Below are 57,671 nucleotides of genomic sequence, written 5' to 3' on the forward strand. Positions count from 1 at the left end.
GGTTAGGTCCGCATCCTCGTCCGCTCCGCAGTCGTACCCGTACGCCTTGAACATCAGGTCCCATATCTCCGCCCCGGACACCATCACGACCGCTCGCGTGTGGCTCGAGTCGTCGCCGGCCGGACCTGGGTGCAGCCGGTTCGTCACCCAGCGCTCGTGGCTCCGCTTGAGGTTCTCAAGCAACTCGACCGTGTAGCGGGTCGGCTGAGCGTCCACCTGCGTGTGGTCGTTGGCGCACAGCAGGAGCAGGTTCGAGTAGCCGTCGCGGGCCTCAGGGTCGAGCGGTGCGTACCGTGGCCCACCTGGTGACCGCGCGACGATGTGTGCTTCCTCGCCGATCAATGCGCCGGGCAGCCCGTCCACGTCGTCGCGAACAAGCTCTTTCCGGCACAGCGCGCAGCGATTCCCAGATCTGGCCCATAGCCGCTTGCGCGTCTCGCTGGTGATCGACACGTTGCGATTGTCTCGTGGGCCAGCGCGTCCCGTCACGAAGGAGCCCAGATGAAGGTGGTGAGTCCGACTCGTCCATAACGTGAAGCAGTCCAGTACCCGGCGGTACCGCGCGTGGTGTTGCGCGACCGCGTCAACTCCACCCACCGAGTCGTTGAAGTCCACTGAGGCGCTGAGGGTTGCTAGGTTCCGCGTTCGAGGGTGCCACGTTGATGGAGCAACACTGTTGCCATAGGGCGGAAAGGAGCACGTCGGCTATCCGCGTCCGGTACCACGCTCTGTGACCTCAGGTGCCCCGTGCGCCCCCTGTCAGCCAATACGGCGCCGACGAGCCCGTGACGTGAGGCAGCTCGACGCAGCTGACCGCCGTATCCGGATGTGCACCTGGCACCGCCTGGGATTCGAAGCCCGGAGAGGCTTCTCGTCGACAGACGCGGAGTCGCCTCGCTGGAATCTCAGCCTCGTGCCGAGGTGACCTCGCCACTAACCTGAGCGCCATGCGCAGAAAGTCGCGGCGGTCCCGTCCGACTGGCCCGAGCCCCTCGGCGGAAGCAAACACGTCAGCACCAGGCTATGAGGCACTAGAGAAACAGCTTGACCGCGCAGTGGAGACTTTTCGATTCCTGACTCAAGTCATGGTGTCGTCGTGGTCGATCCTCGTGGCCGGAGACCTGCTGCTCATCGGCTACGGCATCGAAACACGCTCGGCGGGGCTCGTTGCCAGTGGCGCGGTTCTCGTTGCCGTCGCTTGTATCGGGACGGGGATCATAAGCAGGAACCTCGTGCCGGTCGCGTACAGCGCATATGTCAGCGAGCGTGCGCTTCGCTTCAGTTCTCGCGACGGCCTCGTCCAGATCTTCGGAGGCGCCAACTCAGCGAGGCTGTTACCGGAGTTCGAAAAGATCCGTGTCGCCGACGCCGAGCCCTCGTACGCGCTACGCCAGCTGATGCGGCCAGGGCAGCGCCTTGGTCGCGGGCTCCTGTCGATCTTCATCGCCGCGTTCCTAGCACAAGTCAGCCTCGCGTTGGTGCTCTACTTGCATTTCGATTTTCCGGTCTTCGACGAGGCAGACCCCGTGGTCTTCAGCACGCCGACGCCTACACACTGAAGCATCCCTCGCTCAGTGGAGGCAGTCGTCGTGAGCAGTCGTCGCATGACGGACAAGCGCCATACCCCCGAAGCGAAGTACTTCTCGGTGTGAAGGGCGGTACCGATCCGTCTCCACTCCCCGCCCACAACTTCACCGCCCCGGTTCTCACGCGGGCCGGGAACCTCAGGTGTTGGGACGGCTCTATCGGGCTTCCGTAGAGACGGGTTCGAGGAGGAAGAGGCACTGGACCGGGTTGAACTCGCCGACCTCGGCGATGAGATGGAGGCGGTCGCCCGCACCTACGTAATCAGGCTTATTCGCCCCAGTGAGACGTAGGTCAAGGAAGTTGACGTCTTCGAACTTGAAGGCCGGCCCGAACCCCGTCTCTGGGCCTTTGTCTCCTGGACCCAACAGGATGTCGTAGCGAGTGTCGTAGCTGCCGTGATTGACCATGTCCGCGATGGATCCGTCGAACTCGATCGTCTCGCCCGCGTACTTGTTCGCGAATCGTGCGATCGACTCGTCGCAGGTGTCGCCCACGCTCAGCAGCGCCGCGAACTCCTTGTTGTTCACGATCGTCAGGACCTGGTCGGCGTCAGTCTGACCGGCGTCGGGCGAAGCCGACGCGGACGTGCTCGGTTCCGGCGTCCCGGAGGGCGATTCGCTCGCCAGGACCGTCTTCTCGCTCGTGCGCATGGTCAACTCTGACACGCCACCGTCGTCCTCCAGTGCGATGCCGATACCGATGACGACGGCAAGCAGCGCGAGGACGCCACCAGCCACGGCAAGTGGAACCCACGGCAACTTCGGCTTCGGGCGGCGAAAACTCAGCGTCGTGCGCAACGTCCCCTGGTTCTGGTCGACAAGCGCCCAACCAGATTTCTGCCACTTCGCGATCGACCGGGCCTCGGTGCCACGGATCGCGTGCACGGTCTTGAACTCATACAGCACGTCTTCGTCGGCCATGCGGCTCCCAGCACCCTCACCACTCGGACTCATCGCTCGCGAACTCCTCGCGAGCCTATTCGTCTGTAGAACCGCGGACGACTGTCTTGCGGGTGAAGTGCCGCGATCTCCCCCACCTTGCTGCCTTTTGGACCCGCATCACCGCACTTCGTCGCGTCGACGCCATGGGTGCCAGGCACCGAGTCCAAGATCGCGGTTACGGGGTAGGTCTACGACGGGTTCCAGGTCGACGGGATGTACCTGCGCTCGGGAGCTCGAGGTGGTTTGATCCTCGGATGGGCTTCGCGAAGAACCGAGCGCTTGAGTTCGAGGACCGGCGGTTCGGAGATGTCGAAGGTAGTATCTGCTTCAAGCACGTCACCGACACCTCGCTTGCCCGCCGTCTTGAAGAATTCGCAACGGAGCACACGTGTGTAGTCTGCGGTCGGGTCGGCGATCCCGAGACTGAACCACCGTTCGCGGTCCCGCTCGAGGAATTGATGTACGTGGTAATGGAGACGCTGCATCATTTTTATTCCGATGCGGACGCTGTCCTGCCATGGGACTCCGAAGACCACGTGCTCGTCGGAACACAGCTCGAAACGTGGGAGGTCGTTGATGACGTTGTCGGCGGCGCCTTCGACGAAGGCTACAACGACCAGATCAACGACCTGGTCACGGAGGCCATCGGATACCAGGTCACATGGACCCCGTGGCTCACAGACGCCGCGACGGACGGCCTCGAATACGCCTGGGAAGAGTTCGCCGAGGTCGCAAAGTTCCAGTCTCGGATGGTCGTCGGTCTGGGTGAGCCAACTGACCCGCCCGCCAGGCTCGCCAACTTCCTCGATCGCGTGCTCATGTATGCGAGCGCCGAGCTTGGTCTCGTCATGCCGCTGGCCGCCGGGACGCCTCTCTATCGGGGCCGATTGTGCGAGAACCCTCGCTCGCTCATGCGGCACAGCGACGACCTGGGGCCTGCTCCATCGGGGAAAGCGGCTGCGAACCGAATGTCGCCAGCAGGTGTTGCGCTCTTCTATGCATCGGCCGACCCGCAGACAGCCCTTGCCGAGATCGCCGGGCACGGGGTCGAACCGATGGCTGTGATCGGCCGGTTCACAAACACGCGCGAGCTCCGGATACTCGACCTGACGGCCAAGCCCCCGCAGATCTCCCCGTTCAACCTCGAGCATCGTGAGCACGCCAGGATGGGGCGATTTCTCTCCACCTTCGTCGCCAACATCACCACGCCTGTGATTCCCGATGGCCGCCAGCATGTGGAGTACGCACCGACTCAGTTGCTGACCGAGTACCTGAGGTGGGTGCCGAAGCCGCGGCTCGACGGGATCGCACTGCCAAGTGCGCAAACCACGGAACGAACCTACGTTCTGTTCTTCGGCCGGGCCGACTGCAGCACACTCGACGGCCCAGCCGTAGCGGAACATCCGGCCTCCTTCGCTGCTGACGATGCGGAAGGACCAACGCTCGTTCTCGACCCCGAGGCGGTCGTCACATACCGCATTGAACGCCGCTACGCGGGTTTCGATGCTGGACCGTCGTACCGGGCAGCACCACCTTCGAGCATGGCCACTGAGCACGGACTCTAGCGACGCGGCAGGTCCGGTCCCTGCCGTTGCCGTGGCTGTCCTTGCCCGCAATAGTCCCGTCCAGGTTCAGGATGAAGAACTCGACGCCCTCGGCAGTGGCCCGTCGCCGCCCCTCCTGCTCCGCGCCCTGCTTGGTGCTGTGGTCCGAGAGCGAAGCGGTGGCGCCCTGCCTGCGCACGTGCCACCGCTCGCCCTGGTGGCAGATCTCGATATCGCCGTCAGCCATGCTCGACCTCCTTCGATCCCTTCCACCGTCGCTCAGCCCTGGTGAGCACGCATCACGAACACGAGGAGCATCAGCCCTCTCCCTTCACCCGCCCGCAACGGCAGGGATCCTCGGCGCATCATCGGGCGTGCAGGGACGGGATCCCGTGGGGGTAACGCTGGTGCGACTCGCGCTGGTCGCGCAGGCTGCGGGAGTCCGGCGGACGCGGGGCCGTCGAGGGCTCGGCCGGCAGCGCTCGCACCACGTCGGTCCGGTGCAGCCACAGCAGGGTCTCGGTACGGCGGTCGCCCTCGACGGGCGTCACAGTCACCAGAACAAACGAGCGGTTCCAGCGCGAGGCGTGACCCGGCACCCACAGCGCCCGACCTTCCGCCCACTGCAGCCGCACGAGCACCCCGAGCGAATCGCGCGAGTAGCTCGGGCCGACCGGCACACCGCCGGACTCGCGTGGCCAGGAGCCGGCCGGCCACTCGTTCACCAACCCGGCGAGTTCGTACATGCGTTCGATCCTACTCGCGGGCTGTGGCGAGCCTGCCCGTCGCCTCGCTTGCTGACATCATCGGCATCATCGGCATCAGCTTGCCCTGGTCGCCCCTTCCAAGGGCCGGAACACGCGGCCTGGACACGGAGGCGATAGCGGGGCCGGTTATATCACCCAGCTCAGACCGAATTCCGTGCTCACGACCCGCGTAGGCTCCCCACAGGGCAGAGGCCCGGGAGATGTTCCGGGTCGGGACCCGAGCGAGGTGGTCTGGGCCCACGCTCGGGCAGGAGCTGGGACCCAGGTCTGGCGGTCTGGGGATCCCAGCTCCTTGGGCTCATCAAGCGGCCGAGAGACAAGCACGCCTGCGCCACCTCGGCGCGTCCGCCATGCCACCGAGCATTCCCTTTGCAGGGTCTGGCTGGCGCAGATCGGTCATTGTGGAGACCCGCATGCCGAAATCAGGCGACGCCATTCTTCGCGAGAACCCCCTTGACCCATGGCTCGAACGATATGCGGACCGGCCCGACATCAATTACGTTGTTGAGAACGAGAGCCGTAGGTTCATCGATTTTCGGCATTGAATCACCGACCACGACAAGCGCGACTTCTTCGTGAACCCTCGCGAACGGGTTCGCCGGCAGGCGCAGTATGTCGGCCCACACGGAAATCTGGCCGGCCTCACCGTGGACCGTCAGCACAACATGCCATGAGATCGTCGCGACCTCTACGTCCCGGATAACGCCGACCGCCCGGACCAGAGCGAAGTCGTGCGGGTCGATCGCCAGCAAGATGGTGTTGCCCGAACGGCCCACGAAGTCTGCGTCAACGACACGAGGGAGGTTGCTTCGAAACTCTGCCGCACTTGCCTGGAATGCAGTCGCCTTCAGAGACTCTACCTCCGACGTCGCCACGTAGATCTCATCGGTGTCGAACCTGGCCAACAACCGATCAATCTCACTTCGGCTCGCCGAGCTCTCAGTCACCACTGCGTGCCACGCGCGAATCAGCTGCGCACGGGTGCCAGCACCCCACGGTGTCTCATCAGGATCAGCCACCGGGAGATACGGAAGGAGGTCGATGAAAGACTCCTGGAACTTTCGGCGATCTCCTGTCACCCACTCGGTTCCCTCGCGCAGAATCTCAGCCCAGCGCGTTGTAGCTATTCTGAGAACGGCTTCGGTGATTACTTCATGTCCCGAGCCGATGCGATCGGCTTCTTTCGTCGCGAGTGCGAGCGACGCTTGTGCCCGCGCGGGGTCCGCGGCGTCAGCTTCGGCGATCGCCGAATAGAGCTGGACCCGCTGAAGCGGGTCTGACTCGGATTCCAGTGCTTCAAGGGCCACACGGCGCGCAGAGGCGTTGTCGCCCTCCCGAAGTGCCAACTCGGCGAGCTGAGCGGCTCCGGGAACTATCTCGACACCGGTGCTCAAGATCTCTTCCAGCAACCCGTCTCGATGTTCTGTGAGATTGTCGTTCTGGATGCCACGCAGAGCTTCCACGATCGAATCGACGGACTGACGCCATAACTCCTCTGGCAGATGAGAGACGAATGCTTTCACGAATGGAACGGCCATGGCCGCCGCCACGATCGTGCGATCGGGCCTGTCGTTGTGGAGACTGAGATTTGCCAGTTGCACCCACGTCTTGAACATGAGTATCGCAACCTGCGCGTCAACCTCTTCGGGTATTTCTGGCGATAACGCGACAGCTTCTGCCAGGCGCGCCTCACGAAGAAGCAGACTCTCCGCCTGAACATAGTCTCCACGATGCTGGAAGACTGTCGCCATGTTCCCATACACGGTCAGCAACGGGAGGGATGGCAATCGCCATCCGAATCGCTCTTGGCGTTCCAGGCTTGCCACCATGGCACTGAATGACGAGGCCAGGCGGAAATCACGTGTCTCGAGGGCCTCTCGAAGAACGAGCGCCAACGATTCGACCGTGTCGTAGTCCTCGCTGAGGTCTTCATCGGCGACGCGGAGCGCGATGTCGCCGATGAGATCGTTGATCGAGACCTGGTCGGACCACTCGTTCAACTCATTGATGCCGAGGTCTTCGCGTCGGATGAGAGAATGTGATCGCAGGTCGGAGATCGCATCATCGATCTGATCTGCGGCATCGCTGGTCTGATTCTGAGCGAGTTGACGGAGAAGCGGTACGGGTACAGATTTCGAACCAAGTCGACCCACGGTGAGCAGGATGTGCCAGGCAACATTGCTGTCCGCAGCCTGGATGTCGGCTAGTGCGTTGACGACTGCGCTCACCACTGTCTGTGGGTATCCCTCGGGCACAAGGACCTTGCGGTCTAGCAGGTCAGTTCTCTGTCGCGCGTACTCACTGACACCGCTCAACTGCCGCCCGGATCGCACCAACCACCCAGTCACCATTTCGACAGCGAGAGGCCAGCCATCTGTCAGGCGGATGAGGGCGTCGAATGCCTGCAGATCCTCGACCTCGCGACCGAGTCGACGCTCGACCAGGGTCCGGGCGGTGGTCCTGTCCATGGCCGCCACTTCGAGCGACGGGGCAGCACTGGGGGACCAGGTCGAGTCGCGTGTCGTGATCAGCACATGCCCAAATCCGCGAGCAGGAATCCACTCTCGGACGACCTCTGGGCTCGATGCATTGTCGAACACGAGCAGCCACGCCAGAGGGGTTCGGACCAGCAGGTCGGTAAATTTCTCGCGGACGGTGGAGATTCCCCAGTCCTGCACGGTGTCACCGTGTTCGGCCTCAAGGAGGGAACGCACTGCGTCAGCCAGTTCTTCTTCGGTGCGCGCCGGGACCCAGAACACGAGAGCGTATCTCTCCAGGTTCTCTTCCGCCCAGACTGCTGCCGCCGAGGTCTTCCCCGCGCCGGAGAATCCCGCAAGGGCGGCTCGTGCCGGCGCCCCCACGGTGTACAGGGCTGATGCTGGCAGCTGCAGGTGAAGCCAGGCGAAGATCTCGGGCCGCGGTACCCGGCTGCCGCCAGGCACGCGCCAGGATCTTCCCCACGGGACTTCTCCCAGGAGCGCTGCCACGTCTTGTCCCGCGATGGCGAGCAGGTCCGACACGTCGGCACCCCGCAGGAACTTGCTGTCGCCGGCCCTCGCGCTGGGCCCTGCTCCCCGCTTCCAGACCATTGATTCCAGGATGAAGGCCAGGTATCGGTTTGTCAGCGGATCCCCGGATCGAGAGATCGCCAGTCGCAGCTCGCGTATCCGGTCCGTGACCGCTTGCTCGAGTTGCCCCAGGGTGCGGGAATCACGCCAGGCAGTTCGCCGCGGACCCGAAGTCGATCCTTCTACGCTCTGGATTGCCTCCCAGTCGCCATTGCGATTGCTCTCCAGGACCACCTCGCGAGCTGCAGGGAACCTCGTGGCGAGGTGCGCGAGTATCTCGTCAACTTGACGGGCTCGGATCCGCGTTGACGCATCGGGCATCGATGCTTTCACCTGGACTACGCGAGTGACCTCGCCTTCATGCCATTCGGCGTAGTCGACTTTTTCGTCAGTTGTCGACTCCACCTCCACAGCCCAGTTTCCATCTGGGCTGCTCTCGTAGATTTCTAGCACTCGTTCGACCGTCCTGAGCACCTGGTAGCGAAATCCATGAAGGGCGTCTTCACCGCTCATCGCGTTCCTTGTCCTAGGTCGTATGAATTGGGATGCTTACAGATCGTGCGTGACTTGAATATCGGCATGAGAGCCGATCGGCGTGCACTTCGCCTGCTGCTCTCTTTCGATGACGACGAGCAGTCATGACCGGTCCGCGCTGCCTCCGCCGGATTCGCTGCCCCGGTCGCTTGGTTCGCGGACCAGTCACGCGAGCGGTGGGCGATGACCCTTCGAGACTTGGCAGGGAGCGTATCGGGGCTGTCTGACACTGCCGCGCGCCTGCGATCGGGGCATCGCCGGTCTGGTTCTGCGGTCACCCCGGCGACCTGGGCGTCAGGGCGTGGTGCCGTATGAGTGTCGGTGGGTGACATCGTCCCCCTCGGCACCGGCGCTGACCTCGATGACGAACCGTTCGAAGGTCGGGTCCGCGGTACCGCACGCGGAGCTGAACCGCCTGAGTACTGACTCGGTCAGCGAGGTCGGCCAATGGTGCTCCCCCGCCGCTGGCGGAGACCAGGCTGGACGTTGCCAGGCGTGGAGAAGCAGGCAGTGCTGGCGTATCTTGTGACGGTCGCGCAGGCCGCGGGCGTGAGGGCGGCCTCGGCGCCGCTACAGGCCGAGCACTATCACGACGGCGTCGTGGTCGCTGTGCGGCGTGGTCGTCACCTGCCGGGCGTCGACCACTACGTTGGTGAGTGGTCCGCTGACCAGGATCCGGTCGGTGCGCACGCCACCAGGCCGGCCGGTCGGCGCGAGCAGGAACCGGTCACCGCGCCGGGCCGCCAGGTGAACAACGGTGCCGACCGGTCCGGCAGCCCCGGTAACGTCGTCCTCGGCCAGATTCGCGCTCCTGAGCCCAGATCGACACGCGACACCCGAGGGCGCTGTGGACGACACACCGATGCGACACGCGGTGAGTTGAACTTTCTTCGTACCCGATTTTCTGGGCGATCTGGCCTCTTTTCAGTACATCCTGATCGGTTTCAGGATGTTTCAGCCCTCAGATCGAGCATCCGCCGCACTGGCCGCACGAGGTGGCTGACCCCGGTGGACAGCCATGTCGCCTACGATTTCAGAGAGCGCCAACCCGGCGCTCCCGGGGAAGCACAAAGGCCGAGCGTTGCACCGCTCGGCCTCGTGCGACGCCGGACCGACGACCGTGCCATCGGGACGTCAGAGGTTCTGTCGAACTCTGCCAGTCTTGCATGTTCTATGCGCTGCCGATACCGGCAGCGCCATAGAGTGGCGCGGTCATGTGCCACAAGGAAGCAGGACATGACAGCCATCTACGCATCACAGTTCAGCAACTACCTCGCCGCGGCGGCGGACGGCGGCGAGTCCGTCGCTCACAAGATCCGCAGCCAGCTCGCCACACCGTACCAGCCAGGGTGCGACCACTGGCGCCCGGTCAAGCTAGCGCTGTTCCGGGACCGGCGGGGCAGCCGTGACGGGCAGGAGCTGGCGGACATCGCCGCCGGGGCCGCACCCAGGCGGCAGCCCTCGTACACCCAGACAGCAGGGAGCTGGGCTCGGCTCGCACCGCTCTGGGACGGGCTGGTGCACGAGCCGCTGGGCACGAAGGCCGTCCAGGTCGGTGACCTCACCGTCAAGGTCCCGCGCCTTCCCGCCGAGCGGCACCCCGGCGGGAAGCTCGAAGCGCTCTACGTCCGTTTCAACCAGATCGGCCTGGCGCCGAACGTCGTGTACGGCGTGCTGCGGATCGTCCAGCGCGCTCACCCGGGCACCGAGGTCACGTTCGTCGACGTGCCCCGGCTCACGACCTACAGCTCACACGACCGTGACCTGACCCTGTTCGACGAGTGGCTCACCGAGGCCGGCAACGACCTCGCGAACCTGCTCGACGAAGACCAGGACCAGGCGCACGCCGCGTAGCAACCCCCGGGAGTGGTGATCCCCGCCGCGAGCTGACCACGCGAAGGGGATCACCACTCCTACCCGACCACCGACCGCCCCGACTCTCGCTCGGCGCGGTCGCGACGAGCACGTTCGTCGGCCTCGCGGCGCATCCGCTCGGCGGCGGCGCGTGCGTCGGCGAGCACGACCGGGACGCGTTCCATCGGCCGCGGGCGGGGCCGGGCAACACGCCGGGCCATGGGCCGGTCTCGTGTGCCGCGGGTGATGGTGTCCAGGGCCTGGTCGGCGATGGTGTGTGCGTCGCCGCGCTCCCCCTGCCCGACGTTCGGCCCGAGCGGGTGGACGGGGTCGGTGACCTGGTACCGGTCGCGGTAGGCCAGCACCTGCCGCATCGCCACCATCCAGGCCTCACGTGCGGGACCGGACGGGGGTGGCGGCGTGATGGTCTCCACCCACAGCTGCGGGTCGGACAGGGCGTCCCGGAGCAGGGCATCCAGGCGGGCCGCCACCAGGTTGGCATGGCGGGTCAGCCACGCGGCCACGAGCGGGTCCGTCTCCGGCGTGCGTGCGGCGTCAGTCTCGCGATTTGCCGGGCTAGCGGGGTCGGTGTGGAGGACGTCGTGGTCCGGGCCGGCCTGCGTGTCAGGCAGAATCCGGTCCAGGAGGTGATCGGTCACGACCTCCCGTACGGAGGAGACGTCGAGCTGGGCATGCGTCGCCGCACCCGGGGTGTCACCGACGACGACGGCGATGTAGTCGACCAGCCCAGGCCACTGCACTGTTTCGACACGGTCGTAGAGCTGGTCGACCAGGGCCCGCAGAAGAGGAATCTGCTGGTCGAAGTGGTCGAAAGAGCGGATGTGGGCGAGGTTGGGTTCCATCGCGAACCACGCCAAGGGCACCGGCCCTGCCAGCGCGGCGGTGAGGGCGTCGGGGTCCTCGTGGGCGACCTGGGCGGGGTCGGCCGGCAGCTCCAGGGCTTGGGCGTGGGCGGCTTCCTTCGGGGTGAAGGCTTCCCAGACGCGGGCGGCGGCAGTGCGCCCCGCGGTGTCGGGGTCCAGGGCCACGATCAGGTCGGTCAGGTCCCGCCCGGACGCGTCCCGCAGGGCATGCAGGTGCTGCGAGGTGACCCCGGTCCCACCGGCCGCGACCGGCACGATCTGCACTCCGGTCTGCTCCGCGAGCCGGTCCGCGGCCAGGCGCAGCGCGGCGTGGTCGGTCGGTCCCTCCACCAGGACAGGTCTGGCGCCGGCTGCCAGGCGGGCGACGGCGTCGGGGTCCAGCCCGTACAGGAGCTCGCCCTTGCGGTACGCGGGGGTCTCGGGGGTGTTGAGGTACTTCGGTGCCCGCCCCTCCCCCGTACTGGTCTCGGCGGGGTTGATGCGGGCGGTGACGCCGACGACGGCCCCGGTCTGGTCGCGGTAGGGGAACACGATCCGGTCACGGAACCTGTCGATCAGCCGGCCGCCCCGGGTGCGGGTGGCGACCCCAGCCGTGACGAGTTGGCCGGGGGTGTAGCCGAGGGTCTGCAGGTGGTCGGTCAGCCCGGTCCACGCCGCCGGTGCGACACCCCACTCCGCGCCCGCCAGGCCGCGGCTGGTCATGTACCGGGTGGCCCACTGCTGGGTGGTGGTCTGGTTCGTCCACCAGGCCCAGGCCTGCGCGGTGATCTCTACCACCAGCGCCCGCTCCCGCGCATCCACGGGCACCGGCTGCTCGGCACGCGCGGAACTGACGGTGCGCACGGCGTCGCCTCCGGGCGGCGACGTCGGCGCTTGGTCGCGCATCCCCGCCTGGTCGGTTGGTGCGGGGTCGGTGGTCTGGTCCCAGAGGAGGTTCTGGGTGGTGTCGGGAGCGGTGGTCATCCAGACCGGCAGGCCCCGCCCGTCCCTGTCCGTGTTGCGGGGTCGAGGCAGGTCGATGCGGTGGTGCAGGACCTTCGCGATCGACCTCGCCCCCGCGAAGCCCTCCCCCGATGCGCGGCGTAGGACGGTCTGGGGGTCGGTGCCGGCGGCGTCGTGCATGGACAGCCGCTTGGCCAGCGCGGGCCAGGCCTCGTCCGCCAGCACCAGGCTCGCCATCCGTCCCGGGAGCACGGCACGGACGGCCTGGGCGAGGCGTGCGACACGGTCGGGTTCGAGGAAGGCGAGGTAGGCGTCTTCGTACTCGGGGACCAGGCGGGCCAGGGAGTGGACATAGTCCCAGTCGTCCTCGATGACCCGGTGGGCGGACTTCTCCTCGCCGTCGCGGTCCAGGACGCCCTTGAGCGCGTTCAAGACCGCCCGCTCGGTAGCGGGCTGCCGGTGCGGGTCCAGATCCAGGACGTCCTCGACCTCGACGTACACCCGGTTCGAGTCCGCGCCCCGGGTGATGGCGGTGTACAGCTCGTTGCGGGTCATCCCCACGCCGACCATGGCGTGGGAGGTGTCCACGGTCATGCCCTGCACCCGGTGGATCGTGGCCGCATACCCCAGCTCCACGTGCGCGGCGACGTAGTCGGCCGGCAGGACGACCCTGGCGCCGGTGTCCAGGTGCCGAGCCTGCAGAGCACCATCCGAGCCCCGAGCTTCGACGCGCCACAGGTCACCGTTGCGCACCCAGCCCCGCCCCCAGTCGATGTGCCCGTCCTCGTCCTGCGCGTGCAGGTGGCGGTTATTCAGCCGGGTCACGATCACGTCCCCGACCCCCGCCCGAGTCTCGTCGTGCAGGGCCACGCCGTCGTCCTCGACCTCACCCCGAGCCACCCGGTGCAACCGGGCACGGGCGGACAGATTGGTGACCAGGTCGTTGGTCGCCGCGATCATGATCGTCCTGCGCCCGTGGTCGGAGTCGGTCTGCCAGCTGGCGAACATCTCCTCCGCCATCTGCGCTGCGGACCCGCCCTGGGTGCGGTGGGCGGTGATGTAGAAGTCCAGGCCCCGGTGGTCCCCGTCGCGGATCTGGAGGGATGCGTCGGCCTCACCGGGTGTCCGGAACCGGTGGATCTGGGTGAGTTCGACGGCACCGGCCTGTTCGGAGATCAGCCGCAGGGCGCCGCCGGCGGCGACGGCGCCGAGCTGGGCCGGGTCCCCCAGCAGGCGGACGCTCCCGCCAGCTTGCTGGGTGATGGCCTGGACCTGGGCGAGGGCGAGGGTGCCGGCCAGGCTGGCCTCGTCCACCAACACCACCGTCCCCAGCTCCACCCTGAGCCGTTCCCGCAGGCGTTCCCCACCCGCACCGCGGTCGGCCAGGAGGAACATGTCCAGGGTCTCCGCAGTGATCCCCTCGCCGAGGTCGGCGCCGAGGACTTCCGCGGCGGCGGCCGACGGCGCCAGCGCAACGAGCTTGCCGCCCGAGTCCTGGACCGCTGTGGCGAACGCGCGCATGGCGGTCGTCTTGCCGGTCCCGGCCGGGCCGATGCCCGCGGCCAGGCGGGTCGCTGTGGCGAAGTGGGTCACAAGATCCCGCTGCCCGGCGTTCAGGACCTGGCCCTTGTCGGTCCGGACCTGCTCGATCGCGCGTTCCACCGTGGCGGGGTCGATGATCAGCCCGCCGGGGATACGAGCGGCGGTCAGGAGCTGGTCCTCGGCCTCCAGGACCGCCAGCGACGTGTACCGGGTGGAGCCGTGCACGAAGTACACCGACTCGCCGTCCTTGCGGCGCATCACGTCCGGTGGCTCGTTCACCTCCGGCGCGCTCACCTGCAGGCTGCCCGCGACGGCGTGCCCGGTGATGGTCGCCGCCAACGCGAGCAAGTCTGTGCCGGCAGGGGCATGCTCCCGGGCCAGGCGCGTGGCTTCGGCCTGCAGGGTGTAGACCGTCCACGTGGAGTGCCGGTCGGCCACGTTCCGCAGGCACACCTCCACCAGGTCACCACCGGCCAGCACCCCACCCGCCAGGTCGGCGAGCAGCCGCTGGCGCGCGCCGGGTGCGCGGTGTCGCAACGGCCCGAATACCCGTGCGCGGGGCCACCGCACCACGAGCCGCTCGACCGCGGCCGTGACATCGCCGGCGGCCCACCGGGCCATCCCTCGCCCGGCAAGGTCCTGCGCGACCGCACGCCACAGGTCCTCCGGCCCGTCGACAACGACCCGGCCGCCCCCGGGGCGCGGGTGCAGCGCGGTGGTCAGCATCCGCGCGACCACGCCCGGACCGCCCAGGACACCGGCGGCGACCTGGGCCCATTGCGGGAGGCGGTCGCGCAAACCGACCGGGGTGCCCTTAGCCTGCCGGGTGTCCAGGTTGGCCTGCTGCGTCAGCCCGAACGCCGTCTTCGTCCCGGGCTCGTGCCCGTGCTTGGCCCGGTACTCGGCGCGGAGGGTCTCATACGACTCCTCAATCGCGGCCCGACGGCTGGAGAACGTGTCCCGCAGCAGCTTCGAGATGCCGGTGATCTCCCGCACGCCCTGCTTGCCCCGACCCCTCGTCTCGGTGTGGAACACGACACCGAGACGGTCGACCAAGAACTGCTCAATCCTCGTGTTGTACCGCTCGCTGGCCGCCACGGCCAGCTGGTGCAGCACCCGCCCGTCCAACGCCCGCCAGTCCCCATCCACGCCACGGACCTTGTTCGAGACCGCAACATGCGTATGCAGATTCGGGTCCCCCGCCCGAGAGTCCAAGTGGTCGAACGCGACCGCGGTGAGGCCGTGGGTGTCGATCTGCCGCACACCGCCCGCGCCCTCCCGGGTCAGCGCACCTTCGGCCTCGATCCATGCCAGGGTGTCGCGCCAGGCGTCGGTGTGCGCCTGCGTGATGGCCTCCCGCGTGGCCGGGTCCCCAAGGCCCCACAGGACGCTGATGCTCTTGGACGGTGTGAAGACCAGGTCATACCCCGCCACCGCCCGACGCGGCTGCTGCCCCCGCTTGGCCAACCACGTAGCGACCTCCGTATCCGTGACCAGGCCGCCGCCCTTGGCGTGCTTCTCCTGCTGCGCCAGGGAGTGGGCAACGTTCCAGCGGATCAGGTCCCGCTCCACCCCCGGCTCCGGCGGCCGGTCGTTCTCCCGCGCGAACCACTCGAACCCGGCCTCCAGCCCCGCACGGAACCCGTCATCCGGACGCGCGTCGAACCTCGGGAACGCCCGCCCGATCCACCCCGCCCGCACCGCCTCATGCCTCGACGCACCACGGGCCAGCGCCTCGACCTCCAGACGGCCGGCGTCCGGGTGACGGCCCACGCCGAACAGCGACTTCATCTGCTTCTCCAGCACCTGCCCCGAGACCCCGAGCTGCTCCAGGCCGGAGCCGACCCACTGGCCGGGCGGGTTGCCGTGCTGCATGTAGTAGTCCGTCAACGACACCCCACGACCCCGCGGAGAGTCGCCGGACGCGACCTGCTGGGTCAGGTACGTGTACCCGCTGCCGGCGCTCAGCACGTGGACCGTCATCACACGCTCCACCCCCTCCCAGGTCAGGGCCGGAGCGCGTCAACTTAAAGTTGACATTCGGACCCGCTCACGGCTTGTGCAAGAGGTGTGTGGCCCTCACCGGGGCGGTCCGCGGGACCCGCCGTCTGTCCGCTCGCCTGCCCTCGTCACGCAGCCGCGTCCGTCACGCAGCCACGTCCGTTGCGTCGCCGTGCTCGTCGCGCGCGCGTCGTCGTCGCGTACACGTCGGCTGTGTGCGCGTACTGCCAGGTGCCCGGGGGCGGGGGCGGGATCCCTCAGGGCCCCGGATGTGCCACGAGCCCGCCCATCCCCTCAAGGGATGCGGGCTCGTGGCATGGCTGCTAGGTGCTGCCTAGTCAGGCCGCCGGGACTCCGACGTTCGAGCCGGCGTCTTCGCGGGCTCGAAGCTCGTGGGCTCAGACCGTAGCGAACTCAGCACCACATAGCCCGAACTCCCCTGGTCACCAACCAACACTCATCGATAGCGGTGCCATCGCGCGGACGCGTCACCGCTCCGGAGCGAGTCAAACCGGTGGCGCCACTCGCCTTGCAGAGCCGGGTTCGTCGCCAGTACCGGCAGGACGCTGGTGACGAGCTGCAACTCACGTATGCGGCGAAACACGGAGAAGCCAGCCCAGTCGAGCACGTCCATGCCGTAGCTGGCGGCAAACCGGGGATAGGCGTCTGGTGGCGGAGTGAGGCGGAGGTGCCCTACGGCGATCGGGGTCAGGTCCCATTCACGCGGTCCGGCCGCCGCGGAGTCGAAGTCACACAGCACCGGCCCGTCCGGACCGGGGATGAGGTTGCCCGTGTGCGCGTCGCCGTGCAGCGGCCCAGGCGGCAACATCGGTTCGACGCCCTGGAGCTGCTCGGCGACCTCGTTGATCTGCTCGTCGAGGAAGGCGCGTTCGTCGTCGGCCAGGATGGTCGCAGCAGCAAGACGAGCGCGGACGGAAGCGACTTGGTCCCATTGCGGCAGACCAGGCGGCGCCTCCGTGATGGCGTGCAGCCGCCGTAAGAGCCGGCCGAGATCCTCAGGCGTTGGTGGCGCTCCCTCGTCAGGTACGAGATGCCAGGTCGTGACCGCGCGCTCGTCGATGTACAGCGGCTGCGGGACCTCCTCAACCAGCCGGACGGCGGGCACGTCGTGCTCGGCCAGCCACCTGGCCATGACCACACCGCGGGCGGCCTTGTCCGAGACGGGCTTGGATCCCGCGATGCGCAGTACGAGCCCGGGGCCGTCGAGCGCGAAGACGGCGCTGTTGGTGAACTTCAAGAGCCGGGCACGGTCAGCGTCGAGGCCGAGTTCGTCACAGACCCTGGCGAGCATGCGATGTGCCCAATCACCGGCAGGGTGATCGGCGCTCATGACTCGAAGAGCTGCCATGCCGCGTCGGGCTCATCGATCGTGGCGTAGCGGTGCTCCCACTGGTCACGGATGCGAGGGCTGGTCACGATGATGGCGAGCGAGGGGTACTGCATCGTCATGTCCTTGGTCGGCAGCAGATATCTGGATCAAGCGGCGCAGACCGTCGGCGCCGCCGCGGTTCAGGGTATTGACGTCGTCAACCATCCCGACCGAGCGGTCCGTTTGTCGCGGTGACCATCGAGCGACCGAAACTCGGGCCAGTTCAGCATTCGTTCGACATCGGGTGGTTCCGTTCGCCCGTTGTGTCCGGCGAGGATGGGAACGCCGTCGTTCATCCGGCGGTCGCGTTGACCTACAGCAAGAGACGTTCGGATGCCTCATGATGACTACGCACGACCCGTTCTACGCAGAACGCAGTGGGGACCGCCCGCGCGTTGCAGGGGGAGCCCATGTCGAGAACGATCCAGCGCTGGACCGGGCGCGAGTCACGCGCGCTGCGCCACGCACTGCGGTTGAGCGTGCGTACGTTTGCCCAGCATCTGGGTGTCAGCGACCGGGCAGTGTCCAAGTGGGAAGCCGATGACGGAGCCCGCGCGCCCGGTCCGGAGTCGCAGGCGATCCTCGACACCGCGTACGAGCGAGCCGACGACGGTGTCCGTGAGCGGTTCTGGGAGTCGCTCGGGGTACCGATCGGTGTCGTCTCCCCTGCGACGGCAGGCTTCGCGATGGTTCCGAACCTGGAGCCCGCATTGATCGCCCGCGCCGACGTCCTGGAGACGCTTGTCGCCATGATCAGCGAAGCCGCCAAGGCGCCCGGTTCGCAGGTCATTACCGTGGCCGGACCTGGCGGGTTCGGCAAGACGACCCTCGCGACACAGGCCGGTCACGCCTCAACAGTGCGGGACGCCTTCCCAGAGATCCTCTGGGTCGAGACGGGCGAGGACTGCACGCCAGCGCGAATCACCCACCTGATCTCCGATCTGTGCTTCCACCTCGACGGAACACGGCCCGAGCTCTCAGATCCGGAGCAGGCGGGGTTCCACCTCGCACGAGTCATCGGGGAACGCCACCTGCTGCTCGTGGTGGACAACGTCTGGTCCGGGGCGGACCTGGCGCCGTTCCTGATGGGGGCACCGAACTGCGTCCGGCTGATCACGACACGCAACGTGCGGGTCACGCCGAGCACTGCCCGAGTGCTGCGCTTGGGGCCGATGCGCGCCGACCAAGTCGCCGAGCTCCTGCAGCGCACCATCCCTTCTGCTTCCACGTCCGCGCTCCTCCCGCTGGCGGAGCTCTGCGGCGGCTGGCCGCTGCTCGCGAACCTGGTCGGCGCGAGCGTGAGCAGTGACGTGGTCGCCGGTTCCCCTACTGAGCATGCGGTCGGCGTCGCACGCGACGCGCTGCGAGCCCACGGGCCCCAGGCCTTCGACATCTGGGACACCGACCAGCGCAAGGTCGCGATCAGCCAGGTGATCTCCGCGACCCTGCGCGCTCTCGACGAGAACGTGCGCATTCCCGGCGCGAGCGACCTGAGCGAGCGGTACGTGTCGCTGGCCGTCTTCCCACCGGCGACGCCGATCCCGCTGGAAGTCCTGACGCGATGGTGGGGCCGCGCTCATGGATGGTCGTCGGTCGCGGTCCGTCAGTTCTGCAAGGTCCTTGCCGACCGGTCGCTGCTCAGCGCCTACCGCGCCGACCAGGACGTCGTTGTCCTGCACGACGTCTTCCGCGCGTATCTGCTCAGCCTGGTCGCTCAGTCGCTTCCGGGCCTGCACAGGTCGTTCCTTGAGGCGAGCAAACCGCCGTCCGGCTGGCTCGGAATGCCACCTGATCGGACGTATGAGTGGGCGAATCTTGCGTTCCATCTCTACGAGTCCGGCGACCATGAGGCACTGGCTGGACTGCTCGCCGATCCGCGATACGTGATCGGCAAAGCGAGCATCTGTGGCGCGCATGCCTTGCGCGCTGATCGTGACCTCGTCCTGGCCGCTGGGGACGGCACCGCGGGCGAAGTCGCCAACGAGGCGCTGAGGAAAGCAAGGTTCCTCACCTCGCAGGGATATCTCCTCTATGGCCAGCAAACCGAACAGGACATGGCAAGCACCCTTCTCGTCGCCCTGACCCGAACAGGGCAGGAAGCCGACCAGTCACTCCTCGGGATCGCCCGTGCCGCCGGCACCTCGCTTCCGTGGGCGTCCGGCGTCGAGGACCCGGATGTCCCCGGTCACGTGGGCACCGTGGTGTCTGTCGCTGCTCGCGAAGACCTTCTCGTCTCTGGCGGCGAGGACGGCGTCGTGAGGTTGTGGGACCTCACCTCGCGAACGTTGATCAGGTCGTTGCGCGGCCACACCGGATGGGTGCACGCGGTCGCGATCTCCCCGGACGGAAGTTTGATCGCCTCGGCCGGTGAGGACAACGCGATCCGGTTGTGGTCTGCGGTTGATGGGACGCAGGTCGGGATCCTGCCGGGTCACGACAAGCGGATCCGCACAATGACGTTCCTCCGGCGCAGCGGTGAGCTCGTGTCGGGTGCCGAGGACGGGCTGGTGCGGGTGTGGGACCTGGTCTCGCTGACCCTCGCGCGGCAGGCGACGACACGTGGCATCGGCATCTGGTCGCTGGCTGTGTCCGACGACGACGCGCTCGTGGCAGCCAGCGGCGAGGACGAGTATGTCCGCCTGCTGGATCTGCGCACAGGAGAGCTGCTCGACGAGAAGGCTCTGCACCGCAGCTGGGTCAGGTCAGTGATGTTCCTGCCGGGGCAGCCGGTGCTCGTCTCGGCGTCCGCCGACGGCACGGCCCGCACCTGGGGCGTCAGCGCCCGGGAACTGGAACCGCTCGAAGTTCTGGATGCCGTGGACGAGCGCCTGCGCGCCCTCGCCATCTGGGACGGTCACGTCGTGACCGCTGGCGAGGACGCCACCGTCACCGTTCACAGTGTTCCTCGGCAGCGGGTGCGAATGCCGGCCGGGGTGAACTGGGTCAGGACCGTCGCATCCACACCGCACGGCATCGTGACCGGTTGCGAGGACGGCGGACTTCGCATGTGGCGGCCCGAGGACGGCCTCGCCCTGGAAACCCTCGCTGAGGGGCGCAACACGGTGTGGTCGGCCGCGTTCACTGGGGGCGACGGCTCGGTGGCGCTTGGTCGCGCCGACGGCACAGTGCGCTTGCTCGATGCCGTCACGGGGCAGGAGACCTCACGTCTTGCGGCTGGTCATGGTCGTGTTTGGGCCCTCGCCTCGTCTGGTTCCTATCTCGCGGCGGCCTGCGGTGATGGGCTCCTGCGTGTCTGGGACGCCGGGCAGCAGATCCTTGAGCTGAACGACGACGTGGTTCTCACCTGGGCGGTTGCCATCACCGAGGACGGCTCGCTCTTGACGGCCAGCGATACGAACGGGCAGGTGCGTGTCTGGTCGTTGCCGGACGGGGAGTTGCGCTGGGATCACGATGCCAAGGCGGGTCGTGTCCGCTCACTCGCGGTGTCCGCCGAGGCGGACCTTGTCGCCGCGGCGGGTGGCGACGGTGTGGTCCGCACGTGGACGCTCAGCACGGGAGAAGAACGTGGTGATCTCCCGGTGCCAGGTTGGGCGCGGACCGTCGCGTTCGATCGGTCGGGGTCGCGGCTGGCTGTCGGTGCGGGCAACGGCGACGTCTACGTTCATCGGCTGGGGGTCGCCGAGCCCTCGGCTGTACTGCGTGGACATCGAGGCCGGGTGCTGATGCTCGGGTTCTCCGGGGACGGTTCGTGGCTCGCGTCGACGGCGGCTGACGGGACGGTGCGGCGTTGGGCGCTCGACGGCGACGACGCGCGACGAGGACACGACTCGGTACAGGTACGTGTGGACGCCAGTGGTCAGTGCGCCGCGTTCGATGCCCGCACCGCGAGTGTCGTCGTGGGCAGCGCTGGCGGCACTGCCCTGCTGAAGTTGAATGACGATGAGCGAGGAGTCAGCGAGTGACGATCGACCGCGACCAGCACCCTCTCCCGACCGCTGAGGCCATCGTGTCGAACGTGCCCGGCTCGTTTGCCTGGGGTGTGTTGACTCGGCGGCATCCGGATCTGATCGAGACGGTCCGCCGTCTGGTGCCGTACCCGCCGGCCGTCCAGGAATCTCTCGACCAGTTGCTGGTGACGATCGACGGCGCCATCCCGCCGCTTCCGTCGGACGCTCACGACCGTGCGGTGTGGCAGGAGTGGGCAGCCCCGCACCTCGGCCGCGGGTGGCTCGATACGCCGTTCCTGTGGGCCGAGTCCTACTTCTACCGCCTCTTGCTGGAAGCCACCGGCTACTTCAGACCGGGACCGTGGGCCGGGATTGACCCGTTCGCCCCACAGAAGAACGCCGAACTCGACACCCCCGACTTGGCCCGCGACCTGGGCGACCTCGACCGCCTCGTCGCCGCCCCCGACCAAGCTGGCCTGTCCGCGGCGCTGGCTGCCTCGCTGTGGGGCAACCGGGCAGACCTCGGCTTCCGAATGTCCGACCCAACCGCCCAGAACAAGGACCAGGTCGACGAACTCGTCGCCGACGACTCCGCGGACCTGTGGCGCCTCCTGGACGCGGGCACGCCGGGCCAGGTGCACCTCGTCGCGGACAACGCCGGCCGAGAGCTGGTCGCCGACCTCGTCCTGATCGACCGTCTCCTGGAGTCCGGGCGCGCCGCAACAGTCACGCTGCACCTCAAGCCCCACCCCTACTACGTCTCCGACGCCACCACCACAGACCTGCTCCAGGTGCTCCGCCGCCTGCACGCAGCAGGCGACACCGCCGCCAGCGTCGCCGCCCGACTCACCACAGCGATCAGCGACGGGCGGCTCCAGGTCCGCGCCCACGGGTTCTGGTGCAGCCCGCTGACCTTCCACGAGCTGCCGACCGACCTCGCCGCTGGGCTGGGCGAGGCGACCGTGGTGATCATCAAGGGCGACTTGAACTACCGCCGCCTCGTCCGCGACGCCCACTGGGACCCGACTACGTCGTTCCAGGACCTCACCGCCTACTTCCCCGCCCCGCTGGCCGCGCTCCGGACCCTCAAATCCGACGTCGCCGTCGGCGTCGACCCGGACCGCCTGGCACATCTGGAGTCCACTGCACCCGGATGGCGCACTGACGGCACACACGCCGTCATTCACGTGCGCCCCTGACCTCGCCGCTCCGAAGGCCCGTCCTCCCCCGTGGGAGGGCGGGCTTCGCCGTGTCGCGGGCCCTACCTGTTCGACGGTTCGCGGGTGTGTTCGACGTCCGTTCGACGGTGATGCACCGGCCGATCGTTTTTCGTCCGGGCCGCTGACACGACGCTGGTCATCACGACGACGCAACGTCGACGGCCCGGACCTCCGGGCGGCAGCAACCACTGGAGAGAGGGCGATCCGGATGGACAGCGCAACCACGTCAGAAAAGGTCGAGCGGGACCTCGTCGTCCTGCCACGATCCGCGACGATCATCGAGGCGTTCCGCAGCGAGAACGAGCAGAGCGACGGCCTGCTGCGCCTGGCCGCGCACCTGGCGCGTCAGCACCAGCGCCAGTGGGACGCCGAGACCATCAGCCGGGACACGACAGCCGCGGATGCGGCGGTCGCCACCTCGAAGCGGACGATCGACTCACTCAACACGGCCCGTGTCACCCTCGTCGAACAGGTCGACGAGTACGTCGCCTCCAGCTCCACGGCCCCCGACGACGCACCGCTGCACACCGAGACGGTGGGGTCCGTGATCGACCGGCTGGCCATCGCCTGGGTACGCGCGAACAAGCTGATCGACGCCGGAGCGAAGGACCGTGCCCGCCAGGCGCTGCACCAGCTCCGTGAGCTCGCCGACGCCTACGACGACCTGGTCCGGGACGTGGCGGGCGGATCGCGTCGGGTTCCTGGCTGGCGTCATCTCAAGCACTATCAGGCGGCGTCATGAGCGCGGCGGCCGTGGCACACCCGCTGAGCCTGTCTCTTAACGGGGTCGACAACGTCGGCAAGACCGCGCAGCTCTCCTGGCTCGCGCGAGCTATCGACGGAGCACACCATGTTGGCTCCGCCGACAAGTGGCACCGCCGGTGGGCCGATCTCGCGGGCGAAGGCTTTGCCCAGTGGTGGTTCGAGGATTCCAGCACCGCTGAACACACCGCCCTGATGTTCACCAGTCACGTCGCGCGCCGTGAGGCGAGCGGTCCGCTGGCACTGGAGGACCGGGGCCTGCCGATGATTCTTGCCGCGTGCGCGGCAACCTCCGCGGTCAAGGACGGGCTCACGCCCCAGAGCGCGCTCGACGAAGTCACGCGCATCACGCGTGACCTTCCCCAGCCTGCGCACCGGCACGAGGTGCACCTCTTGCTGCGGCGGCACAGCGACCCGGCGCAGGAGGCGGCGATGTCGCTCAAGCGGGAGTCCGAGACCGTCGGCGACCGGTACCGGGCCTATCAGGAGGCGCTGGCCCAGGTGCTCGCGCTCCAGGTCGAGCAGGGCGCGTACGACATGGTCGTCGACCAGCGGGACGCGCCGATCCTCGACGTCCAGCGCGCGATCCGTGCCCGGATCGCCGACATCGGCGTCGCGGTCGAGTCGTTGCCCGACCCGCAGCTCGAACGTATCTGGGTTCTGGGCGGGATGTCCGAGTCCGGCAAGAGCACCGTCGGTGAGCTGCTGCGTGACGAGCACGGGGTGGCGCGACTCAAGACCGGCTACCTCCTGGAGATCGCTGCGCTCCGGGCCGGAGTGAGCGACCCGTACGCCTGGTCCGAGGCGGAGCAGGCCGGCCGCCTCACCGAGGAGATCTTGCGGTTCGCCGCCGCGACGAAGGCGAGAGCGATCAGCCTGGAGAGCGCACACCGCTTCGAGCAGACCGTCAGCCTTCGCAACACGTGGGGACCGCGCTGCCAGGTCGTCTACGTGGACGCCGCCCCGGAGACCCGCGCCGAGCGCGCCGCCGAGAGCCGTGCCGAGCTGCGGGAACGTGACGCCATCAAGTCGAACCGGGGAGCTGGTCGCATCCTGGACGTCGCCGACCACGTCCTGGACAACTCGGGACCGCTCGGCAACCTCAAGTTCGCCGTCGAGTCCATGGTCCGCGGCGTGCACACGGCACTCGTGACGCCTCCGTCGTGGCGCCCGCGCAGCGACGACGAGTGGCTGCAGAAGGCGGCCCACATGCTCACCGACGACGCCGTCACGCTGGTGATGGCGACCGGCAGCACCGGGACCCAGCACTGGGTCGAGGGGTGGAGTGATGTCGACCTGCTCGTCGTGCGCGACGAGCTGTCGGCTGAATGGCTTCGTCAGGCCACGGCGCTGCTGACCCGGCCCGGGATCAAGGTGGCGCTCAGCGCCTTCACCGTCGCGGACCTGGCAACGCACCGTGTGCCGCCAAGGGTCGTCCATTCACTCCGGGGCGCACGGACCGGCGCGGGCGTCCTGTACCGGCGCCGCGACTACGCGATCCCGCTGCCAGCCTACCGGGAAGACGACGCGGCGAGCAGGGGCGAACTCGGCCTCGTCCTGATGAACACTCGACGCCTCCTGGCCACCAACGACCTCGACACACGGGCCCTCTACAAGCACCTCGTGATCGTCGGCCGTGTTCTGCTCCGTGCGGACGGGATCGACGCCCAGACTCCCTCCCAGGTCTTCGAGGCCCTGACCGACACGCACCCCCGCCTGCGGTGCACGCCGCCTTCTCTCGACGAGGTCGTCGCCGACCCTCACGGCACCGACGTCCGGGCGCGGCTCGCGCACGCCGCCGAGAACCTCCTGCGCTACGTCGACTCGATCGGAAGGACCGCCCCATGACCGTCACCGACTCCACCGCTTTCACCGCCCAGCGCGTACGCCGGCTCGGAGTACCCGAGCACGCCCGGGACGTTCGCATCGTCCACGACCTCGACGGGATCCTGGACCAGGTCACCCCCGATTCACTTACCGCCACGGGCGACGCCCTGTGGGACCGGTGGGTGCACGAGCCCGCGTTCGTCGCGCCCGACGTCCTGCTCGGCCTGGACGCCGGCGGCATCCTGCCGACCGTTGCGGTCGCCCTCGCCAGCAGTGTCCCATACCGGCTGGCGTGGAAGCTCGACCTCGATCTGCCCCACAAGGCCCGGTTCTCCGAACCGCACGCCCGTCGCACCGACGTCTACACCTACGGCGACCTGCACGGAAAGCGGGTCCTGATCGTCGACGACGAGATCACCACCGGACGCACCCTGGCGAACCTCATCGCGGTCCTGCGCGCGGGCGGTGCCGCCGTGACGGGTATCGCCTGCCTCATCGAGGACACGTCAGGTGACGCACGCGCCGTCATGGAACAACTGGGGGTGCCGCTGTGCACACTGACACGCATCTGACCACCATCTATCCGCCCGTCCCAGTGACGGCTTCCGGTGGACGCACGGTGGTGCGCCGGGAGGACGCTCCGCTCGGCCGAGTTCTGCCCTACCACCACGGCCAGCACACCACACTCCCCACCCGGGTCAGAGCCGAGGCACCAGGCTGGAGCGTCGACCTCGGCACTGGTGGGCTCGGAGACGTGCTGCTCGCCCTGGGCGCCGTCACCGCGTTCGCGGACGCGTTCCCCGCCAGCGAACCGACCTATCGCGGTCCACGGCCGGAGCTGTTCGCACGATGCCGCTTGCCGCTGCGTACCGTGCCGAACAACGGTGGTAACACGGTGGGCGCCGAAGGCCCTGGGCAGTACACGTTCGACGCCGTCCCGGAACGACCGCCGACCTGGCTCGACCTGCGGGATGACGACCTGGTAGAGGTGCACGCTGCCCTGCCCATGCGCTACTACCTCGAGGTCGAGCAGCGCCTGGGCCGTGAACTGCCTCGAGCGTCCGCACCACTGCCGACGTTCACGGGTACCGGCGCGCTGGATCCGTGGCACGTCGTCTTCATCGCGGCGACAAGCATGCCCGGCCGTAAGGACTACGGACCGGACGGGTTTGACGAGATCGCCCAGTATCTCGCCGACGCCCGCCCCGGCCCGTGGCGCTTCACCCTCCTCACCGGCAACGGCGCCTCACCAACACAGGTATCGACCGGCCTCGACGTCGTTGCCGGTCTCGACGCCACGGACTGCCTTGACCTGTTCGCGACCGCAGCACTGGTGATCGGCAACGACACCGGCCTGACCCACCTCGCGGCCCTCACCGAACGCCCCGACGGCACGTCCCCACAGGTGATCGGCTTGTACGGACGGCACCCGTACACGAAGTGGACGACAGGGCGGAGCAACCACCACGCGGTAGCCACACTGTTCTCCCAGATGCTCGCCCACGCCGACCGATGCCCCGTCCGTGACCAGCTCGACGACACAGTCTGGGGCAGCGCATCGGACCTGCGCCAGATACCACCTGCCGAGATCGCCAGGTTCGCGCTGCAGAAGCTGGACAGGAGGTGACATGCATGCTCCGGATCTCGAACCATCGTCGCTACACCCACAACCACACCTGGCACCTCGACGCCGCGGGCTGGCCGCTGTTCGTCAAGGTCAACCCCAATCGCGCCGAGGCGCGTCAAGAGCTCGCCGGGCATGCGGCGCTCGACGCCTACTACCCGATTCCGGCACTCCGCTGGGCCGGATCACTGGGTCCCTGGGCAGTCCACGTATTCGACCGGTCGCTGCACCAGGACGAGGGCGGCAGCTTCCTCGTGGACGAGATCTCGCGCGCCGAGACCACGCGAGACTGCGCGCGTCTCGACCTGTTCCTGGACGACCTCCTGACCTACTACCGAGACACCCTCCTCAGCACTGCCAGGCACATCCCCGCCAGCCGCGTCGTCGGGAAGCTCTACGGAGAGCGCCTACGCCCCGGCGGACGCATCGACCAGTACTACGGCCAGGGCTCGCCCTGGCCGTTGTCCACCGGCGACGTCTTCCCCGCCAACCTTCGCGCAGACGTGAACGGTCGCCCTTACGTCGTCGACCTGCCGGCCATCGTCGGACGGCTCCGCGCCGACTTCGCCACCGACAACCGCGTGTGGGCGGCCGTCGCACAAGGTGACCCGACCGACTTCAACATCGGCTGGTCTCCGCGCTCAGGACCCGTGTGGTTCGACTACGACACCGGCGGCCTGAACGCCGTCGCCGGTGAGTTCGCCTGCTTCCTGATGTACCAGGTGCTCCACGGGACATGGCTCACTCCGCGGTACGACCGCAACGCCTACGAAGACCACGCCGAGGCACTGCATCGCTCCATGTTCCGCCGCCCGCGGGTCTACGCCGAGCAGTCGGCCGCCGGCCTGACGATCACCTACGCGTTCACCCCCGGACCGGTGCGGGCTCACGTGGTCGGTCGGTATCTCGCCGAGGTTGCCCTGCCAGTCGCGAAAGCGCTCGGCATCCGGGATCTCTGGGCGTGGCTCCGCCCCTACCTCATCGCACGAGTCCTGGGCGTATACGACATCACGCGCCTCGACCGTATCGACGCCACTTTGTCGCTCGCGCTTCTCGCACAGCTCGCCGACGACGACGTCAGTCCCACCATCCCGTTCCCCTGCTTCGCCACGACATCCACAGGAGCGACCCGATGAGCGCACTACGACCAGTCGCGATCGTTACCGGGGCGGGTAGCGGGATCGGCGCTGCGATCACTGCCCGGCTTGCGCCGGACTACGACCTGATCCTGACCCACCTCAGCGACGATGCCGACTTCGCCCGCATCACGACCGAGGCGCACTGGCACGGTGCTGCGGTCAGCACCGTCATGGGCGACCTGACAGATGTCGTCACGGTCGACCGATTGCGTGCTCTTGTCTCCGAGCACCACGACCGGGTCGTCGTGCTCGTGTCGAATGCCGGTGCCTATCCCCGCATCCCGTGGGCCGAGCACGACGGCGAGGCGTTCCGCCGACAGATCGACGTCAACCTCACGACACACGCAACCGTCGCACACCTGGCCACGCCCGCCCTGCGCACCAATGAGGGGGGACGGATCGTCGCGATCTCATCGGTCCTGAGCCAGCTCGGCCGCATCGACCTCGCCGGGTACATCGCTGCGAAGGCGGGGCTGGAGGGTCTGACCCGCGCGCTGGCCCGCGAGCTCGGGCCGGATGGTGTCACCGTGAACTGCGTGCGGGCCGGATCGATCGAGGTACCCGCCGAGCATGGGGTGGTCGCCGATCACGAGGCGATGGTCGTGCGTCAGCTCGCTCGCCAAGCAATCCAACGACGAGGCACACCGGACGACGTCGCCGGCGCAGTGTCGTTCCTGCTCTCCGAGGACGCCGCCTTCATCACGGGGCAGTGCCTCACGGTCGACGGTGGGTGGCATCTGTCGTGAGCGCCACCATCACCTGGATACGACACGGAACCTGCGCCGACGGCTTCCACCGCCCGGAGGCGCACGCCCGTCCACGAAGCCTGCTTACCCGCCTCGGAGCACGACAAGCGGAACGCGCAGCGCAGACTCTGCGAAAGTCCGGGTTGACCAGTGGCGTGATTGCCTCCAGCACTCTCCTGCGTGCTCGAAGCACGGCCCGGATCGTCTCCGAGCTGACCGGCCTGACGCTGTCTCCTGCGGACTCCACGTTCGACGAGTGGCGCGCACCGACCTGCGTACTGGGCAGATCACCTGCGCAGTACCCGGACGCCTACGTCGAATGGCGCAGCAGAAGAACCACAGACCCGAAGAGCGCACTGCCCGGCGGCGAAAGCCTCGTCGAGTTCCACGGACGCGCGCGCCGGGCGATGGCCGCCGCCGAGCTCCTGGCAGAGGCCGGTGCGCCCGTCGTCGTCGTGTCGCACCGCCTCCTGATCGGTGCCGTCGCAGCAATCAGCGCGGGCACGGACGATCCGGTGGCCGTGTTCAACCACGCACGGCACTTCGAACTCCGCCCCGCGGAGGCATGGACCCACGAGAAGAGAGGCACTCCCTATGCACCAGCGTGACGAGACCCTGCTGCCCCACGAGTCTCCCCGTGAAGCCGAGACCCGCAGAGCCCTTGCCGAACACCTCGCGACCACCCCGATACCACCCGACGAACTGGTCGACAACATCGGGCTCTACCTGCGGCGACGGCCCCTGGCCGATGTGCTCACCATGGACGCCTTGTACCGCATGGCTCGCGACGTCCCCGGCGTGATCATGGAATTCGGCGTCCACCGCGGTCGGCACATCGCCACGCTCACCGTGCTGCGCGGAATTCACGAGCCGTACAACCCGCACCGCAGGATCATCGGCTTCGACACCTTCACCGGATTTCCGGACGTCAGCGCCCACGACACCCCCCAGAGCGCCGTGCCCGGCCGGTTCGGGCTCGGCAGCGACTACCCCCACCATCTGCGCACCGTCCTGGACGCTCACGAGAGCGACGAGCCCCTGGGACACATCCGCCGCACGCTGCTCGTCCAGGGAGATGTTCGCGAAACGCTGCCGCGCTACCTGGCCGACAACCCACAGACGGTCATCGCTCTCGCGTACTTCGACCTCGACCTCTACGAGCCGACCCTGGATGCGCTCAAGGCAATCCGGCCCTACCTCACCCAAGGCAGCATTCTGGCGTTCGACGAGCTGGCCCACGCCAAGTGGCCAGGCGAGACATCCGCGCTACGCGACTGGCTCGGCACGGACGTCTCAGCCCTTCGGACCATTCCCGGGTTCGCAACTCCGGCCTATCTGAGATGGGAGAGCCAACGTCGGTGACCTGTGCCCGCGCGCGGGCTCTGCCGGGATGAGTGTCAGGCGGCGAAACCAGCCTCAGCTAGCAGTGCATCACGATTCGCGAGCACGAACTCCTTGAGCACCGCGGGCTTAAGATCGATCGCCTTGAGCGAGTCATCGCTCAAGGGCACGTAGTCCAGGTCGTATCCGCCGCGCTCAGGCTTGGTGAACTCCGACCCGTACCGCTCAGTCAGGTTCAGCGACGTCAGCCGAGCGACGAAGAAGTGCTGGATCGCCACACCGACGTCTGTAGGGTCCGAGGCGAGAAAGACCTGCTGGTAGCCGTCAGCCGTCGCACCAAGTTCCTCAGCAAGCTCACGACGCAACGCGGCCTCGACGGAGGCGTCGAACGCCTCGACTCCGCCGCCGGGAGAAGTCCAGTACGGGTCGTGACCGGGCTTCGTCCGCTTGATCAGGACCATCCGCCTCTCGTCGTCGATGACGATGCCTCGCGCCCCTCGACGCCCAACTGCAACAGCCCCCGCAGCACCCATGTGCGATCTCCTTCTTCATCGGCGGGTGACTCTCGCCCCGCCCACTGACCTGGCAGGCAACAACGCTATCCGCGCGGGGTCCCCCGAAGCCGATGCGGAACGTGGTGTGCGTCAGCGGTTCGACACACGTTCAGCACGCTAGCCCTCCAGACGGGAGTCCGGGCTATACCGTTGATGGCGCGGTCGGACACACGATCGACTCACAGGGCCCACCTGGATGGGGCCGCATAAATCCCGATGGGAAGGTTCACGCGTGTCTGACGTCGTGGCGATCAAGGACCAGGTGGAGGCGGCCGTGCGGGCCGCCCTGACCCGGGTGCTCCCGGCCGAGCTGGCCGGCACCGACCCGGTGGTCCGACGATCCGACCGCGCCGACTTCCAGGCCAACGGCACGCTCGCGATCGCCAAGAAGGCCGCACGCCCGCCACGAGACATCGGGGCCGACGCCGCCGGGCATCTTGACGGGTTCACGGCCAAGGTCTCGGGTCCTGGATTCCTGAACATCACCGTCCGGGCTGGAGCTGCTCGGCATCCCGGCACCCCAGAGGATGTGACATGTCGGTAGGGAACGCAATAGTGCCACCACCCCAGCGATACATCGGGCAGATCACGCTGAGGCCAGGCAGTTACGACGCGCTTCGGGCCGCCTCTTGACCGGGCAGGTCAGGGCCGCTCTGAGCGCCGCTATGCCGACGTTCGGGCTCCGCATCCGGTGGGACGACCTGGAGCTGCATCTGCCCGACGATGCCGAGGCGCTCGCACTCGCCGACCTCGCCGCAGATGGTGTGCACGACCCCGAGGTCGCCTCGTTCTCCTGGCCGTGGACCCGCGGGACACGCCAAGACGTCGTGCGGCATGTGCTCGCCCACCAGTGGAAGAACCGTGCCCGGACCGCAGCCGACGACTGGACGCTGTCGCTTGCTGTGTTCCGGAGCGGCGAAATCGTCGGAGAACAGCAAATCTCGGCGAAGAACTTCCAGGTCACCCGCTCGGGACTTACCGGGTCCTGGCTCGGGCTTCGACACCACGGCCAAGGCATCGGCACCCGGATGCGACTCGTGGCGCTGCACCTGGCTTTCGAAGGGCTCGACGCGGCGGAGATGGTCAGCGAGGCGTACGAGGACAATCCAGCCTCGAACGCCGTGTCCCGCCGTCTCGGGTACACGGCAAACGGGTCGCGAATTACCGCCCGTGAGGAGCGCTCGGTCATCGAGAACAGCTACCGGATGACCCGAGCGGTATGGGACGCCCGGTCGGTCGGTCTGCGTGCCGAGATCGCGCTCGAAGGTGTCTCATCGGTCCGCCAACTGTTTGGGATCGATCAGCCGAAGCGACCAGCTCCCGAGGGGGACACATGACGCAGACCGATGCGCAGATCGACAGCCAGTCCGAAGCGATGTCGAGTTCAGAGGCCTTGCGCGAGCGGATGGTTGCGGAGCTCATTGAGTCCGGGGTTCTCACCGACCCGGCGATCGAGGCCGCGTTCCGTGCCGTTCCACGCGAGGTGTTCGCGCCAGCCGGCACTCCGATCGAGGTGCCGTACGCGATCCATGACGCACTGCGGACGCGGTTCACGGACGACGGCAGGGCTCTGTCCTCGCTGTCCGCACCAGTGATGCACGCGGGTAACTTGACCCAAGCCCAGGTCCAGTCAGGTCAGCGAGTGCTGGAGATCGGGTCCGGCGGCCCGAATGCCGCCATGCTTGCCCACCTGGTCGGCCCCACCGGCACGGTGGTCAGCGTCGACATCGACGAAGGAGTGACCGCCCGCACCCGCGCAGGCCTCGAACAAGTCGGCTTGGCCGACCGCGTCGAGGTGGTCACGGCCGATGCTGCTGAGCACCTTGGGCGTGGTGTGTTCGACCGAATCATGGTCACCGTCTCTCCCTGGAGCCTGCCCCCAACCTGGGTCGAGCAGCTCGCACCCGACGGGATCCTGGTCGTCCCGCTCCAAGTCGCTCCAGGTCTGCAACGCATCATCGGGTTCCGCAAGCAGGACGGACGGCTGATCTCGGAGTCGACCGTGCCAGGCGGCTTTGTTCCACTGCAGGGCGTGGGGCTGTTCAATCCGCCGTCGGTTCTGCTGACGGGCCCCTCTGGCAAGCCGGTCACGTTCAAGTTCACCGACGAGATCCCCAAGTCGTTCGGTGTTTCGGACCGTGTCCTGGCCTCCGACCCGGTCGAGGCATGGTCCGGCGTGATCTACAAGAACCGCACCATCTGGCTCGACCTGCTCACCTACCTCCTGGTCCGGCCGGACGCCTGCGCGATGGAAGCCGAGGACCCCGCAGACCGCGGCTCGGACATGTCGTTCTACCCGGCCCTTGCCGATGGGGCATCGTTCGCTGCCCTGCACCGCCGCCCCGCCACCGAGACCACGCTCGAGGTCGGCGCGATTGGCAAGGGCCCCGACGCGACCAACCTCACCCGACGACTCGCGGACGTGATCGCCCGCTATGGTGCCCACCACCGCGGCGCCGAACCGCTCTTCCAGTGGTGGCCCGCCGGTACCGAGCCAGACGACGATGCCTCATCGTCACTGGCGATCCTGCCACGCTCAAACGGCACGCTCACGATCAGCTGGCCCGAGACAAGGCACCAGTAACACGCCGAGCCGTCCGCGGGCGGGTGACCATCACTCGCGCAGTCCCAGCTCGCAGTGCTGCGCGGACACTCCTCGAAAAGGCCCGCGGTGGCGCCGAGAGGTCCACGACCCGGCCGACTACCTCACATCCCACATTGACCTTTGGCCACGGCGGCAAGGCTCTCATGATCGATCTCAAATCTCGGCCGGGCCGCCTCGCCGATAGGGTCCACCAGCACAAACTCACCACTGACCTCAGGAGCAGCAGACGACCATGACCCGCCTCGCCCAGTCCGTCCAGACCGCCACCACGCTACTGCGCGGAGCGGACCTGGCCGGCTATCAGGCGGTCACCGACCTGCTCACCGAGACAACGGCCCGCCGCACGATGGACCTGTCGGACCTCTCGCCGACCGAGCAGGCCGAGCTGATCGCAGCCCGCACGCAGCAGCTCCAGCCGTCCACGGCCTCGCTTGCCGAGCGCGTCGCCAAGGCCGCTGCCGAGAACCGGAAGTTCATCGCGAAGTTCGGCATCGACCCGACCGGCTCCGAGGTCCACCTCGGCCACTCCGTACCGATGATGCTGCTGTCCCGCTTCCAGCGGATGGGTCACCAGGTCGTCTTCATCGTCGGTGACGTCACCGCGAAGATCGGCGACCCCTCGGGGCGGTCCGACGAGCGCCCGGCGCTGACCGACGAGGACATCGCCCGGAACCTGGCGACCTACAAGGATCAGGTCACCCCGTTCTTCGACTTCTCGCACGCCCAGTTCCGCTACAACGGCGACTGGCTGCGCGACGTGAAGCTTCCGCAGATCATCGAGATCCTCGCGAAGATCCCGGTCTCGATGCCACTACAGCGCGAGGACTTCCGCAAGCGGCTCGAGGCCGGCCAGGGGCTGTCGATGGCCGAGCTCATCTACTCCGTCGTCATGGCCCTGGACTCGGTCGAGATCAACAGTGACGTGGAGATCGGCGGGATCGACCAGTTCCTTAACATGCAGATGTGCCGCAAGGTCATGGAGATCAGCGGCCAATCCCCCGAGATTGTCGCGGCCACCTCGCTCATCGAGGGCACCGACGGCACGGGCGCGAAGATGTCCAAGTCGCTGGGCAATTACGTGCCTGTCGCGGCCCCTGCCGGCGAGATCTTCGGCAAGCTCATGTCGGTGCCGGACCGGCTGGTCGAGCCGTACTTCTGCGCACTGTCCGAGTGGACCGATGCCGAGCTCGCCGTCGTCACCGAGCGGCTCGAGGCCGGGACCCTGCACCCGATGGACCTGAAGAAGATCCTCGCGGGCGAGGTCACCGCTGCGATCCATGGCGTCGACGCCGCGATGAAGGCCCGTGAAGAGTTCACCGCCCAGTTCTCGAAGCGCAGCTTCAGCGACGTCTCCGACCTCCCGGTCGTGGCAGACCTCGGCGCATCGGTCACCGAGATCGTGAAGAGCCTCGGATTCGCGAAGTCGAACGGCGACGTGCGTCGCGTCGCCGAACAGAACGGACTGCGGATCGTCGTCGAGACCGATGGTGGGCAGGAGCAGACAACGCTGACGCCGGACGACGCCCGCGAAAGCTTGGTGACGGTACTCGCGGGGATCGACACGACGGCCGGCGAGGTCTTCCTCAAGGTCGGACGCAAGTTGTCCAAGATTGTCGGCTGATTCCATGGTCGGCCGTGCCGAGGAGAGGTTCCGGGTGGTCGGCTTCAACCTTTCGGAACCCTGGCCGCAGCACCGAGCGTTCCCGCGGGCCGCACGCATGGCTCACTCATCGAATCACCATGACACCTGGCCCAAGATGCGGCGGGCCCCGTCGGTGCGCACACCATGGTGTGCGCACCGGTGGCTCTTGACTCTCTCCGCGCGTCGCACACGACGAAGAGCACGTCGTAGGCCCAACGGGTCTACCGGACCATGCGGATCAAGGCGAAGTTGAGGTCATCCGTGAACCGGGCACCGTCCGGCGTGAAGCCGTGCTTCTCGTAGAACCGTCGGGCACGTGGGTTGGCGTCGGCGACCCAAAGTTCGGCGGGCACCGTGGGCGGTAGGACGGTCTCGAGCAAGAGCGCGCCGATCCCGGTCCCGTGGCGCTCGCCGAGCACGTAGAGCGCCCAAAGCTCATCGGTTCGGACTGGTGGCGGGACGTTCTTCTTCCTCCGCGTGGGGCCAGCCTTGACGAAGGCCACCACCTGTTCGTCGACGACGGCGACCGCGAGGTTCCCCGGACCGTCGGACAGCCGTTCGTGCCACCGCTGCGCGCGCCGCTCGACGGTATCGCTCTCCCAGTGCTCCGCCGGGAGTAGATCGGAGTACGTCTGCACCCAGGAGGTGTGGTGCACGTTGGCGATCGCCTCGGCGTCGTCGAGGACCGCGGGTCGCACCTGGGGCTCACTCATCGGCTCACGATGGCACCCGACTGCCCCTGCCCGCGAGGCTTTTCGGGAGCATCCGCCGACGAATTGGTGTGCAGGCCCTGACCAGGACGTACGCGCTGCACACCGGCAGGTGTGCGCCTGGTGTGCGCTCCAGGGTGTGCGGAAAGCGTGCGGCCGATCGACACAGTGGCCCTATGGACAAGAAGCCGCACGTTCCCCCTGGCGGTCCCGCTCCGCTCGGCGACCCGGGCACTCAGCCCGGCCCACGGCCGCCGGCCCCCGCCACCAATTTGCACGAGTTGGGGGACATCAACGACCCGTGTACCGGCCTGCGCAAACGTCATCTCCCCCGGTCGCCGGGGGCGCAAGATTCGCGCTCGGGTGGACGTCACGGGGTACCTCGACAGGTACAGGCGCATGTCACGGTGCACAACATGAACACCACCGATCTCACGATGCCGACGCTCCCACCGGATCGACCGGCCGGGCCACGGGGATTCGCTTCACCGGAAGGCCTACGTCAGCTCCTGTTCCGGCTGCGTGATGCAGGTCCGGATGCCTGGGCCACCGACCCGGAGGCGGAGGCTCTGCTTGACCACTGCGCCCACCGGTTCGGTGCGCTGGCTCGTCGCTACCGACAGTCTTCGCACGACGCCGCCGTGGCCGCGTTCGAGGTGCTGCGCGCCGCTGCGACGGCGCGTGCCGTCGACCCGTGGGCGGCGGTGACCAGAGCGGTGCAACTGACCATACAGGCGAACGAACGCGCCGACGCTCTGCTGTGCTCCACCGGCAAGGCTCGACGTCTGATGTCCGGCGGGCACCATGATGTGGTCCGGTTCGGCGAACGTGAGGACGGCGAACGCTCCTGGACGGACCACCTCGACACGGTCACTGCTGTTGGACGTCGACCGCCCGATTACTCATCCACCCGCGCGAGCTCGGTGAACGGTGTTGCCCCCGGGGAGATTCCGGTAGCCGTAGCGAACGTCGTCGAGCTGCTCGTCGCGCTCGGCTGGCCCCGCTCCGTCGCCACCAACGGCCTGGACTACGTCTGCTCCCGTCTGGGCGAGGCCGGCAACCCTGCCACCGCGTTCGAGTACCTACGTCGCGACCCGACGCCGTTGACCCTGCTCGATATTCCACACCGCTCGTGGACGGCCCTGTGCCGCGTCGTCTTGGGACCAGACGACGGCCTCGGTCACGTCACCGGCCTCCTTCGCCGCATCCTGTCCGGCGAACCGATCTCCGCTCTCCTGGCGGACCAGCGGCTTGTGAACCAGATCGTCCGTTCAGCGCCTCAAGGACACGGGGCTGCGACCCCCGCAGCAGATCAACCGATCACGACGAGGACGGTGCGCAATGCCTGACGAAACCAGTACCCCGGCTGGGGCTCTCACTGTGACTGTCGACTCGATCGTCGTCGGTGCCCGACACCGCAAGGACCCCGGCGATCTGGATGCGTTGGCCGCGTCGATCGCCCAGCTCGGCCTGCTGCAGCCCGTCACCGTCACGCCGGACCGGGTGCTGGTGTGCGGGTGGCGGCGTCTGGAAGCCGTCAAGCGCCTGGGCTGGAAGTCGATCAAGGTCTGGGTGCGCTCCGGGATCTCCGACCCGGTCACGGCTCTGCTGGCCGAACGCGACGAGAACGCTCAACGCAAGGACTACACCCCGTTGGAGAGGGAGGCCCTGTATCGCGAGATCAAGGAGCTACTCCGCGAAGACGCCGCACGTCGTCAGGCCGAGACCCGGTTCGGGGGTGCACGGCGCAACGAGAATAGGAAGACCGGCAAGACAGGTGCCGCTGGTGGAGTCCACCGGACCTCACCGGTGCGACCCGACAACCTGATGGAGGTCGCGCAGGATCACGCTGGGCAAGGCAAGGTCCGGGAGCAGGCGGCGCTGATCGTCACCGGCCGCAAGTCGCAGAACACCCTCGAACGCCTCAGCATGCTCGTCGACCTCACCCAAGACGCTACCCAACCGGACCACATCCGCGACCTCGCCGCCGAAGCCCTGGCACGGATCCAGGACGGGCACCCGGTCTACCCCGAGTACGAGGCCGTGCGTGCGACTCTCGCCGCTAACGACCCCGACCAGCAGACCATCGAACCCGTGACAGCCGCCGACGTTCAGGAGCTCCTGGCCGCGGTGAGGAAGAACGAGAATCGCCCTCACACCTCAGACAACGGCAAAGGCGGATGCAAGGACCGCGAGACCGGTCATCCCAACGACAGGCGGCGCGCTGGCCTGGCCAGCCTGCGTCAGTGGGCCGCGATCTGGCCCGGCCTCAAGGGCTGGACCAACCAATACGACCCCGCTGTCATTGCCACGAACGCCTCCGAGACTGACTGGACCACCTTTCACGAGGTACTCGCCGAGAGCAACGCGTTCGCCCGGCGAGCGCTGACCGCACGAAATGTGAACCGGCAAGCGATCGATGCTCATGGCGACCAAACCCTCTTCGACTCCGTCGACGCGTCGGACCACGAATGAGGATGAGGGCGATGCACAGGCAGACCATCACTTGCTGAGGCCCGCCGAACAGTTCACCGTCCCGACACGGCCCCGCCCGACGGTAACGGTAGGGCTCGTTGTGAATCGCGCCTTACTGGTGGCCCTGGCCGAAGGTCAGCAGGTCGGTCCGCATCTGCTGGGTCTCTGGTTCCGGCCCGTACGTGCGGTCACGGATGTCCAGTGCTCGCAGCACCAGAGCACGGTCGGCCTCGCCGATCTGGCCGGTCAGCCGTAGCAGCACAAACCCTGCGCTAATGACGATGTCGTTCAGGTCGACGTCGTCCTCATTAAGGTCGGCCGGCACCAGTGGAGCGTCCTCAAACCACTCGGGCGCAATCTGCGTCAGCGTCGAATCGCTGTCCAGCTCGTCGGCCCGCTTCACCCACTCGGCCAATAGGTCCCAGCCCTCGTCGTTGCCGAAGGGTGCGAAGTCGTCCGCTGGATCGTCGTAGATCGGATCCCGGAAGTGTGCGGCGAAGTCCGGGTGCTTCGGTCCGAGGTCGGCGTCCTCGTCGCCCACATCCGTCGTATCCATGACACGCATGATCGCACCGTCGGCATTGCCGTTGTGAACGAACGTGCTGATGTCGTCGAGAGCGTTCGCGGCATTGCCACGAGCCTCACTGCCTTCGAGAAGGTCGCGCAAGACAGGCGTGACCTCGTCAAGGTCGATCTGCCCGTGCACGCGAGCAAGGTGTCCGACCGCCAAGGCCGCAATCGAGCGGACCGAGCCGTCTGCATCCCGCATTAGCTCGACGAGTTGACTTTCCATCCATTGCCGATCCGGCTCGGTCAAGGCGAGCGCGATCGCCGCTTCGCAGATGATTGGCACGTCATGATCCGCTCGTGCCTGCTCAAGGTCATCTCGACCGAGAGGAGTCGGCTGACGGTAGACGCGCTTCACTGGATTGCCCTTCAGGACGCCCGGGCACAGCGGCGTGTCACTGCCATTTGCTGCACACATTGAGAGAAGCCGTCGAGGCGCAGCGACCGTCCTCGTCAAACGGGCAGCTCCACAGCGCGGCCCTGAACAGGGCGACCAACACGGCGTGGTGTCCAGGGACGTACTCGTCGGCCCAGCCAGCTAGCCGGTCGAGGAAGCCTCGCAGATCGCTCTCGACATCGACCATACGTTCGCGCATCTCTGCTTCCGACGTGTTGATGTACCCGGCCTCGGGACGTTCGTCGTCGACATGCAGCCGCAGGACGCCGCCGCCGATGCGCTCAGCGGAAGGGCTCGGGTCGTGTCCGTGGAAGCCCCAGACGCGCCCACCAGCGAGGAAGTCGTGGACGCACGACAGGATGTCGAGGTCCGCGCAGCATCCCGGCAGGACTACCACTCCGGTCCGGCTGTCGGTGATGCGCAACCCACCGTCCACGGAGGGAACGTCATCCTCTGGGTGCCGGGTTGCGAGGGCCAGGCTCACGTACTCCTCGGGTGTGCGAGCCTTCGTGGCGGACTGGAAGTACCAGCTCGACAGGAACGCCTCCACCGTGGCCCCGACCTCGGCCTCGAGCATCTCTCCGGAGGCACGGAGGTACGGACCGCCGGCGGATACCTGCGTCGGCCACAGGTCGAAGTCGGCAGACGTGTGGACCTCGAAGACCACTTCGACGGTCAGCGGCGTCGATCCCGCCGTCACCGCATCCCTCCTTCCCTCAGGGTGGCCCGCGCGGTAACCGGACCTACGAACGCCTTGTCGTGAGGCGACAGGTCACCGACGGGAGCGGCTGCGCGCAGGATGACGTCGAGCGCAGCGTCGACGTCGGACAGGTAGATCCCTAGCGCCCATGCCGCGTTGGCTTCGATCACCACGAGCCGGTCGTCGAGCATCCCGACATCCACGACGATCGCCGACGGCAACGTCTCAACCACCTCGCCGATCAGCGCGGCCGCAGCGGGGATGAGCTCGGCAGGCAAGGGCCCCAGATGCAAGCAGCCGTGGACTGCGTACTGGCTGGAGGCGTGCATCATCCCGTCCAGGACGTGGAGTCGAAACTCCGCGGTGAAGGAGACGATTTCGGCCACCAGGACGAGCGTCTCCGGGTCGACGGCGTCGACGCCGGGTAGGCGGGTGCCGTCGGTGTAGGCCATGGCCCGCAACGTCTTGTCGTTCGGAGCTTTGACGAACGCCGGGTAACGCAGGGCCCAGGCGTCTCGGATCGGCATCGCGGTGATGGTTCGTCCGACGACGTCGTAGGGAAGGTCCGCCAGACAGGTCGGCGGCGCTTCGAGGCACGCTATGCCTGAGGCCGGCGCGATCGCGTCGGCGAACGTCGGGCCGGCATGGAGGTGGTGGGCCACCAGGTCGTCGGGGAGGTGCGCCGCCGCCGGTTGCACCGTTGTCAGGCCACGCGCTTCGGCGGCCGCGCGTACGGCCTCTGCCGACGCCGTCAGACGAGAAGGAAACACCATGGTCCGGAGCACCCGCCGAGGGTGCCACATCACGAGGTCTGGGCGCCCGGTCTTTCGGCGCCGAGGCGCGCAGAACCGTTCGCAGAAGCCAGCACCGTTCGGGGCCAGCGGCGGTAGTACGCGCTCCAGCCAAGTGATGCGGCTGGTGCTACGCCCGAGTGTCGATCACGACCACGATCGCTGTGGGCGTCCCGGCCGCGTCGAGCTCCAGGCGCACGGCAAACTCACCGTCGCCCACCGATGTCATCGCCATCATGACGTCGGCGCCGCCGACCGAGATCGTGCCTACCTCGTGCTCGTCCGCGCGGACCTTGGCCATCGCCTGCCAGTGGTGCGAATGCGGCCGGAAGTCGAAGTTGAACATCGGCTGCTGCCCATTCGATCGCCGTCGCGAATCCAGGTCGAGCGCCCGGTTCAGCGCGTCCTGGAACGGCAGGTCCACCCAGCCGTAGCCGACGTCGCCCGGGTCGGTCACGCGCGGCGCGTCGAGCTCGACCGCGAGCTGCGCCTCGTCCCGACCCCAGAACACGACGTCGGCCAGGCCATCGATCGGGTCCTCGTGCACCCATGAGCTGAGGGCGTCAGCGTCGCCGATCATGAGGCGGGCATGATCGACGCGCAGCTGGCCGAGCTCCCGGGTCTGGGCTGTCGGTGCGTCTATGAGCACGATGCGGATCTGTGTCCAGGCCCAGTCACCGGCGGTCGCGGTCACGCGAAGCGTGCTGCTGGCGGAGATTCCGCCGACGGAGATCACCGGTACACCGAAGTTCAGGAAGGTGTGATCACCGCTGGCGATCGCGTGCCGAACCCGCTCGCGATGCGGGAACTGGTGCGGCAAGACCTGGAGGCCGGCGTCGAGCCCCGCCTTCTTGCAGTGCTTGGCGAATGCATCGGTGATCTCCTCGACGCCGTGGGTCGGGATGTCATAGAGCCTGGTCCCGGGCTGCCGATCGAACGAACGTGCCGCGGCACTGGCATCGGGTCCGACGATCTCCATGTCCACGGCGGGACCCGGCCGCGCCGGGACGTCCTCGGGGCGACGGTCACCGGACCATAGGCTGAGGTAGCCGCCATCGGTCAGCACGAGCTGTCCCGAAGGGCAGGTGATCTTCCCGAGTTCAACGTCAGCCATGGTCCGGGAGTCTAGGGCTCATCGCGGTATCCCCAGGCATCCCGGGGCAAACCACTCAACATCACAGCCATCCGCGGTCACGCCGAGCTCAGATTCGCTCATGCCGGCGAACCACCAGTCACCGACCGTGACCAGGGAGCCAAGATGTCCCTCACAGATGAGCGCGATTACCGAGCCGCTCTTTCGACGAGATCACCGACCGAGCTCCCAGCGTTCAGCGGACCCTCCATGTCTGCCGGCCAGGGACTGTCAGTGACTGCGGGTACCGTCCACGGCACGAGCCCGGCTCGTACGAGGCCAGTGGGTCGATGATCGACATGAGGCGAAAGGCTTGGTGGCGGGGATGGGATTTGCGGATATTAAGGATCTGGTCGAAAAGCTGTCCGGCACTTCGTGGGATCGGGTCCTGGCTGGGTTCGTCTACGGCCTCGCCAGCGGCTGGTTCTGGTGGGCAGTGCTCACGTCGACTCGTCCGAGATCTCCTCTCGACGGCTTGACCCGCCTGCTTGAGACCCTCGCGATCACACCTCCCGCATGGATCAGTGGTGCCGCGTCCTGGATAAGTCACCCCGGACGTGCCGGTCTCGTCTTCGCCATCGCCGTCGGTGCCGGGCTGGCCGCCACGATCTACACGGGGATCAAGGGCACCGGCTCAGCGGCGGTATGCGTGATCCTCACCATGGCCGCCCTCCAAGGCGGAGGCGGAACCGCGGTCATGATCACGCTGGCGACCATAGCAATCCCAGCGGGGCTGTCGGCGCTGCTGGCACTCGTGCAGAATCGCGTGGGGGTTTCCGCGGAGGTTCGCCCGTTCGAGGCGCTGCTCGGTCATCACACCGGGCCGGTCACGGTCCAGGTGACGCTCACGTCGTTGTTCCCCTTGTTGTTGATCCCGTTTGCACCGCTCGTTCTCGTCGTTATCGTGATGCAGCGTCTGAGCGCCGACCGCCCCATCGACGAGGCCGCAGCGCTGTCCTACAGTGCGCTTCACCGGGTTCACACGGGCTCGGCCGAGGACCAGCGGGTGGCGGCGCCTGCACTGATCCTGGCCGGGGCCCTGTTGACCGACCCACACGACAATGAGGCCCGCCAGGCCGCTGCTAGCAGCCTTCGCAGACTGTTCACCGGGCCGACCGGCGCAGCCCCGGTACAGCCGCCTCCCCGAGTATGACGATGCGGTGGGGCCAGGGCGTTCGGCACTGGACCGGCGTCGGCTTCCCGCGCCGGGATACGCCGAGCTCCCCGGGACCGCAGACTCCAGCTCCAGGCCTCAGCGCTGTGGTACTCGTGCGCACGCGCTCGGTTGCGAATCGATACCCCGTGAGCTCCTTCCGATTTCTTGTGCCTCGTCGCCGGAGTTCGCTGCACACCTGTGGCGTAGAGCCAGGACTTCCGAAAGGAGCCACCATGCCGCACACCAGCCCAGCACCCCCCCGCCCCACGCGCCTGGTCCCGCTGGCCGACGCCGCCGAGTACCTTCACGTGTCCGTCAAGACGCTGCGTCGCCGAATCGCAGATGGCACCATCGCGGGCTACCGAGTAGGCCGGCTCATCCGGGTCGACCTCGATGAACTGCCACAGAAACTTGTGGTCACGATCCCGTCAGCCCGTTCTGTGTGAACCCCAGACCGATGGCGGCATCGCACACCTCGCAATCAGCGTGGCTGGACCTCCGGATGAGAGAGGTCCAGCCACTTGAGCATCAAGCGGCCCTGTCCCCTTCAGACCTTGCGCGCTCCGTCTCCAGCCGGATCTCCTCCCCCGCCGTCACACTCATCCGCGCCGCGAGCTCGATGTCTCGAGCCATCGTCGCCTTCTGGTACCGCAGCACCACCGTCACGTCAGAGTGTCCGCCACGACGCATGAGCTCGGCGAGCGTCGCCCCCTCCTGCGCGATCCGCGTTAGCCCCGTGTGTCGCAGGTCGTGGAACCGGTAGCCGTCCGGAAGCCCCGCCACCGCACCCCGAGCGCCCGCCCAGATACCGTTCCATCGCGACGCCGACAGGTACTGGCTACCTCGCACTGCACCCGGCACCACCGGCGCCGTCCGTCCCCGCCCCACGTACTGGTCGAGGTGCTCGCGCAACCGCTCAATCATGAGCGGTGGAACGGACATGGACCGGCGGCCACTGTCCGACTTCGGGTCCGTCAGCTTGCCCGTACTCCCGTTCTTCTGCCGCCGCACGTGCAGGATCGCCGCGGTCCGGTCGCTGTTCCAGACGATGTCGTGCCGCTGCAGCCCCAGCACCTCCCCGCGTCGCAGCTGGCACCACGCGGCGAACAGCACCGCGATCCGCCAGGGCTGCGGCACGGCCTCGTAGAGCGCGTCGACCTGAGTCGGTGTGGCAACGTCGTCTTCCGGGGTGTGAGAGTCGTCGTGCCGCACGGACTTGCGGGTCGGCGTCGGCACGTCCGGCATCTTCGCGAGCAGCCCGTCACGCACCGCCGCCCGGAGGATCATCTTCAGCACGTCAACGGCGTCGCCCGCGATGCCGTTGTGCTTGGCGTCCTCCTTGAGCACCGAGGGCATGGCGACGAGCTTGATCACAAGCGCACGCACCCGCTCCGTGTCGATCTCCCGGACCTTCACGTCCCCGAGCGGCGCCATGAGGTAGTTGCGCACCCGCCCTCGGTACGCGAGCACGGTGCCCGGCCGGCGGAGCTTGCCGCCCTTGCCGGGCTCGATCGCAATGCGCTCCAGCCACCGCTCGGCGTACTCGCGGAAGGTCACGTCCCGCGCCGCTGCAGCCTCGGCGGCGGCCCGGCGCCGTCGGACAGCCTCGGCGGGCGGAAGCCACTCCCCTCGGCTGATCGCCGCGTGCACCCCGTTGAGCCACTCGCGGGCGTCACCCTTGGTGAGGAACGTCAGTGGCTTGTCGTCCTCCGTCCGCGCCGAGTAGGTCTTGTCGTCCGGCCCGGTGTAGCGAGCCTGCCAGCGCTTCGAGGGCAGCTTCCGCAGGCTCCCCCACGCCTCGCGACGCTGCCTGGCCGTCGTATCGTCCCTGGTCATTGCCATCGGTCAACCTCCTGGTTCGTGTCCGTCGTCGTGCCATCCCCGTGCCATAAGTGGCGGGAATTTCGGACCGTTCACGTCCATAGGTGTCCACGACACCCCGGCACGCGAAGAGGCCCAGATCCGCGGAATTCCGCGGATCCGGGCCTCTGACCAGGTTCGACTCCCGAGAAACCGGGAGACCGGTCTCAGAAGTTGATCATGTGCCCCGCAAGCCCATGGATCGACTCCTGCACCGACTCCGACAGCGTCGGGTGCGTGTGCACGTTCCGCGCCACCTCGTCCGCCGTCAGGTCCCACTTCTGCGCCAGGGTGAGCTCCGGCAGCAGCTCGGAAACATCCGGCCCGATCAGGTGCCCGCCGAGCAGCTCGTTGTACTTCGCGTCGGCCACGAGCTTGACGAAGCCGGTGGTGTCGCCCAGGCCGTGCGCCTTGCCGTTGGCCATGGTCGGGAACGAGGCGACCTTCACGTCGTAGCCCTCGTCGCGGGCCTGCTGCTCGGTGAGGCCGAACGAGGCCACCTGCGGCGAGCAGAACGTCGCGCGCGGCATCATGCGGTAGTCGCCCAGCGTCTGGGTCTCGGCCCCGGCGATGGTCTCGGCGGCGACGACGCCCTGCGCCTCCGCGACGTGCGCCAGCATGAGCTTGGCGGTGACGTCACCGATGGCGTAGATGTGCGGCACGTTGGTGCGCATGTAGTCGTCGATGTCGATGGCGCCGCGGTCGGTGAGCTGCACGCCCGTGTTCTCCAGGCCGAACCCGCTGACGTTGGGCGCGAAGCCGACGGCCATGAGCACCTTGTCGACCACGAGCTCGCCCGGCTTGTCGTCCTTGACGCCCTTGTACGAGACGGTCACCGACGAGCCGTTGTCCTTGACGGTCTGCACGGCGGTCGAGGTCAGGATGTTCACGCCGAGCTTCTTGTACTGCTTGGCGATCTCCTTGGAGACGTCCGCGTCCTCGTTCGGCAGCGCACGGTCGAGGAACTCGATGATCGTGACGTCCACGCCGTAGTTCTTCAGCACGTAGCCGAACTCCATACCGATGGCGCCGGCGCCGACGATGGCGATCGACTTGGGCAGGTCGCGCGTGAGGATCTGCTTCTCGTAGGTGACCACGTTGTCCGAGAGCTCGACGCCGGGCAGCAGGCGCACCTGCGAACCGGTCGCGATGATCACGTTGTCGAAGGTCACGGTCTCGCTGCCGCCCTTGTTGAGGGCCACCTCGATGGTGTTGGCGTCGCGGAAGGTGCCGCGACCGTCGTACTCGGTGATCTTGTTCTTCTTCATCAGGAAGTGGACGCCCTTGACGCGGCCGTCCGCGACGGTGCGCGAGCGGTCCCAGGCCTTCCCGAAGTCGAACGAGACGTCCCCGGCCATGCCGAAGAAGTCCTTCTGGTGGGTGAAGATGTGGGCCAGCTCGGCGTTGCGGAGCAGAGCCTTGGAGGGGATGCAGCCCACGTTGAGGCAGACACCACCCCAGTACTTCTCCTCGATGATCGCAACGGACTTGCCGAGCTGGGCAGCGCGGATGGCGGCAACGTAGCCGCCGGGGCCCGCGCCGAGGAGAACGACGTCGTAGTGGGAAGCCATGGGTCAAGGGTATTAGGGCGCGCCAATCGTGGTGACGTGACGTCGGTCTCGTTGTCCGGACGTGCCCCGACCTGCGTCAGCGCACGCTGTCGACGCCCTTGTTCGCCAGTGCGTCGGCCCGCTCGTTGCCCGGGTCTCCGGCGTGGCCCTTGACCCACACCCAGCTCACCTGGTGCTCGGCCACCTCGGCGTCGAGCGCCTGCCAGAGGTCCACGTTCTTGACGGGCTGCTTGCTGGCCGTCTTCCAGCCGTTGCGCTTCCAGCCCGCGATCCAGGTCTTCATCCCGTTCATCACGTACGACGAGTCGACGTGGATGATCACGGTGCTCGGCCGCGTGAGGGCACGCAGGGCCTCGACCACGGCGGTGAGCTCCATGCGGTTGTTGGTGGTGACCTTCTCGCCGCCGAACAGCTCCTTCTCGTGCTCGCCGAAGCGCAGCAGCGCACCCCAGCCGCCCAGGCCGGGGTTGCCCTTGCACGCGCCGTCGGTCCACATCTCGACGGTGCCCCGCAAGGGGGTCGTGCTCTCGCTCACGCTGGTGCCGTTCTTCTCGGCGGTGCTGGTCACGGCCTCACCCTAACCATGTCAGTGGTGCCGCGTAGCGTGGTGGCAGACGTCGGAGGACCAGCCCCAGGCCAACGGAGGAACAGCATGAAGTTCGGGTTCATCAGCAGCTTCGGCACGATCGACCAGCACGTCGCGCTCGCCCGCGAGACCGAGGAGCACGGCTGGGACGGCTTCTTCACCTGGGACGCGATCAGCATGGACGGCGAGTGGGCCATGCCGGTCTACGACCCGTTCGCGGTGCTGGCCGCCGCGGCAGCCGTGACGGAGCGCATCAGTCTCGGCGCCATGGTCTTCGCGGTCCCCCGGCACCGGCCGTGGGAGCTCGCGCAGCGCGCCCTCACGGTGGACCGCCTGTCGGGCGGCCGCCTCGTGCTGCCGGTCGGCGTGGGCGTGCCCGACGACCGCGGCTTCACCTCGGTCCCCGGGCAGAGCACGGACCTGAAGAACCGCGCGGCCCTGCTGGACGAGACACTGGATTGGCTCGAACGCTCCTGGTCGGGCGAGGACTTCGAGTTCGACGGCGCCCATCTCACCACCGGCCCGTTCCGGTTCCCGGAGCGACCCGTCAACGGCCGCATCCCGGTGTGGCCGGTCGGCGTCTGGGACGCGGAGCGCCCGCCCGCCCGGAACCTGCGGCGCACGCTGAGCTGGGACGGCATCGTCCCGCAGCTGCGCGGCAGCGCCGACGACCTGACGGTGGACGACATCGCCGGCCTGGTCGCCTGGCTCACCGAGCACCGGTCCGAGGTGGAGCGGCGCAGCGGTGCCGACCGGCCCTTCGAGGTGATCCTGCAGGGCAAGCTGTCGGCCGACCGCGAGGAGGCAGCCAAGCAGGCCCGTGCCATGGCCGACGCCGGGGTCACGTGGTGGATCGACTCCTGGTGGGACCCCCAGAGCGACACCCCGGAGGGGCTGCTGGAGAAGGTGCGCCAGGGACCGCCGAGCCTCTGAGGTCGACAACGGCAGGACAGCTCGCAGAACAAGCAGCCCGTAGAACACACAGGTCGAGCCTGCCCGGACCCAAAGATCCCGACAGGCTCGACCAGCAGCAGACGCTCGGCTCCGGGCGACAGCAGCCGCCCCGCCGTCAGACCGGCCGCGCCGCCTCGATCTCCACCGACGGCAGGTGCCGCGCCGGCAGCGTCTTGGGCCGCCACGCCGCGCGGGTCTGCTCGAACGCAGTGATGTCGGCCTCGTTCTGCAGGGTGAGACCGATGTCGTCGAGCCCCTCCATGAGCCGCCAGCGCGTGTAGTCGTCGATCTGGAAGGGCACCGTGACGTCGTCGGCCGTGGCGGTCTTGGCCTCCAGGTCGACGGTCACCTCCGTGCCCGGCTTGGTCTCCAGGATCTTCCAGAGGATCTCGATGTCCTCGGGCGAGACGATGCCCGTGACCAGGCCCTGCTTGCCCGAGTTGCCGCGGAAGATGTCGGCGAACCGCGAGGACAGCACGACGCGGAAGCCGTAGTCCTTGAGCGCCCAGACGGCGTGCTCACGCGAGGAGCCGGTGCCGAAGTCGGGACCGGCCACGAGCACGGAGCCCGCGGAGTAGGCGTCCTGGTTGAGCACGAACGACGGGTCGCCGCGCCAGGCGGCGAACAGCGCGTCCTCGAACCCGGTGCGCGTGACCCGCTTGAGGTACACGGCGGGGATGATCTGGTCGGTGTCCACGTTGCTGCGCCGCAGCGGGACGCCGACGCCGGTGTGGGTGGTGAACTTCTCCATGGTCAGCAGTCCTCTCAGCGCGCGACGGGCAGCGGCAGGTCGACGACGACGGTCTCGCCCAGCGGCGACGCCCCCACGCCGTCGAGCGGCGTGCCGTCGAAGGTGGTGATGTCGACGTCCTCGGGCAGGTCCAGGTCGCCCACGCTGGACAGGGTGCCCCGGATCGCCGTGGCGGCAGCGACCAGCGGCGAGACCAGGTGGGTGCGCCCGCCCTTGCCCTGGCGGCCCTCGAAGTTGCGGTTCGACGTGGAGGCCGACCGCTCCCCCGGCGCGAGCTGGTCGGGGTTCATGCCCAGGCACATGGAGCACCCGGCGTTGCGCCACTCGGCGCCGAACTCCTTGAAGATCACGTCGAGGCCCTCGGCCTCGGCCTGCAGCCGCACGCGCGCCGACGACGGCACCACGAGCACCCGCACGTCGCTCGCCTTCTCGCGGCCCTTGACGACCTTGGCCACCGACCGCAGGTCCTCGATGCGGCCGTTGGTGCACGAGCCGATGAACACGGTGTCGACCTTGATGTCGCGCAGCGGAGTACCGGCGTCCAGGCCCATGTACTCCAGGGCCCGCTCGGCGGCGACGCGCTCGGACTCGTCCGAGATCTCGGCGGGCACCGGCACGGCCGCCGACAGCGGCAGGCCCTGGCCGGGGTTGGTGCCCCAGGTGACGAACGGCTCCAGGTCGGCCGCCTCCAGCACCACCTCGGCGTCGAACTGCGCGTCGTCGTCCGAGCGCAGGGTCTTCCAGTACTCGACCGCCTCGTCCCAGTCCGCGCCCTCGGGCGCGTGCGGGCGGCCCTTGAGGTACTCGAAGGTGGTCTCGTCCGGCGCGATCATGCCCGCGCGGGCGCCGGCCTCGATCGACATGTTGCAGATGGTCATGCGGGCTTCCATGGACAGCGCCCGGATGGCCTCGCCGCGGTACTCGAGCACGTAGCCCTGCCCGCCGCCGGTGCCGATCTTGGCGATGATCGCCAGGATGATGTCCTTGGACGTGGTGCCCGCGGGCAGCGTGCCGTTGACGGTGATCGCCATGGTCTTGAACGGCGCCAGCGGCAGCGTCTGGGTGGCGAGCACGTGCTCCACCTCGGACGTGCCGATACCGAACGCGAGCGCGCCGAACGCGCCGTGCGTCGAGGTGTGCGAGTCGCCGCACACGACGGTCAGGCCCGGCATGGTCAGGCCGAGCTGCGGCCCCACCTGGTGCACGATGCCCTGGTCGGCGTCGCCGAGGCTGTGCAGGCGGACGCCGAACTCCTGGGCGTTGGCACGCAGCGTCTCGATCTGCGTGCGGCTCGTCGCGTCGGCGATCGGCCGGTCGATGTCGAGCGTGGGGGTGTTGTGGTCCTCGGTGGCGATCGTGAGGTCGGGCCGCCGTACCTGACGCCCGGCGAGGCGGAGCCCCTCGAACGCCTGCGGGCTCGTGACCTCGTGCACCAGGTGCAGGTCGATGTAGAGAAGATCGGGCGAGCCGCCCTCGCCCCGGCGCACCAGGTGCGCTTCCCAGACCTTCTCTGCCAGCGTGCCGGCCATGGCGGTTCGCCTCCTCATCAGAAACAACTTCGGGCCTCGACTTGCAATCTCACGTTCCGAGACGGCAATATCGCGGTATGGACGATACTAGCGGAGTCGGCGTCTTGGACAAGGCGGCGTCCGTCCTCGGGGCACTCGAGGCCGGTCCGGCCACCCTGGCGCAGCTCGTCTCCTCCACCGGCCTGGCTCGCCCGACGGCGCACCGCCTGGCGGTGGCCCTGGAGCACCACCGTCTCGTGGCACGGGACATGCAGGGCCGTTTCGTACTGGGCCCGCGCCTCAACGAGCTGGCCACCGCAGCGGGTGAGGACCGCCTCCTGGCGGCCGCGAACCCGGTGCTCATCGCGCTGCGCGACCACACGGGCGAGAGCGCACAGCTCTACCGCCGGCAGGGCGACCACCGCGTGTGCGTCGCCGCCGCCGAGCGCCCGGTGGGCCTGCGCGACTCCATCCCCGTAGGGGCCACGCTCAGCATGAGCGCGGGCTCCGCGGCGCACGTCCTGCTCGCCTGGGAGGAGCCGGACCGGCTGCACCGCGGCCTGCGCGACGCCACCTTCACGGCGACCATCCTCTCCGGCGTCCGACGCCGCGGCTGGGCCCAGTCCGTCTCGGAACGTGAGCTGGGCGTGGCGTCGGTGTCGGCGCCCGTGCGGGGCCCGTCGGGCCGGGTCGTGGCCGCCGTCAGCGTGTCCGGACCCGTCGAGCGGCTCTCCCGCCAGCCCGGCCGGCTGCACTCGGCCGCAGTCGTCGCCGCGGCGAACAAGCTGACCGAGGTGCTGCACCGCTCCGGCGAGTGACGACGGCTCCGGACCGCTCGCGGTGCACACGGGGTGTGCGGTCCGTGAGCGGTCCGTGAGCGTTGGCCCGCCACGCCGAGGGTGGTGATTCCCCAGGTCCCGCCTGTGTCAGTAGTGTCACCCGGGACGTGTGCACACCGGGTGCGCACGCACCTACGTCGGAGGAATCTGATGCCGCCTAAGGTGAGACTCATCATCATCTGGGTCGTGGTGATCTTCTTGCTCTACTCGGTCATCAACGACCCCGAGCGCTCCGCCGACGTCGTGCTCGCCCTCTGGGACGTGATCTGGGGTGCCATCGCGAACATCGGCACCTTCTTCGAGGAGCTCTTCACCGGGTCGATCGGCCGGTGACCGCGTAGGGTCGGCGACGAGAATTCCGACCGCATCCTCCGGGGAGGCCGCCATGAGCACGACAGCGGACTTCGTCCCGAACCGTGCCCTGCGGCGGTACATCCTGGCGGACGAGCGCATCGTCGTCGCCACCCACCGGCACTGGGCCAAGCTCTGGGAACCCATCCTCACCACCGCCGGTGCGTTCGTCCTGGCCCTGGCGCTCCTGGTCGCCGTGGACCCGAACGTCCGCGACGACATGGGGTGGGTGTGGCTGCCGTTCCTCGTCCTGGGCGCACGGCTGCTCTACAAGTGGCTGGACTGGCGGGCCGAGTGGTTCGTCATGACCGACCGTCGCCTGCTGCTGCTCGACGGGTTCCTGGTGCACCGGGTGGCGATGATGCCGTCCGAGAAGGTGACCGACCTCGGCTACGAGCGCACCCCGATGGGCCAGCTCCTGGGCTACGGCACCTTCATCTTCGAGACGGCGGGGCAGGACCAGGCCCTGGACCGGGTCACGTGGATCCCCCGGCCCGACTCGCGGTACCGCCTGATCATCGCGAACCTCTTCCACCCGGACGCCGCCGACGCCGAGGCCGCCGCCCAGGGCGGTCCCGCCGCGGCGGCACCGGCCGCACCGCCGGTGGAGGTACCGCCCACCACCCCGCCGCCCGCGCTCATGCCGCGGATCGGACGGCGCAGCAACCCGCCGACGCAGCGCATCGAGCTGCCGGTCGCCCGGATCGAGAGCGGCGTCGCGGACACACCCGCGGACACCACTGCCGATGACGAGAACCTCCGGCCGACGGCGGGCGGGCTGCCGGGCATGACCGGCGCGCCGGCGTACGGAGCACCGGGCGGGGCGTCCGCCGGGGCGGCGGCGTCCGGCACCTTCGGGGGCACGACGCCGGGCGGCTCGGACCCCGCGCCCGGCACGCCCCGCGACGGCGCCCACCGCGACGCAAGCCACCGCGAAGCCGGCCACCACGACGGCGGCCATGTACCCGGCGGGCCCACCGCCGCCACGGACGACCCGGAGCTGCGCCCCAAGCCCTTCATCGAGGGCGGCGACCCCAAGATCCGCTGAGTCCCGCCCGGCCCGACGGGGCGAACGTAGGGTCGATCGCGGCATGAGGCACCAGAGGGCGACGAGCTCTACGTTCGCCCGCAGATGCCTGCCACGGTCGCCACATCGGGTGCGCGCCGGAGACACCGCGCCGGAGACACGAAGAAGGCCCGGTCCGCGTGAGACCGAGCCTTCTTGCTGTACCCCCAGCGGGATTTGAACCCGCGTTACCGCCGTGAGAGGGCGGCGTCCTAGGCCGCTAGACGATGGGGGCCTGAACTGATCCGCCGGCCGGAGCCGGAAGACCTGCGTACCCCCAGCGGGATTTGAACCCGCGTTACCGCCGTGAGAGGGCGGCGTCCTAGGCCGCTAGACGATGGGGGCCTGAACTGTTACTGCAACGTGCGCTGGGGTACCAGGACTCGAACCTAGACTAAGTGGACCAGAACCACTCGTGCTGCCAATTACACCATACCCCATGGGGGTAACGGCCCCGAGATGCACCTGTCTCCGACAGGCGTTCCGTGGACCCCTTACCGCTGGAGAACATTACCTGACCTCGGACGGTGCGCAAAACGCAATGGGCGTGCCGTCCGTCACCCGCGCGTGTCCCGGTCCGGTCCGGGCCCCGTCACCGCGGTCGAGCGGCCGCCGGACCGTAGCCGAGCGCCGCCGGCAGCTCGGCCAGCGTCCGGATCACCAGCACGCCCGCCGCCCGCAGAGCCTCCGGATCCTGCGGGTCCCGGCCCCCGTCGGAGGGCCCGCCGTATCCGGGACCACGCCGGTGTCCCGCCCGGTCCAGCCAGACGCCCGTCAGGCCGGCCTCGCGGGCCGCCAGGGCGTCCACGGTGGGCTCGTCGCCCACGTACGCGGTCCGCACCGGATCGGTCCCCAGCACGCGGGCCCCCTCGAGGAACACCCGGGGGTCGGGCTTGCCGAAGCCCAGCGTGTCGACGCCCACCAGGACCGGCAGGTCGGCCAGGCCCGCGAGCTTCAGCTTGCGCTCCTGCAGCTCGGTGGCGGCATTGGTCACGACGCCGACGCGCAGGCCCGCCGCGACGGCGTCGTCGACCGCGGCACGGGCGTCGTCGTGCGCCGTCCACGACCGCTCGAAGGTGCCCCAGAACAGGGCGTCCCAGGCCTCGAACGACGCGGCCGTCACGGGCGGGCCGCCGAACGTCTCGTGCAGCCGCACCGCGCGGTACCGGCGCTGCGTGTCGTGGTCCAGCTCGCCGCGCGTGTAGCGGGCGTAGTAGCCGCCCGGGTCGGTGCGCCAGTGCGCCAGGATCTCCGGGTCGCGCTCGGGCGGCACGTGCGGCAGGTACTCGGCCCGGATCGCCTCCAGGGCCACCGCGAAGGCGCCCTTGGTGTCGACGAGGGTGTCGTCGACGTCGAACAGGATCCCGTCCGTGGTCATGCCGTGCCTCCGTTCACCGGACCGGCGGCCGGCCCCGCGGTCGTGACTGCTGCCGGGGTGGGTACCGGACCCGCCACGGGCCGCGGCGCCGGGTCGACGACCACCACGGCGGGATCCCGGCGTCGCGCCCACCACAGCACCACCGCCGTGGTGACGAGCGTGACGCAGATGCTGACCGCGCCCTCGGCCGGAGCCACCTCGGTGATCAGGAGCGACTCCGCGAACCCGTCGTAGGCGATGGCCAGCCCGAAGGCCAGCAGGTTGTTCGCCACGTGCAGGGCGACCGCGAGCTCCAGCCCGCCCGTGCGCCAGACGATCAGGCTCGCGACCAGGCCGAACACGAGCCGGTCCGCGAAGAGCCAGGGGCTCTGCGCACCGTGCGCCAGCGCGAAGAGCACCGCGGTCACCACGGCGGGCACGACGACGGCGAGCCACCGCCACCGCAGCAGGCTGCCGAGCCACTGCGACGCCCAGCCGCGGAAGAAGTACTCCTCCCCCGCGGCCTGCAGCGGTGTGGTCAGGAGGATCACCAGGCTGAGCGCCAGCCAGCCCGACGCCGGCGTCAGGGGCCACAGGCCGTCGTCGGACCCCGGGGAGGCGTCGCCGGCCAGACCGAGCTGCGACACGAGGACGCTGCCCGCCAGCGTGAGCGGCACCAGGAGCAGCAACGACACCCCCAGGCCGCCGAGCAGCAGGCGCCAGCGCACCCGGCCCAGCACCGACGACACCAGGCCCGCGCGCCCGGACTGCGCCCAGGTCGCCACCAGGGCGACCGGGATGCCGAGCGCGAGCCCGAGGTTGGTCACCAGCATGCCCGCCGGCGAGACGAGAAAGGCGTCCGACGCCGGGTCCGGCAGCTGCGCGCCCACCGCCTGGGCGAGCACGAACCCGAGCGTGGCCAGGAGCACCATCCCGAAGACCACCACCCCGGAGCCCGCGACCGCGAGCAGCCCGAGCAACGGACGCCACCACCGGTACCACGGCCCCCGCAGGGCCTGCGGATACTCGCGCGGTCCCGTGGCCGCGACGGGCGGCTCCCAGACCGACGGCGTCGGCGCAGGTGGTTCGGGTGAGGGCGGCGCGGCGTCAGGTCTCATGGCGTCGGTCACGTCTCACACGCTACAACGTGGGTGATCTGGGGGTTCGCGGGGACATCGCACCGGCCCGGGCAGGCGCGTCGCCTCCCCGGGCCGTGGCGTCACTCGGCGGTGGCGGGCACCTCGGCGTCGGACGGCGTCGCCGCCTGAACGAGGCGGGCCAGCGCCGCGTCGATCCGCACGAGCGTGCGCTCGCGACCCAGCACCTCCAGCGACTCGAACAGGGGCAGACCGATCCGGCGACCGGTCACGGCGACCCGGACCGGGGCCTGCGCCTTGCCCAGCTTCATGCCGTGCGCCTCGCCGACCGTGGTGACGGTGTCCTTGAGCGCCTCGGCCTCCCAGGCGACGTCGGCGAGGGCGGCGCGGACGTCCGTGAGGAGCCCGGCGGCGCCCGTCTTCATGGCCTTGTTCCAGGAGTCCTCGTCGATGATCGGGGCGTCCAGGAACAGGAAGTCCACGTTGTTCGTGATCTCGGACAGCAGTGCGACCCGGGAGTGGGCGAGCGGCGCGACGGCGTCGAACACCTTCTCGTCGAACTGGTCCGGGGCCCACGGGGCGGCCGGGGCCTGGAGCCACGGCGCGCAGGCGGCGGCGAAGTCCTCGACGCTCAGGGCGCGGATGTACTCGCCGTTGAAGGCGGTGAGCTTCTTGACGTCGAAGAACGCCGAGGAGGAGTTGATGTCCTCGACGCGGAACCGGCGCACCAGCTCGTCGAACGGCAGGATCTCCTCGTCGTTGCCCGGCGCCCAGCCGAGCAGCATCAGGTAGTTGACCATCGCGTCGGGCAGGATGCCCTCGGCCAGGTAGTCCTCCAGCGCCACCTTGTCGCGGCGCTTGGAGAGCTTCTGCCGCTTCTCGTTGACGATCACCGGCATGTGCGCCCACTGCGGCGGCGTGTGGCCCAGCGCCTCCCACAGCAGCTGCTGCTTCGGGGTGTTGGGCAGGTGCTCCTCGGCGCGCATGACGAGCGTGATGTTCTCGTCGATGTCGTCCACCACGTTGGCCAGCAGGAACACCGGGGAGCCGTTGCCGCGAGCGATGACGAAGTCCTCGAGGTTGGCGTTCGGGAACGTCGGGTTGCCGCGGATCAGGTCGACGACCTGGGTCTCGCCCTCGTCGGGCGTACGGAACCGCAGCGCCCGGCCCTCGGCGTACTCCAGGCCGCGGTCGCGGCAGAACCCGTCGTAGCCGGTCTGCTGGTTGCCCGTGCGCGCGATGAGGGCATCCCGCGTGCAGTCGCAGTAGTACGCCTTGCCCTCGGTGAACAGCCGCTGGGCGGCATCCTTCTGGATACCCGCGTTCTCGGACTGGTAGTACGGGCCCTCGAACGCCGGGTCGTCCTTGCGGATCCCCAGCGCCTCCATGGCCGACAGGATGCCGTCCACCCACTCGGGCTGGTTGCGCGAGGCGTCGGTGTCCTCGATGCGCAGCACGAAGGTGCCGCCCTGCTGCTTCGCCACGGCCCAGTTGAACAGGGCGGAGCGCGCACCACCGACGTGGAACATGCCGGTCGGGGACGGCGCGAAGCGGACACGGGTCGAAGAGCTGCCAGGAGCGGGAGATGTCACGCCCCAAGCCTAGGCCCACCACCGGCCCTGAGCCGCGGCCACGGTCACCCCGCCTCGTTCCGTGCGGCGACCACCCGGTCCCGTCGGCCCAGAACCAGCAGCCCGACGGCATAGCCCAGCCAGGCCGGTACCGACGCGACGGCGGAGCCTGTCACGTACAGGAGGTTCCATCCCTCGTCGTCAGGGGGCAGCGACGCCGCGACGAGGGCATAGGCAACCGTCGCGGTGACGACGGCCAGAACGCAGGCCGCGCCCAGCACGGCCCAGGCGTTGCGCACGCGCAGCAACCGGAGCAGGCCCGCCGCGGCGAGGATCAGCACGAGTACCCCGGCGGTCACCGCGAGCGCCGTCAGGAGGGCGATCCCTACCGTGGCGAGCGAGAGGTTGCCGGCCGTCATGAGCGGCAGCAGCACTGCTGCGGTGATCGCGAAGGCCGCGGGTGTCAGGACCAGGAACCGCCGGATCGTCTCCATGCGTCCATGGTGCGCGCGGGAGGCCCGGACCGGCCACGAATGTGCTCGCCGGGGCGCCCGCCACCCGCGTCGCCTACCTCCGTGCCGGCACCGAAGGCTTCACCGGACGATCCCGCCCGGTCATGCTCCTCCGACACGGGTCCGGGCCAGAGCCACGAGCTCCGTGAGGTCCGGGTCGGGGAGGGCGTCGGCGGGCCACCAGCGCACGTCGAGCGACTCGTCGGAGACCACGGCCTCGGCGCCCGGCGCCGCGACGGCGACGAACCGGACGTCGAGGTGGTGCACGGGTCGGTCGGGGTCGCCGGTGCCCGGCCGGCAGAACGGTACGACGTGCTCGTCCAGGTGCACGGCCACCGGGTCCACGGTCAGCGCGAGGCCCGACTCCTCGCGTGCCTCGCGCTGCGCCGCACCCGCCAGCGTGCGGTCCCCGGGTTCCAGGTGCCCGCCGAGCTGGAACCACCGCTGGGCCTTGGCGTGGAGGGTGAGCAGCACGTGGGCGCCGTCGTGGGAGAGCACGACGGCCGACGCCGTCAGGTGGTCCGGCACGGACTCCCGGAGCACCCCGGCGCCCGGGTGCGTCGCGGGGTCGTGGGCCTCGAGGTGGCGCACGTACCGGACGCGGAGCCGTTCCTGCTCGGGCGTCGGCGCCGGCCAGCCGCGCAGCGCCTGCAGCGCGTCGGCGCGCAGGGCGTCGCCGGGCACGACCGGACCGGACACGACCGAACCAGGCACGGCCGACCCGCCGCGCACGGCTGCCTCCGTCACGTCAGTTCCGCCGCAGCACCGGGTTGGACAGCACGCCGAGCCCCTCGACCTCGCACTCGACGCGGTCGCCGTGGTCGATGGTGCCGACGCCCGCGGGCGTGCCGGTGAGGATGACGTCGCCGGGCAGCAGGGTCATCGCCTCGGAGATGTAGGACACGAGGAACGGCACGTCGAACACCATGTCGCGGGTGCGGCCGTCCTGGCGCAGGTCGCCGTTGACGCGCGAGCGCACCCCGACGTCCTCGGGGTTCACGTCGGTGTCGATCCAGGGACCGAGCGGGCACGACGTGTCGAAGCCCTTGGCCCGGGCCCACTGGCCGTCGGTGCGCTGGGCGTCCCGCGCGGTGACGTCGTTCGCGACGGTGTAGCCCAGCACGTAGGACGGCGCGTTCTCGGGCGTGACGTCCTTGCACACCTTGGAGATGACGACGGCGAGCTCGGCCTCGTAGGAGACCTCCTGCGTGAAGTCGGGCAGGACGATCGGGTCGTCCGGTCCGACGACCGCCGTGTTGGGCTTGAAGAACAGCAGCGGCGTGCTCGGCACGTCGTTG

At 68.5% G+C, this 57,671-nt stretch carries 49 protein-coding genes and 3 tRNA genes (2 of these 52 only partly in view); 25 read left to right on the top strand and 27 right to left on the bottom strand.

Annotated features, from left to right (window positions below):
• Positions 1–453: the 5' portion of a hypothetical protein gene (locus ACIG47_RS13330; RefSeq protein WP_397431302.1), read on the bottom strand. The gene continues 285 nt to the left of window position 1, outside the view; only the first 453 of its 738 coding nucleotides appear in the window; it begins with the start codon at positions 451–453; its stop codon lies off the left edge, out of view.
• A 632-nt stretch (positions 454–1,085) separates the two neighbouring features.
• Between ACIG47_RS13330 and ACIG47_RS13335 the strand changes: the two genes are divergently transcribed.
• Positions 1,086–1,559, top strand: coding sequence for a hypothetical protein (locus tag ACIG47_RS13335; protein WP_397431304.1), 474 nt, complete (start codon positions 1,086–1,088; stop codon positions 1,557–1,559).
• A gap of 183 nt (positions 1,560–1,742) precedes the next feature.
• Here ACIG47_RS13335 and ACIG47_RS13340 read toward each other — a convergent pair whose 3' ends face one another.
• Positions 1,743–2,507 (bottom strand): DUF4839 domain-containing protein, encoded by a 765-nt coding sequence (locus tag ACIG47_RS13340; RefSeq protein ID WP_397431306.1) that lies wholly within the window; start codon positions 2,505–2,507, stop codon positions 1,743–1,745.
• A gap of 275 nt (positions 2,508–2,782) precedes the next feature.
• Between ACIG47_RS13340 and ACIG47_RS13345 the strand changes: the two genes are divergently transcribed.
• A complete protein-coding gene (locus tag ACIG47_RS13345) occupies positions 2,783–4,093 on the top strand; it encodes an RES domain-containing protein (RefSeq protein WP_397431307.1) in 1,311 nt (436 codons plus the stop codon).
• Here the strand turns inward: ACIG47_RS13345 and ACIG47_RS13350 are convergent.
• From ACIG47_RS13350 to ACIG47_RS13360, 3 genes are all read right to left on the bottom strand, one after another.
• The gene (locus tag ACIG47_RS13350; protein ID WP_397431309.1) at positions 3,996–4,319 is read right to left on the bottom strand and encodes a DUF2188 domain-containing protein; all 324 of its coding nucleotides are present in this window, start codon (positions 4,317–4,319) and stop codon (positions 3,996–3,998) included. The two genes, ACIG47_RS13345 and ACIG47_RS13350, sit on opposite strands and share 98 nt — an antisense overlap.
• A gap of 118 nt (positions 4,320–4,437) precedes the next feature.
• Entirely contained in the window at positions 4,438–4,818 is a 381-nt protein-coding gene (locus ACIG47_RS13355; RefSeq protein ID WP_397431311.1) for a hypothetical protein, read from the bottom strand.
• 443 nt (positions 4,819–5,261) lie between these two features.
• The gene (locus ACIG47_RS13360; RefSeq protein ID WP_397431313.1) at positions 5,262–8,420 is read right to left on the bottom strand and encodes a hypothetical protein; all 3,159 of its coding nucleotides are present in this window, start codon (positions 8,418–8,420) and stop codon (positions 5,262–5,264) included.
• Positions 8,421–9,677: 1,257 nt separating this feature from the next.
• Here ACIG47_RS13360 and ACIG47_RS13365 point away from each other — a divergent pair.
• Positions 9,678–10,295, top strand: a complete 618-nt coding sequence (locus ACIG47_RS13365; protein WP_397431314.1) for a hypothetical protein — start codon at positions 9,678–9,680, stop codon at positions 10,293–10,295.
• Between the two features lie 59 nt (positions 10,296–10,354).
• On the opposite strand, the gene mobF is transcribed toward ACIG47_RS13365, so the two are convergent.
• Together mobF and ACIG47_RS13375 are read right to left on the bottom strand one after the other, a co-directional pair.
• Positions 10,355–15,646: a MobF family relaxase gene (gene mobF / locus ACIG47_RS13370; protein ID WP_397431316.1), complete on the bottom strand. Its 5,292-nt coding sequence runs from the start codon at positions 15,644–15,646 to the stop codon at positions 10,355–10,357.
• 475 nt (positions 15,647–16,121) lie between these two features.
• Positions 16,122–17,015, bottom strand: a complete 894-nt coding sequence (locus ACIG47_RS13375; RefSeq protein ID WP_397431317.1) for a phosphotransferase enzyme family protein — start codon at positions 17,013–17,015, stop codon at positions 16,122–16,124.
• Positions 17,016–17,464: 449 nt separating this feature from the next.
• Between ACIG47_RS13375 and ACIG47_RS13380 the strand changes: the two genes are divergently transcribed.
• From ACIG47_RS13380 to ACIG47_RS13425, 10 genes are all read left to right on the top strand, one after another.
• Positions 17,465–20,977 (top strand): NB-ARC domain-containing protein, encoded by a 3,513-nt coding sequence (locus ACIG47_RS13380; protein ID WP_397431319.1) that lies wholly within the window; start codon positions 17,465–17,467, stop codon positions 20,975–20,977.
• On the top strand, positions 20,974–22,161 hold the full coding sequence (locus ACIG47_RS13385) for a damage-control phosphatase ARMT1 family protein (RefSeq protein WP_397431320.1): 1,188 nt from the start codon (positions 20,974–20,976) through the stop codon (positions 22,159–22,161). Before ACIG47_RS13380 ends, ACIG47_RS13385 begins: the two co-directional genes overlap by 4 nt.
• A gap of 229 nt (positions 22,162–22,390) precedes the next feature.
• Entirely contained in the window at positions 22,391–22,924 is a 534-nt protein-coding gene (locus ACIG47_RS13390; RefSeq protein WP_397431322.1) for a DUF4254 domain-containing protein, read from the top strand.
• Entirely contained in the window at positions 22,921–24,792 is a 1,872-nt protein-coding gene (locus ACIG47_RS13395; protein ID WP_397431324.1) for a hypothetical protein, read from the top strand. Before ACIG47_RS13390 ends, ACIG47_RS13395 begins: the two co-directional genes overlap by 4 nt.
• Positions 24,789–25,343 carry a phosphoribosyltransferase gene (locus ACIG47_RS13400; protein WP_397431326.1) on the top strand — a complete coding sequence of 185 codons (555 nt, stop codon included), beginning with the start codon at positions 24,789–24,791 and terminating at the stop codon, positions 25,341–25,343. The genes ACIG47_RS13395 and ACIG47_RS13400 overlap by 4 nt, the downstream gene beginning before the upstream one ends.
• Complete coding sequence (locus ACIG47_RS13405) at positions 25,322–26,398, top strand: glycosyltransferase family 9 protein (protein WP_397431328.1); 1,077 nt, start codon at positions 25,322–25,324, stop codon at positions 26,396–26,398. The genes ACIG47_RS13400 and ACIG47_RS13405 overlap by 22 nt, the downstream gene beginning before the upstream one ends.
• Positions 26,399–26,403: 5 nt before the next feature.
• Positions 26,404–27,531, top strand: coding sequence for a hypothetical protein (locus ACIG47_RS13410; RefSeq protein ID WP_397431330.1), 1,128 nt, complete (start codon positions 26,404–26,406; stop codon positions 27,529–27,531).
• A complete protein-coding gene (locus ACIG47_RS13415) occupies positions 27,528–28,280 on the top strand; it encodes an SDR family NAD(P)-dependent oxidoreductase (protein ID WP_397431331.1) in 753 nt (250 codons plus the stop codon). The genes ACIG47_RS13410 and ACIG47_RS13415 overlap by 4 nt, the downstream gene beginning before the upstream one ends.
• Complete coding sequence (locus tag ACIG47_RS13420; protein ID WP_397431332.1) at positions 28,277–28,888, top strand: histidine phosphatase family protein; 612 nt, start codon at positions 28,277–28,279, stop codon at positions 28,886–28,888. Before ACIG47_RS13415 ends, ACIG47_RS13420 begins: the two co-directional genes overlap by 4 nt.
• A complete protein-coding gene (locus ACIG47_RS13425) occupies positions 28,875–29,642 on the top strand; it encodes a TylF/MycF/NovP-related O-methyltransferase (RefSeq protein WP_397431333.1) in 768 nt (255 codons plus the stop codon). Before ACIG47_RS13420 ends, ACIG47_RS13425 begins: the two co-directional genes overlap by 14 nt.
• A 35-nt stretch (positions 29,643–29,677) precedes the next feature.
• Here ACIG47_RS13425 and ACIG47_RS13430 read toward each other — a convergent pair whose 3' ends face one another.
• Positions 29,678–30,154 (bottom strand): NUDIX domain-containing protein, encoded by a 477-nt coding sequence (locus tag ACIG47_RS13430; protein WP_397431334.1) that lies wholly within the window; start codon positions 30,152–30,154, stop codon positions 29,678–29,680.
• 253 nt (positions 30,155–30,407) lie between these two features.
• Between ACIG47_RS13430 and ACIG47_RS13435 the strand changes: the two genes are divergently transcribed.
• The 4 genes from ACIG47_RS13435 (at position 30,408) to tyrS (ending at position 34,401) form a co-directional block, all read left to right on the top strand.
• The gene (locus ACIG47_RS13435) at positions 30,408–30,719 is read left to right on the top strand and encodes a hypothetical protein (RefSeq protein WP_397431335.1); all 312 of its coding nucleotides are present in this window, start codon (positions 30,408–30,410) and stop codon (positions 30,717–30,719) included.
• A gap of 121 nt (positions 30,720–30,840) precedes the next feature.
• A complete protein-coding gene (locus ACIG47_RS13440; protein WP_397431336.1) occupies positions 30,841–31,512 on the top strand; it encodes a GNAT family N-acetyltransferase in 672 nt (223 codons plus the stop codon).
• A complete protein-coding gene (gene fxlM, locus ACIG47_RS13445; RefSeq protein ID WP_397431338.1) occupies positions 31,509–32,759 on the top strand; it encodes a methyltransferase, FxLD system in 1,251 nt (416 codons plus the stop codon). The genes ACIG47_RS13440 and fxlM overlap by 4 nt, the downstream gene beginning before the upstream one ends.
• A gap of 253 nt (positions 32,760–33,012) precedes the next feature.
• The gene (gene tyrS, locus ACIG47_RS13450; protein ID WP_397431340.1) at positions 33,013–34,401 is read left to right on the top strand and encodes a tyrosine--tRNA ligase; all 1,389 of its coding nucleotides are present in this window, start codon (positions 33,013–33,015) and stop codon (positions 34,399–34,401) included.
• A gap of 242 nt (positions 34,402–34,643) precedes the next feature.
• Here tyrS and ACIG47_RS13455 read toward each other — a convergent pair whose 3' ends face one another.
• On the bottom strand, positions 34,644–35,135 hold the full coding sequence (locus ACIG47_RS13455; protein ID WP_397431341.1) for a GNAT family N-acetyltransferase: 492 nt from the start codon (positions 35,133–35,135) through the stop codon (positions 34,644–34,646).
• A 413-nt stretch (positions 35,136–35,548) separates the two neighbouring features.
• On the opposite strand from ACIG47_RS13455, the gene ACIG47_RS13460 reads away from it, so the two are divergent.
• Positions 35,549–36,481, top strand: a complete 933-nt coding sequence (locus ACIG47_RS13460; RefSeq protein ID WP_397431343.1) for a hypothetical protein — start codon at positions 35,549–35,551, stop codon at positions 36,479–36,481.
• Positions 36,482–36,512: 31 nt separating this feature from the next.
• Complete coding sequence (locus ACIG47_RS13465; protein ID WP_397431344.1) at positions 36,513–37,607, top strand: ParB/RepB/Spo0J family partition protein; 1,095 nt, start codon at positions 36,513–36,515, stop codon at positions 37,605–37,607.
• A 112-nt stretch (positions 37,608–37,719) separates the two neighbouring features.
• On the opposite strand, the gene ACIG47_RS13470 is transcribed toward ACIG47_RS13465, so the two are convergent.
• From ACIG47_RS13470 to ACIG47_RS13485, 4 genes are all read right to left on the bottom strand, one after another.
• The gene (locus ACIG47_RS13470; RefSeq protein ID WP_397431346.1) at positions 37,720–38,532 is read right to left on the bottom strand and encodes a hypothetical protein; all 813 of its coding nucleotides are present in this window, start codon (positions 38,530–38,532) and stop codon (positions 37,720–37,722) included.
• A 37-nt stretch (positions 38,533–38,569) separates the two neighbouring features.
• Complete coding sequence (locus ACIG47_RS13475; protein ID WP_397431347.1) at positions 38,570–39,271, bottom strand: hypothetical protein; 702 nt, start codon at positions 39,269–39,271, stop codon at positions 38,570–38,572.
• The gene (locus ACIG47_RS13480; protein ID WP_397431349.1) at positions 39,268–40,056 is read right to left on the bottom strand and encodes an ATP-grasp domain-containing protein; all 789 of its coding nucleotides are present in this window, start codon (positions 40,054–40,056) and stop codon (positions 39,268–39,270) included. The genes ACIG47_RS13475 and ACIG47_RS13480 overlap by 4 nt, the downstream gene beginning before the upstream one ends.
• 136 nt (positions 40,057–40,192) lie before the next feature.
• Positions 40,193–41,176, bottom strand: coding sequence for a hypothetical protein (locus ACIG47_RS13485; RefSeq protein WP_397431351.1), 984 nt, complete (start codon positions 41,174–41,176; stop codon positions 40,193–40,195).
• Positions 41,177–41,519: 343 nt separating this feature from the next.
• Between ACIG47_RS13485 and ACIG47_RS13490 the strand changes: the two genes are divergently transcribed.
• On the top strand, positions 41,520–42,347 hold the full coding sequence (locus tag ACIG47_RS13490) for a hypothetical protein (protein ID WP_397431352.1): 828 nt from the start codon (positions 41,520–41,522) through the stop codon (positions 42,345–42,347).
• Positions 42,348–42,583: 236 nt separating this feature from the next.
• Positions 42,584–42,796 (top strand): helix-turn-helix domain-containing protein, encoded by a 213-nt coding sequence (locus ACIG47_RS13495; protein ID WP_397431354.1) that lies wholly within the window; start codon positions 42,584–42,586, stop codon positions 42,794–42,796.
• A gap of 82 nt (positions 42,797–42,878) precedes the next feature.
• Here ACIG47_RS13495 and ACIG47_RS13500 read toward each other — a convergent pair whose 3' ends face one another.
• The 3 genes from ACIG47_RS13500 to rnhA all read right to left on the bottom strand — a co-directional run bounded on the left by ACIG47_RS13500 (position 42,879) and on the right by rnhA (position 46,295).
• Positions 42,879–44,186: a tyrosine-type recombinase/integrase gene (locus ACIG47_RS13500; RefSeq protein WP_397431356.1), complete on the bottom strand. Its 1,308-nt coding sequence runs from the start codon at positions 44,184–44,186 to the stop codon at positions 42,879–42,881.
• 191 nt (positions 44,187–44,377) lie between these two features.
• Positions 44,378–45,781 (bottom strand): dihydrolipoyl dehydrogenase, encoded by a 1,404-nt coding sequence (lpdA, locus tag ACIG47_RS13505; protein WP_397411578.1) that lies wholly within the window; start codon positions 45,779–45,781, stop codon positions 44,378–44,380.
• Positions 45,782–45,857: 76 nt separating this feature from the next.
• Positions 45,858–46,295: a ribonuclease HI gene (gene rnhA, locus ACIG47_RS13510; RefSeq protein ID WP_397411770.1), complete on the bottom strand. Its 438-nt coding sequence runs from the start codon at positions 46,293–46,295 to the stop codon at positions 45,858–45,860.
• Positions 46,296–46,433: 138 nt separating this feature from the next.
• Here rnhA and ACIG47_RS13515 point away from each other — a divergent pair, with 138 nt between their 5' ends.
• A complete protein-coding gene (locus ACIG47_RS13515; protein WP_397431358.1) occupies positions 46,434–47,300 on the top strand; it encodes an LLM class flavin-dependent oxidoreductase in 867 nt (288 codons plus the stop codon).
• Positions 47,301–47,436: 136 nt separating this feature from the next.
• On the opposite strand, the gene leuD is transcribed toward ACIG47_RS13515, so the two are convergent.
• Positions 47,437–48,072, bottom strand: coding sequence for a 3-isopropylmalate dehydratase small subunit (gene leuD, locus ACIG47_RS13520; RefSeq protein WP_397411582.1), 636 nt, complete (start codon positions 48,070–48,072; stop codon positions 47,437–47,439).
• Positions 48,073–48,086: 14 nt separating this feature from the next.
• Entirely contained in the window at positions 48,087–49,601 is a 1,515-nt protein-coding gene (leuC, locus tag ACIG47_RS13525; RefSeq protein ID WP_397431395.1) for a 3-isopropylmalate dehydratase large subunit, read from the bottom strand.
• Positions 49,602–49,678: 77 nt separating this feature from the next.
• On the opposite strand from leuC, the gene ACIG47_RS13530 reads away from it, so the two are divergent.
• The 3 genes from ACIG47_RS13530 (at position 49,679) to ACIG47_RS13540 (ending at position 51,818) form a co-directional block, all read left to right on the top strand.
• Positions 49,679–50,398, top strand: a complete 720-nt coding sequence (locus ACIG47_RS13530; protein ID WP_026365378.1) for an IclR family transcriptional regulator — start codon at positions 49,679–49,681, stop codon at positions 50,396–50,398.
• Between the two features lie 207 nt (positions 50,399–50,605).
• Positions 50,606–50,752: a hypothetical protein gene (locus ACIG47_RS13535; RefSeq protein WP_229785626.1), complete on the top strand. Its 147-nt coding sequence runs from the start codon at positions 50,606–50,608 to the stop codon at positions 50,750–50,752.
• A 52-nt stretch (positions 50,753–50,804) separates the two neighbouring features.
• Positions 50,805–51,818 carry a PH domain-containing protein gene (locus tag ACIG47_RS13540; RefSeq protein ID WP_397431360.1) on the top strand — a complete coding sequence of 338 codons (1,014 nt, stop codon included), beginning with the start codon at positions 50,805–50,807 and terminating at the stop codon, positions 51,816–51,818.
• A gap of 180 nt (positions 51,819–51,998) precedes the next feature.
• Here the strand turns inward: ACIG47_RS13540 and ACIG47_RS13545 are convergent.
• The 9 genes from ACIG47_RS13545 to ACIG47_RS13585 form a co-directional block, all read right to left on the bottom strand.
• Positions 51,999–52,071: transfer RNA gene (locus ACIG47_RS13545), tRNA-Glu, on the bottom strand.
• 37 nt (positions 52,072–52,108) lie between these two features.
• Positions 52,109–52,181 (bottom strand) — tRNA-Glu (locus ACIG47_RS13550).
• A gap of 23 nt (positions 52,182–52,204) precedes the next feature.
• Positions 52,205–52,276 (bottom strand) — tRNA-Gln (locus ACIG47_RS13555).
• Positions 52,277–52,428: 152 nt separating this feature from the next.
• Entirely contained in the window at positions 52,429–53,214 is a 786-nt protein-coding gene (locus ACIG47_RS13560; RefSeq protein WP_397431362.1) for an HAD family hydrolase, read from the bottom strand.
• Complete coding sequence (locus tag ACIG47_RS13565) at positions 53,211–54,323, bottom strand: lysostaphin resistance A-like protein (RefSeq protein ID WP_397431363.1); 1,113 nt, start codon at positions 54,321–54,323, stop codon at positions 53,211–53,213. The genes ACIG47_RS13560 and ACIG47_RS13565 overlap by 4 nt, the downstream gene beginning before the upstream one ends.
• 89 nt (positions 54,324–54,412) lie before the next feature.
• Positions 54,413–55,882, bottom strand: coding sequence for a glutamate--tRNA ligase (gltX, locus tag ACIG47_RS13570; protein ID WP_397431364.1), 1,470 nt, complete (start codon positions 55,880–55,882; stop codon positions 54,413–54,415).
• Between the two features lie 44 nt (positions 55,883–55,926).
• On the bottom strand, positions 55,927–56,355 hold the full coding sequence (locus ACIG47_RS13575; RefSeq protein ID WP_397411595.1) for a hypothetical protein: 429 nt from the start codon (positions 56,353–56,355) through the stop codon (positions 55,927–55,929).
• Positions 56,356–56,475: 120 nt separating this feature from the next.
• Entirely contained in the window at positions 56,476–57,120 is a 645-nt protein-coding gene (locus ACIG47_RS13580) for an NUDIX hydrolase (RefSeq protein ID WP_397431365.1), read from the bottom strand.
• A gap of 1 nt (position 57,121) precedes the next feature.
• Positions 57,122–57,671: the 3' portion of a fumarylacetoacetate hydrolase family protein gene (locus ACIG47_RS13585; RefSeq protein WP_397411600.1), read on the bottom strand. Its footprint extends 233 nt past the window's final position; the window shows 550 of its 783 coding nt (coding positions 234–783); its start codon lies beyond the right edge, outside the window; the stop codon is at positions 57,122–57,124.

The sequence above is a fragment of the Promicromonospora sp. NPDC052451 genome (assembly GCF_044547525.1).
Taxonomy (GTDB): domain Bacteria; phylum Actinomycetota; class Actinomycetes; order Actinomycetales; family Cellulomonadaceae; genus Promicromonospora.

Excerpts from the sequence above, each read along its gene's own strand:
- ACIG47_RS13335 (WP_397431304.1), top strand. The coding sequence starts at position 1,086 with ATGGTGTCGTCGTGGTCGATCCTCGTGGCCGGAGACCTGCTGCTCATC.
- ACIG47_RS13340 (WP_397431306.1), bottom strand. The coding sequence starts at position 2,507 with ATGGCCGACGAAGACGTGCTGTATGAGTTCAAGACCGTGCACGCGATC.
- ACIG47_RS13345 (WP_397431307.1), top strand. The coding sequence starts at position 2,783 with ATGGGCTTCGCGAAGAACCGAGCGCTTGAGTTCGAGGACCGGCGGTTC.
- ACIG47_RS13350 (WP_397431309.1), bottom strand. The coding sequence starts at position 4,319 with ATGGCTGACGGCGATATCGAGATCTGCCACCAGGGCGAGCGGTGGCAC.
- ACIG47_RS13355 (WP_397431311.1), bottom strand. The coding sequence starts at position 4,818 with ATGTACGAACTCGCCGGGTTGGTGAACGAGTGGCCGGCCGGCTCCTGG.
- ACIG47_RS13360 (WP_397431313.1), bottom strand. The coding sequence starts at position 8,420 with ATGAGCGGTGAAGACGCCCTTCATGGATTTCGCTACCAGGTGCTCAGG.
- ACIG47_RS13365 (WP_397431314.1), top strand. The coding sequence starts at position 9,678 with ATGACAGCCATCTACGCATCACAGTTCAGCAACTACCTCGCCGCGGCG.
- mobF (WP_397431316.1), bottom strand. The coding sequence starts at position 15,646 with ATGACGGTCCACGTGCTGAGCGCCGGCAGCGGGTACACGTACCTGACC.
- ACIG47_RS13375 (WP_397431317.1), bottom strand. The coding sequence starts at position 17,015 with ATGAGCGCCGATCACCCTGCCGGTGATTGGGCACATCGCATGCTCGCC.
- ACIG47_RS13380 (WP_397431319.1), top strand. The coding sequence starts at position 17,465 with ATGTCGAGAACGATCCAGCGCTGGACCGGGCGCGAGTCACGCGCGCTG.
- ACIG47_RS13390 (WP_397431322.1), top strand. The coding sequence starts at position 22,391 with ATGGACAGCGCAACCACGTCAGAAAAGGTCGAGCGGGACCTCGTCGTC.
- ACIG47_RS13395 (WP_397431324.1), top strand. The coding sequence starts at position 22,921 with ATGAGCGCGGCGGCCGTGGCACACCCGCTGAGCCTGTCTCTTAACGGG.
- ACIG47_RS13400 (WP_397431326.1), top strand. The coding sequence starts at position 24,789 with ATGACCGTCACCGACTCCACCGCTTTCACCGCCCAGCGCGTACGCCGG.
- ACIG47_RS13410 (WP_397431330.1), top strand. The coding sequence starts at position 26,404 with ATGCTCCGGATCTCGAACCATCGTCGCTACACCCACAACCACACCTGG.
- ACIG47_RS13415 (WP_397431331.1), top strand. The coding sequence starts at position 27,528 with ATGAGCGCACTACGACCAGTCGCGATCGTTACCGGGGCGGGTAGCGGG.
- ACIG47_RS13425 (WP_397431333.1), top strand. The coding sequence starts at position 28,875 with ATGCACCAGCGTGACGAGACCCTGCTGCCCCACGAGTCTCCCCGTGAA.
- ACIG47_RS13430 (WP_397431334.1), bottom strand. The coding sequence starts at position 30,154 with ATGGGTGCTGCGGGGGCTGTTGCAGTTGGGCGTCGAGGGGCGCGAGGC.
- ACIG47_RS13440 (WP_397431336.1), top strand. The coding sequence starts at position 30,841 with ATGCCGACGTTCGGGCTCCGCATCCGGTGGGACGACCTGGAGCTGCAT.
- fxlM (WP_397431338.1), top strand. The coding sequence starts at position 31,509 with ATGACGCAGACCGATGCGCAGATCGACAGCCAGTCCGAAGCGATGTCG.
- tyrS (WP_397431340.1), top strand. The coding sequence starts at position 33,013 with ATGACCCGCCTCGCCCAGTCCGTCCAGACCGCCACCACGCTACTGCGC.
- ACIG47_RS13455 (WP_397431341.1), bottom strand. The coding sequence starts at position 35,135 with ATGAGTGAGCCCCAGGTGCGACCCGCGGTCCTCGACGACGCCGAGGCG.
- ACIG47_RS13460 (WP_397431343.1), top strand. The coding sequence starts at position 35,549 with ATGAACACCACCGATCTCACGATGCCGACGCTCCCACCGGATCGACCG.
- ACIG47_RS13485 (WP_397431351.1), bottom strand. The coding sequence starts at position 41,176 with ATGGCTGACGTTGAACTCGGGAAGATCACCTGCCCTTCGGGACAGCTC.
- ACIG47_RS13490 (WP_397431352.1), top strand. The coding sequence starts at position 41,520 with ATGGGATTTGCGGATATTAAGGATCTGGTCGAAAAGCTGTCCGGCACT.
- ACIG47_RS13495 (WP_397431354.1), top strand. The coding sequence starts at position 42,584 with ATGCCGCACACCAGCCCAGCACCCCCCCGCCCCACGCGCCTGGTCCCG.
- ACIG47_RS13500 (WP_397431356.1), bottom strand. The coding sequence starts at position 44,186 with ATGACCAGGGACGATACGACGGCCAGGCAGCGTCGCGAGGCGTGGGGG.
- lpdA (WP_397411578.1), bottom strand. The coding sequence starts at position 45,781 with ATGGCTTCCCACTACGACGTCGTTCTCCTCGGCGCGGGCCCCGGCGGC.
- ACIG47_RS13515 (WP_397431358.1), top strand. The coding sequence starts at position 46,434 with ATGAAGTTCGGGTTCATCAGCAGCTTCGGCACGATCGACCAGCACGTC.
- leuD (WP_397411582.1), bottom strand. The coding sequence starts at position 48,072 with ATGGAGAAGTTCACCACCCACACCGGCGTCGGCGTCCCGCTGCGGCGC.
- leuC (WP_397431395.1), bottom strand. The coding sequence starts at position 49,601 with ATGGCCGGCACGCTGGCAGAGAAGGTCTGGGAAGCGCACCTGGTGCGC.
- ACIG47_RS13530 (WP_026365378.1), top strand. The coding sequence starts at position 49,679 with ATGGACGATACTAGCGGAGTCGGCGTCTTGGACAAGGCGGCGTCCGTC.
- ACIG47_RS13540 (WP_397431360.1), top strand. The coding sequence starts at position 50,805 with ATGAGCACGACAGCGGACTTCGTCCCGAACCGTGCCCTGCGGCGGTAC.
- ACIG47_RS13560 (WP_397431362.1), bottom strand. The coding sequence starts at position 53,214 with ATGACCACGGACGGGATCCTGTTCGACGTCGACGACACCCTCGTCGAC.
- ACIG47_RS13575 (WP_397411595.1), bottom strand. The coding sequence starts at position 56,355 with ATGGAGACGATCCGGCGGTTCCTGGTCCTGACACCCGCGGCCTTCGCG.